Here is a 55,910-nt window from a genome sequence, read left to right as displayed (position 1 = left end):
GGGGCCTGCCGGACCCAACCGCGGCACGAGCCGCCAACGGTCCCTATCCCGAGATGAGCGCACGCGTGCGATGCCGCGTGCTCGGCGATAGGAGCCCCGTGTCCACGAACGACCGCCGCCGCCTGACCGACTCCGGCAGCATCCCGATCGACCCCGACGTCGAGGTCGACGAGACCGACACCCGGCCCGACCGGCCGCCGCACCTGAGCTGGCGGTACCTCGGCGTGGTGTTCGTCGGCGGAGCGGTCGGCACCGCGATCAGGGCCGTGCTGTCGTCCGCGTTCCCGGCGGACGGCGGCGTCGACTGGGCGATCCTGACGATCAACGTCGTCGGCGCCCTCTGCCTCGGCATGCTGCTCGAGGCCCTCGCCCACCGTGGTCCGGACGTCGGCCGTCGGAGGACCCTCCGCCTGACCGTCGGCACGGGCGTCCTCGGCGGGTTCACCACGTACTCCACCCTGGCCGACGGCACCGCCCAGCTGCTCGGCACCGGTCGCTGGGCCGTCGGCAGCGGGTACGCCCTGCTCACGGTGGTCCTCGGGCTGGCGGCGGTCGTCGCCGGCATGTGGATCGCCGTCCTCCTCCGCCCCCGTCGGACCGAGGCGGCGTCGTGAACCCCTTCGAACTCCTCCTCGTCGCGGTCGGCGGCGGCGTCGGCGCGGCACTCCGGTTCCTGCTCGACGGACTCGTGAAGGTGCGGGTCATCGACACGGCGCTCGCGCGCCTCCCGGTCGGCACGATCCTCATCAACGTGTCCGGATCGCTCCTGCTGGGCGTCCTCACGGGGGCGGGACAGGCCGGTGCACTGCCGCTCCCGATGGTCGCCGTGCTCGGGACGGGCATGATGGGTGGGTACACGACGTTCTCGACGGCGAGCGTCGAGACCGTGCAGCTCCTCCGATCCGGCAAGGCCGGACTCGCCGTCCTGAACGGCCTCGGGATGCTCGTCGTCTCGGTCGGCGCCGCCGCGCTCGGCCTGCTCATCGGAAGGAACACATGACCTCGGAACGCCCCGGCGAACTCGTCCTCGTCCGACACGGAGAGACGGAGTGGTCGAAGAGCGGGCAGCACACCGGCCGCACCGACATCCCGCTCACGGAGAACGGCATCGAGCAGGCGAAGCGCGCCGGACGGTACCTCACCGATCGTTCGTTCGCCCTCGCGCTGTCGAGCCCGCTCCAGCGCGCTCGCGACACGGCCGCGCTCGTCGGCGTCGACCCGGAGCTCGACGAGGACCTCTACGAGTGGGACTACGGCGCGTACGAGGGACTCACGACGCCGCAGATCAAGGTGCTGCGCCACGGGCCGTGGGACCTCTGGACCGACGGCGTGCCCGCCGGCGACACCCCTGGTGAGAACGCGGCGGAGGTCCGGGTGCGCGTCGAACGCATCCTCGACCGTGCCCGTCCCGTGCTCGCCGACGGGCAGGACGCGATCGTCGTCGCGCACGGACACGTCCTCCGCGCGCTCGGCGCCGCCTGGATCCGGTTGGCGCCGCAGGACGGTGCGGTGCTGAAGCTCGGTACGGCCTCGGTGAGCATCCTCGGGTACGAGCACGGCCGGCCTGTCATCGACGCCTGGAACATCCAGCCGCGGGACTGACGTCGCGGTCGTGACCACCTGACGGACGGGAGGCCCGTGGCGGCGCCGCCACGGGCCTCCCGTCCGTTCCGTGGTCCGTGCGCACTGCGCGGCCGCCTGCGGGCGCAGACCCGCCGGCCGCACACCGGCTCGGTCATCCACGGGGAGGCCGTCGAACCACGCGCGGAACGGCCCATCACGCCCGCAGTGGAAAGCCGGATCGCTCGTCGGAGGTCGGAAGGAACGGCTGTCTACGAGCGGTACGGTCACTCACGCGCGGACGGGTCACTCACGCGCGGGCGGGTCACTCACGTGCGGACGGGTCACTCACGCGCGGATCGGGTCACTCACGTGCGGGCGGGTCACTCACGTGCGGGCGGGTCACTCACGCGCGGATCGGGTCACTCACGTGCGGGCGGGTCACTCACGCGCGGATCGGGTCACTCACGTGCGGGCGGGTCACTCACTAGCGGATCGGTTGCCCACGAGCGGAACGACCCATCACGCCCGCAATGGGAAGCCGAATCGCTCGTAGGAGGTCGGAAGGAACGGCTGCCTACGAGCGGAACGGCAACTCACGCGCGGATCAGCTGACCATGAGCGAAACGACCCATCGCGCCCGCAGTGGAAAGCTGAATCGCTCGTAGGAGGTCGGAAAGAACGGCAACCTACGAGCGGAACGGCAACCCACGAGCGGATCGGCAAGCCACGAGCGGAACGGCACCGCACGAGCGGCACCGCGTCAGACGGTCGGGATCGCACTCGTCGCACCGAGCGGGCGGCCCCGGCGTCGCTCGACCGCGCGCCCGACGACCAGCAGGGCGACGCTGACGAGGGCACCGAGGACGGTCTGCGCGATGCGGTCGAGTGCGAGGAGCGGCGGCGCCTCTGGCAGGCTCAGCCACGACACCGCGAGGGCGAGCGGCGTCAGGAACAGCAGCGTCACCGCGTAGTGCCGTGCGACGAAGATCTCCGCGAAGAACTGCCCGACGACGGCGATCACGACGATCCGCCACACGCCCGGTTCGAGCAGCAGGATCCCGACCGCGACGACGGTGCCGCCGACGGTGCCGATCACACGCTGCCAGGCGCGGCGGACGGTGTGGCGCTGCCGGAGCGCGGGGAGCGTCGACACGACGGCGATGACGGCCCAGTAGGGGTGCCCGAGTCCGGGGATCGCGACGGCGACGCTCCCGGCGACGAGGGACCCGACGACGTTGAGCGCCACGGTCTCCCGGAACGCCGGGGTGCGCAGGACGTCGAGCGTGCGGTGCTTCGTCGCGCCGAGCGGCCGGAACCGGTGCGGTGCTCGCGGGTGGAACGCCCGACGGAGCACGACGCCCGACATCGCCACGAGCCACGCCCACGCGACCGAGCCGACGATGACGAGCAGGACCGTCGGCACGTCGGACGGCCGGAGCGGCACGAGCGCCGACACGACGAACGCGAACACCGGGAAGATCGGCTGCGCGGGGATCGTCTGCAGCACGGTGAGTGTGCACACCGCGACGACGAGGACGACCACGAGCCCGACGGCCTGCAGCCAGAGCGGGTGCCCGAGCAGGGCGACGCCGATGCCGGCCAGCATGCACACCGTCTGCAGCGCCGCCGCCACCCCGGTGGTGACGGCACGCTGCCGGTACGGCTCGGTCGCCCCGAAGATCGCGGTGAACCCCGCGAACATCGCGAACGCCGCGTACCCGGGCATCCCCAGGGCGATGAGCAGGGCCAGCGGCACGCCGCCGGCGATCGCTGCGCGCGCTGCGCCCTCGAGGTTCACGGTCCGGGTCGAGTGCGCAGGTGTCGTCATGTCGTCACCCATCCTCCCACCGCGACGGGTGTCGCCGACCCGCGCCGTGCCTCCCGGCGGTGGGGACGACCCGCCGGGAGGCCCGTGGCGGGGCCCGCCACGAGCCTCCGGACGGCACGTGCCCACGTTGGTATACCAACCTGCTAGAGTGGCCGGACCGAGCCGCGACAGCGGCGTACCGACGTCAACGAGGAAGGGCCGGGCCGATGGGAAAGACGCTCGCCGAGAAGGTGTGGGACGACCACGTCGTGGTCAAGGGCGAGGACGGCAAGCCGGACCTCCTCTACATCGACCTCCACCTCGTGCACGAGGTCACGAGCCCGCAGGCGTTCGACGGCCTGCGCCAGGCCGGCCGCCCGGTGCGTCGCCTCGACCTCACGATCGCGACTGAGGACCACAACACCCCGACCCTCGCGATCGACCGGCCCATCGCCGACCCGACGAGCCGCACCCAGATCGAGACGCTCCGCCGCAACTGCGAGGAGTTCGGCGTCCGCCTGCACTCGCTGGGCGACAAGGAGCAGGGGATCGTCCACGTGGTCGGACCGCAGCTCGGCCTGACGATGCCGGGCATCACGGTCGTGTGCGGCGACTCGCACACGTCGACGCACGGCGCGTTCGGTGCGATGGCCTTCGGCATCGGCACGTCCGAGGTCGAGCACGTCCTCGCCACGCAGACACTGCCGCTCAAGCCGTTCAAGACCATGGCGATCACGGTCGAGGGCACCCTTCGCCCGGGCGTGACGGCGAAGGACATCATCCTCGCCGTCATCGCGAAGATCGGTACCGGCGGTGGGCAGGGCTACGTGCTCGAGTACCGCGGCTCCGCGATCCGCGCGCTCTCGATGGAGGGCCGCATGACGATCTGCAACATGTCGATCGAGGCCGGAGCCCGTGCGGGCATGGTCGCGCCCGACCAGACCACCTACGACTACGTCCAGGGCCGCGACCACGCGCCGACGGGCCAGGACTGGGACGACGCCGTGGCGTACTGGGAGACGCTGCGCACGGACGACGACGCGGTGTTCGACGCCGAGGTGTTCATCGACGCCGACGAGCTCGAGCCCTTCGTCACGTGGGGCACCAACCCCGGCCAGGGCGTGTCCCTGTCCGAGAGCGTCCCGGACCCGTCGAGCTACGACGACCCGAACGACCAGGCGGCAGCCTCGCGGGCCCTGGAGTACATGGACCTGCAGGCCGGCACGCCGATGAAGGACATCGCCGTCGATGCGGTGTTCATGGGGTCGTGCACGAACTCCCGCATCGAGGACCTCCGCGCCTTCGCGTCGATCATCAAGGGGCGTGAGAAGGCTCCCGGGGTGCGCGTGATGGTCGTGCCGGGCTCTGCGCGCGTCCGGCTCGAGGCCGAGGCCGAGGGGCTGGACAAGGTGTTCACCGACTTCGGCGCCGAGTGGCGGTTCGCCGGCTGCTCGATGTGCCTCGGCATGAACCCCGACCAGCTCGCGCCGGGGGAGCGCTGCGCCTCCACCTCGAACCGCAACTTCGAGGGCCGGCAGGGCAAGGGCGGTCGGACGCACCTCGTGTCGCCGCTCGTCGCCGCCGCCACCGCCGTCCGCGGGACGCTGTCGAGCCCGTGGGACCTGCAGACCGACGACGCGCTGGCGTCCGTCACCGACACCGAGACCGCCACCACGACCGCGACCACCGAGGGGACCTTCTGATGGACAAGATCACCACCGTCACCGGGGTCGCCGCGCCGCTCAAGCGCTCGAACGTCGACACCGACCAGATCATCCCGGCGGTCTACCTCAAGCGCGTCACGAAGACCGGCTTCGAGGACGCGCTGTTCGCCGGGTGGCGCCAGGACCCGGACTTCGTGCTCAACCAGCCGGAGTACCAGGGCGCCGCGGTGCTCGTCGCCGGACCCGACTTCGGCACCGGGTCGAGCCGCGAGCACGCCGTCTGGGCGCTCCGCGACTTCGGGTTCCGGGTCGTCGTGTCGTCCCGGTTCGCGGACATCTTCAAGGGCAACGCCGGCAAGCAGGGCCTCGTCACGGCGATCGTGACCGAGGCGGAGGTCGAGGCCCTCTGGGCCGAGATCGAGCGGAACCCCGGCGTGTCCGCGACGGTCGACCTCGTGGCGCAGCGCGTGTCGATCGGGGATGTGGACGTCCCCTTCGAGATCGACGCTTACACTCGTTGGCGGTTGATGGAAGGGCTCGACGACATCGGGCTCACCCTCCGTGACGAGACCGCGATCACGGAGTTCGAATCCCGCCGCTCCCGTTGGCGGCCGAAGACATTGCCGGTGAAGTAGTGAACTCTCTCGTACAGGACGCCGCAGCCGCTGGGGCCCGCGTGGGCCTCAAGTCGGACGAGATCGTCATCCGGGGCGGCAAGCCGCTCGTCGGACGCATCGAGGTCCGCGGGGCGAAGAACCTCGCGACCAAGGCGATGGTGGCGGCACTCCTGGGCGACACCCCCTCGATCCTCAAGGACGTACCGGACATCTCCGACGTCAAGGTCGTCCGCGGCCTGCTCGAGGTGCACGGGGTGCGGATCACGGATCCTGCACGAGGCGAGCTCATCCTCGACCCGTCGAACGTCGAGTCCGCGCACTTCGCGGAGATCGACGCCCACGCCGGGTCGAGCCGCATCCCGATCCTGTTCTGCGGTCCGCTGCTGCACCGGCTCGGCGAGGCCTTCATCCCCGACCTCGGCGGGTGCCGCATCGGCGACCGGCCGATCGACTTCCACCTCGACGCGCTGCGGGCGATGGGCGCCGTCGTCGACAAGCAGGTCAGCGGCATCCACCTCACCGCGCCCGACGGGCTCCGCGGTGCGGAGATCGAGCTGCCGTACCCGAGCGTCGGCGCGACCGAGCAGGTGCTCCTGTCCGCGGTGCTCGCCTCGGGCACGACCGAGCTCCGGAACGCGGCCATCGAGCCCGAGATCATGGACCTCATCGCGATCCTGCAGAAGATGGGCGCGATCGTCACGGTCGAGCCGAGCCGCACGATCTTCATCGAGGGCGTCGAGTCGCTCCGCGGCTACACCCACCGCGCGATCAACGACCGCAACGAGGCCGCGAGCTGGGCGTCGGCCGCGCTCGCCACCAACGGCGACATCTTCGTCGAGGGCGCGAAGCAGCAGGAGCTGATGACCTTCCTCAACGTCTTCCGCAAGGTCGGCGGCGGGTTCGACGTCCAGGAGGACGGCATCCGGTTCTACCGGGAGCGCGAGGTCCTGCGCCCCGTCGTGATCGAGACCGACGTGCACCCCGGCTTCATGACCGACTGGCAGCAGCCGCTCGTCGTCGCGCTGACCCAGGCCGAGGGCGAGAGCGTCGTGCACGAGACCGTGTACGAGAACCGGTTCGGCTTCACCGACGCGCTCAACGAGATGGGCGCCGACATCGTCGTGCACAAGGACGGGCTCCCCGGGCACGACCGCCGTGTCGCCCGCCGCCCGTTCGAGCAGGCCGCGGTCATCACGGGTCCCACCAAGCTGCACGGGGCCGACGTCCGCGTCCCCGACCTGCGCGGCGGGTTCAGCCACCTCATCGCGGCGCTGACCGCCGAGGGTGAGTCGCACATCACCAACGTCGGCATCATCAGCCGGGGCTACGAGCACTTCATCCCGAAGCTCCGCAAGCTCGGCGCCGACTTCGACTTCGCGGGCTGAGCGCCGTGGCTGGTACGTCGCACGGCGACGGTGACGGCCTGGAGGCGCGGCGTGCGTCCGCCTCGCAGGTCACCACGGGGCTGCCCACACCCGGGCGCCGGTGGCGCAAGGGGGAGCTGAACACCGCGTTCCGCATCACGGCGTCCGTGGTCATCCCGGTGTTCCGGTTCTCGGCGCGGTACCACTGGCACGGGTCGAAGCGGTTGCCGGAGGACGGCGCGTTCGTCCTCGCCCCGAACCACTTCACGAACATCGACCCGCTCGTGGTGGGCACGGCCGTGTGGCTGTCCCGCCGTGCGCCGCGGTTCCTCGCGAAGGCGTCGCTGTTCAAGGTCCCCGTCTTCGGCAAGCTCATGTCGGGCATGGGCCAGATCCCGGTCGAACGCTCCGGGCGGACGCGGCTGAGCGACCCGCTCGGCGGCGGCAAGTCCGTGATCGAGCAGGGCGGCGCCATCATCGTCTACCCCGAGGGCACGCTCACCCGTGACCCCGACCTCTGGCCGATGCGCGGAAAGACGGGCGCGGTGCGGATCGCGCTCGAGAACGACGTCCCGCTCATCCCGATGGCCCACTGGGGCACGCAGGGGATCATGGCGCGGTACGCCAAGAAGCTGAAGCTGTTCCCCCCGACCCGCGTCGACGTGATCGTCGGCGACGAGGTCGACCTGTCGGCGTACCGCGGCCGGCCGATCGACCAGCAGATGCTCGTCGAGGCCACCGCGATCGTCATGCAGCGCATCACCGAACTGTTGGAGGAGCTGCGCGGCGAGCAGGCTCCGGCGACCCGCTGGGACCCGGCGGCGAACAACCAGAAGGAGACCGGCAAGTTTGAGTGACCACGCCCCGGGCCTCCGCCCGCACGACGACCACCCGGACCCCGCCGTGGCCGCCCCCGGCGCCGTCGACACCGCCGCGATCCGCGTGGTGATGCAGTCGACCGACAAGCCCCGCGTGGCCGTCATCGGCGCCGGCAGCTGGGGGACCACGTTCGCGAAGGTGCTCGCCGAGGGCGGCGCCGAGACGGTCGTCTGGGCCCGTCGTCCGGAGGTCGCCCGCGAGATCACCGAGACGAAGCGGAACTCCGACTACCTGCCCGGCATCAACCTGCCGCGCACGCTGACCGCGTCGACGTCGCTCGCCGCCGTGCTCGACGGTGCCGAGCAGGTCTACGTGTCCGTCCCGTCGCAGTCGCTCCGCGCGAACCTCGACGCGATCGCACCGCTGCTGCCCGCCGCCGTGCCCGTCGTGAGCCTCATGAAGGGCGTCGAGAAGGCGACCGGCCTGCGCATGAGCGAGGTCCTGCACCAGGGGCTCGGCATCGACCGCGACCGCATCGCCGTCGCGAGCGGTCCGAACCTCGCCCTCGAGATCGCACGTCGGCAGCCCACCGCCGCCGTCGTGTCCTCGACGTCGGCCGACACCGCCACCGCCGTCGCGGCCGTGGCCACGAACCCGTACTTCCGCTCGTTCATCAACACCGACGTGATCGGCACCGAGTTCGGGGGCGTGCTGAAGAACCTCATCGCGGTCGCCATCGGCATCGTCGACGGCGTCGGGTACGGCGAGAACACGAAGGCGTCGATCATCACCCGCGGCCTGGCGGAGATGACCGAGTTCGCGGTCTCGCTCGGCGCCCAGCCGTCCACGCTGTCCGGGCTCGCCGGCCTGGGCGACCTCATCGCGACGTGCCAGTCGCCGCTGTCACGGAACAACACCGCCGGTCGACTGCTCGGCCAGGGCTACCGGTTCGACGAGGTCGTCCGCCAGATGAACCAGACCGCCGAGGGCCTGGCGTCGGTCGCGCCGATCCTCGAGCTCGCGGCGGCGAACGGGGTCGACATGCCCATCGTCAGCCAGGTGGGCGAGGTGCTCGCCGGTAGGCTCGACCCGCGCAACATCGCGCCGCACCTCACCGAGACCGACGAGCCCCAGGGCGAGTGACGGGTCCGCGACCACCCAGGGGGTCCTCCATGGCCAAGACCACCGTCGCCGTGCTGTTCGGCGGCCGTTCCAGCGAGCACGAGATCAGCTGCGTGACCGCCGGGGGCATCATGGACGTCGTCGATCGGGACGCCTACGAGATCGTGCCGATCGGCATCACGAAGGCCGGTGCGTTCACCCTGCAGCCGGACGACCCGACGCGGTGGGCGATCCACGACCGCCACCTGCCCGAGGTCCTCGACAACGGCACGCGGGTGGCGTTCCCGACGTCGCCGGCCACCCGCGACCTGGTCGTCTCGCACGCCGACGGTTCCGTGACCACGGTGCCGGACGTCGACGTCGTGTTCCCGATCCTGCACGGGCCGTTCGGCGAGGACGGCACGATCCAGGGCCTCCTCGAGATCGCCGGCTTGCCGTACGTCGGGGACGGCGTGCTCGCCAGCGCGCTGGCGATGGACAAGCACGTCGCCAAGGCCGTCCTCGAGCACGCCGGACTGCGGGTCGCACCGTGGACGACCGTGCTCCGGCGGCAGTGGGCGGCGGACCCCGTCGACGTCGCCGAGTCGGTGGCGGCGCACGGCTTCCCGGTGTTCGTCAAGCCCGCCCGCGCCGGGTCGAGCATGGGCGTCTCCCGGGTCGACGAGCCGTCGCAGCTCGGTGCCGCGATGGACCTGGCCTTCGAACACGACTCGAAGGTCATCGTCGAGCCGCGCATGGTCGGCCGCGAGGTCGAGGTCGCCGTGCTCGAGGGCCGCGACGGTGTGCCGCGCACGAGCCTGCCGGGTGAGATCGTCGTGGCCGAGGACGGCTTCTACGACTTCGCGTCGAAGTACCTGGGCGGTGACGAGTCCCTGCTCTGCCCGGCCCCGTTGACCGAGGCGCAGACCGACGAGATCCGGTCGATCGGCGCCCGGGCGTTCGAGGCGATCGGCGGCGCCGGGCTCGCCCGGGTCGACTGCTTCCTGACCGACGACGGCTTCGTCGTCAACGAGGTCAACACGATGCCCGGCTTCACCCCGCTGTCGATGTACCCGCGCTGCTGGGCGGCGTCGGGCGTGTCCTACGGCGAGCTCGTGACGGAGCTCATCGAGCTGGGACGCGCCGCCGTCCGCTGACCTCCGCCCGGCCCGTCCGGTCGCAGCCTGGAGGCCGCACCCGTCCGCAGCCCGGAGGCCGCATCCGTTCGCAGCCGCGAAAGCGACATTCCCGTGCTGTTCGCGGTGCCGATTCTGTCGCTTTCGCGAAAGCGACCCGACGCAACTGTCGCTCTCGAGCGAGTCTCGGAGTGCATGCGCGCGGCCGTGCGTGCGTGCGGTCGGATGCGCGGACGCGGCGGAGCGTCAGCCGTTGACCTCGGACGGGTCCAAGCACTCGTGCCCGTCCTTCGGCAGGGTCGCGACCGCGGTGCCGATGTCCTGCAGGACCTGGTCCGTGGCCTTCGAGGACTCGATGACGACCTGCACGGCAGGGGACCGTCCGAACGTCGTGTAGACGATCTGCGCCCCACGGTCGTCGCGGATCCAGTCGACCGACCCCTTCGAGAAGCACGGCAGGTCGGACACCGTGGGCACGGGCACGCCACAGTGGTAGATCGCCACCGCCGGGTCGCCCCACGCGGCGGTCGACTGCGCGTTCGTGTTCCGGAGTGCCGCCGACTGTCCCACCGTGTCGGGCAACCGGACCTGGGCCGCGGCGCAGGCTGCCGCGTCGGCGGACGGTGCGGCGGTCATCGACACGGCGTTCGTGCACCCCGTGAGGCCGGCCGCCAGGGCGATCGCCACGCCGACGATCGCGGCGGTGCGGGTGGTGCGGCGCGCGGTGTCCATCGGAGTCCAGGCTACCGTTCTCGTGTGGACGCGCAGCACGGGGACCAGGCCGGACCGACCGTGGGGGACCTCGGCGAGCTCGAGGTGCTCGACCGGATCGTGCGGCGGCTTCCGGCGGGCGACCCGATCGTGGGACCCGGTGACGACTGCGCCGTGGTGGCGGCTCCGGACGGCCGGTTCGTCGTCACGACCGACATGATGGTGCACGGTCCGGACTTCCGCTGGGCCTGGTCGTCGCCCGAGGACATCGGGTGGAAGGCCGCCGCGACGAACCTCTCCGACGTCGCCGCGATGGGGGCCCGGCCGACCGCCCTCGTGGTGGCGCTCGCAGCCCCGCAGGACACTCCGGTGACGGTGCTCGAGGGCTTCGCGGACGGACTGCGCGCCGCCGTCGAGGCGCTCTCGCCCGGGTGCGGCGTGGTCGGCGGCGACCTGTCGACCTCCGCGACGTTCACGGTCTCGGTCACGGCGACCGGCGACCTCGGCGGGCGGGACGCGGTGCTGCGGACCGGAGCCCGACCGGGCGACGTCCTCGCGGTGTCCGGCGAGCTCGGCCGAGCCGCACGTGGGCTCGCCCGGCTGTTCCGCGACGGGGTGGACGCCGCCGGGGAGCCCTCGCGTGCGGCGACGGTCGCGAGCGGAGCCGACTCCGACCCGGACGTCGACAGCCAGCGCCGACCCGTGCCCCCGATCGCCGACGGCGTCCGCGCCGCCGAGGCCGGGGCGACGGCGATGCTCGACCTGTCGGACGGTCTCGCGATCGACGGCGGACGGCTGGCACGAGCGAGCCGGGTGACGCTCGACCTCGACCCGGAGGCGGTGCCCGACCGGGTCGCGCTGCACGGCGGCGAGGACCACGGACTCCTCGCGACCTTCCCCGGCGACGCCCGCCTCCCCGGTGGGTTCCGCTGGATCGGGACGGTGCGGGAGCGCGGCGCGCACGACGTGCTGCGCGGCGGGGAAGCCGTCCCGACGACCGGGTGGGACCCCTACGCCGACTGGGACGGCGCCGCAGGCTGACCGGGACGGCGCCGTCGGCTGACCGGGGCGGCGCCGCAGGCTGACCGGAACGCCGCCCGCAGGCTGAACCGGCCGGCGCGGCCGCGTCCACCCGGCCACCCGCTCATGGCGCCCCGGACCGCACGACCCGGTACGTGCCTCCCGGCCGGGCGTCAGGCGGCGGCGACCACCGCTTCCCACGCGACGGTCTCGCCGTAACTGCGCTTGCTGAACGCCTCGAGCCCGGCCGGCCACGTGGGCTCCGGCGACCGCTTGCTGCGCTCGACGACGACCACGGCCTCCCTGGTGAGCCGCGGCACCAGCGCCTCGAGCACCTCGCCGAGCTCGTGCTCCGTGACCTCGTACGGCGGGTCGATGAAGACGAGGTCGAAGGTCCGGACGGTCTGCCGCAGGAAGCCGAGCGCGGGCTGCGCATGGACGTCGATCCGCACCCCGGGGACGCGCTTCTGCACGGCGCGGGCGTTCTCCTTGCAGGCGGCGGCGGCGCCGGCCGCGCGGTCGACGAGGACGACCTCGACCGCGCCGCGCGACGCCGCCTCGAGCCCGAGGGCACCCGTCCCGGCGTAGAGGTCCGCCACCGCCGCGTCCTCGACCAGGCCCCGCGACGCGAGTGACGAGAACAGTGCCTCGCGCACGCGGTCGCTCGTCGGTCGGGTGCCGGTCTTCGGCACCCGGAGCGTCGTGGAGCCGGCGGCGCCGGCGATGATGCGGGTCATGCTGCCACCGTAGCGGCCGTGACGGCCCGCCCCGGGGTTCTCCACAGGCCGTCCTGGAGGCACGGTGCAGGTCGGTCGTGCCGGGTAGCGTTGGCGTGTGGTCACCCCCGGTCCGAACGCTGCCCCGGCCGCGCCCGCGCCGTCCGTCGACGGCGGGCTCGACACCCGGCTGTCCACCGTGCTCGGTGGTCGCACCGCCGGCGCGATCGAGAAGGCGTTCGGCTACCGCACCGTGGGGGAGTTCCTCGAGCACGCGCCCCGCCGGTACGCGGAGCGCGGGGCGCTGACGGCGCTCGACTCGCTCGCGATCGGCGAGTCGGTGACGATCGTGGCCGAGGTCGTCGACGTCCGCGAGCGGACCATGCGCGCTCGCCGGGGCTCGATCCTCGAAGCCAAGATCGGCGACGGCAAGGGGCTGCTGACGCTGACGTTCTTCAACCAGGGCTGGCGGACGAAGGACCTCGTTCCCGGTGCCCGCGGCGTCTTCGCCGGCAAGGTGAGCGACTACCGGGGCGCCCGGCAGCTCGCGCACCCCGACTACGAGCTGTTCGACCGCGACGACCCCCGCTCCCTGGCCGACCCCGGCTCGGACGAGGCGATCCGCTGGTCGCGCCAACCGATCCCGATCTACCCGGCCACGGCGTCGCTGTCCTCGTGGCAGATCGCGAAGGCCATCGGAGTGGTGCTCGACACCCTTCCCGACCTCGACGACCCGATCCCGGCATCCGTCCGCACCCGGCTCGAGCTGGTGCCGTACCGGCGCGCACTCGAACTCCTGCACCGCCCCGAGAAGGTCGCCGACTTCAAGCGCGCGCAGGACGCCCTCCGCTACCGCGAGGCCTTCGTGCTCCAGACCGCGCTCGTCCAGCGCCGGATCGCGGCCCGTGCCGTCGCCTCGACCCCGCGCTCGGCGTCGCCCGGCGGCATCCTCGAACGGTTCGACGCGTCGTTGCCGTTCACCCTCACCGACGACCAGCGGTCGGTGGGTGCCGAGATCGCGTCGGACCTCGCCGGCACGTGGCCGATGCACCGGCTCGTGCAGGGCGAGGTCGGTTCGGGCAAGACGCTCGTCGCGATCCGCGCGATGCTCACCGTGGCCGAGTCCGGCGGGCAGTCCGCGCTCATCGCCCCGACGGAGGTCCTCGCCGCGCAGCACCTGCGGTCCATCGTGAAGTTCCTCGGCCCCGACCTCGCGGCGGAGCTCCGCCCGGTGATCCTGACCGGGTCGCAGTCCACCGACGAGCGTCGCCGTGCCCTGCTCGCGGCCGCGTCCGGGAGTTCGCGATTGGTGGTCGGCACGCACGCGCTCCTCGGCGACCGGGTCGACTTCGCCGAGCTCGGACTCGTCGTGGTCGACGAGCAGCACCGCTTCGGCGTCGAGCAGCGCGAAGCGCTCCGCACCAAGGGGCAGACGCCACCGCACGTGCTCGTCCTCACCGCGACACCGATCCCGCGGACGGTGGCGATGACCGTGTTCGGCGACCTCGACGTCTCCACCATCGCCGGGGTCCCCTCGGGGCGGGCCGGCGTCGAGACCTTCACCGTCGGGCTCGCGGAGCACCCGGGGTGGGAGTCGCGGATCTGGTCGCGCATGGCCGAGGAACTCGCCGCCGGGCGCCAGGCGTTCGTCGTCTGCCCGGCGATCGACGACGTCCACGCCGAGGACGACGGCGAGCCCGCGCCCGAGACGCCGGACGACGACTCCCCGAAGCGCGCACCCGCGACCGTCCTCGCGACGGCGGAGCGCATGCGGCAGATGCCGGTGCTCGACGGCCGGCGGATCGAGGTGCTGCACGGGCGGATGACCGCCGACGAGAAGGACCGCGTCATGACGACCTTCGCGGCCGGGGGCATCGACGTCCTCGTGGCGACGACCGTGATCGAGGTCGGTGTCGACGTGCCGAACGCATCGATGATGGCCGTGCTCGACGCCGACCGGTTCGGGGTGTCGCAGCTCCACCAGCTCCGCGGACGCATCGGCCGCGGGCAGTACGCCGGTGTGTGCCTGCTGGTCACGACGGCCGAGCTCGAGAGCCCGTCGCGCGAGCGGGTCGACGCGGTGGCGGCGTCGGACGACGGGTTCGAGCTCGCCCGTGTCGACCTCGAGCTGCGGCGGGAGGGGGACGTGCTGGGGGAGCGCCAGTCCGGGGGGCGGTCCTCGCTCACCCTGCTGCGGGTCGTCGAGCACGCGGACCTCATCGTCGACGCGCGACAGGAGGCCGAGCGGGTCCTGGCGACGGATCCGGACCTCGAGGGGCACCCGGCGCTGCGCGAGGCCCTGGCTCGGCGCCTCGACGAGTCGGACGCCGCCTTCCTCGGCAAGAACTGACCCGATCCGGACGCCGGCCGCACGGTGGCCGCCCGGTAGGGTCGCTCGCATGGCGCAGATCGCGGTCGTCCCCGGTTCCTTCGATCCCGTGACCCTCGGGCACCTCGACGTCATCGGGCGTGCCGCGCGGATCTTCGACGAGGTCCACGTGCTCGTCGTGCACAACCCGGACAAGCGGCCCGCCATGTTCGAGGCCGCCGAACGGGTCCGGCTCATCGAGGAGTCCCTCGTCGAGGTCGGCGTGGCCGACAACGTCCGGGTCGGGGAGTGGACCGCGGGGCTCCTCGTCGACTACTGCCGGCAGGTGGGCGCGACCGTGCTCGTCAAGGGTGTCCGGTCGGGTGAGGACGTCGCGTACGAGACGCCGATGGCGATCATGAACCGGCACCTGGCCGACGTCGAGACGGTGTTCCTGCTGCCGGAGGCGTCCCGGGCGCACGTGTCGAGCTCCCTCATCCGCCAGGTCGCGTCACTCGGGGGTGACGTCGCGCCGTACGTGCCGGAGGTCGTGGCGCGGGCCCTGACGGAGCACACGGGGCGCTGAACCGCCCGCCGCCGTCGGGACACGCGGGCGGCCGCCTCGACGTCGTGCCCGGATGCCGCTAGGCTTGACGATCGTGTCTGCCCCCGTGAACAGCCCCTACGCCCTGCGCGTGCGCGACCTCGCGCACCGTCCGGGCGAGATGCGCGAGCACTCGCTCGACATCGAGGTGCCCGACGCGATGGGTGCCGGCGTCATCGCCGTGCGGCAGGGCGCGCCGATGCACATCGACGTCCGGCTCGAGGGCCTGCACGAGGGTGTCCTCGTCTCCGGGCACGCCTCGGCCGAGGCGTCCGGGGAGTGCTCGCGGTGCCTGATCGAGATCAGCGAACCGGTCGAGGTCGATTTCGCGGAGCTCTTCGCGTACGATGGCTCGGAGGATTTCGACTTCTTCGTTCACGATGACCACGTGGATTGTGAACAGGTCGTTCGAGATGCGGTGGTGCTGTCGCTGCCGTTCCAGCCGGTCTGCCGACCGGACTGCCCAGGCCTCGACCCGGTGACGGGCGAGCGACTGGCCGACCTCGGCGAGTACACCGCTCCCGAGGTGCTGGATCCGCGCTGGGCCGCCCTGAGCGGCTTCCAGGCGAGCGACGACGGCAACACCCCTGACCAGAGCCCCGAGGGCGACGGCCGCACGTCGGCCTGATCCGACCTCGTCACTGACCACCGACCAACCGAAAGAGAACCACCATGGCCGTTCCCAAGCGCAAGCAGTCCCGTGCCAACACGCACGCCCGTCGTTCGCAGTGGAAGGCCGCGCCGGTCCAGCTCGTGAAGACGATCGAGAACGGCAAGGTCACCTACAGCCTCCCGCACCGCGCGAAGGTCGTCGAGGACTCGGCCGGCACCCCCCTGTACATGGAGTACAAGGGCCGCAAGGTCGCCGACGTCTGATCGGACGGAACGCATGGCATCGACGTCCGGCGCCACGGGGTCCCGCCCCGTGGGGTCGGACGTCGTTCGTCTGCAGGGCATCCTCGGGGTCGACATCGACCCCGAGCTGCTCCAGCTCGCCCTGACGCACCGCTCGTACGCGTACGAGCACGGCGGCATCGGGCACAACGAGCGTCTCGAGTTCCTCGGGGACTCGATCCTCGGCCAGGCCGTGACCGTGAAGCTGTTCCGGTCGTTCCCCGACCTCGACGAGGGGGAGCTCGCCAAGCGGCGGGCCAGTCTCGTCTCGACGGTCGCCCTCGCTGAGATCGCCCGGATGATCGGGCTCGGCCGGTACCTGCGCCTCGGCAAGGGCGAGGAACAGACCGGTGGTCGTGACAAGTCGTCGATCCTCGCCGACACGGTCGAGGCCGTGATCGGAGCGACCTACCTGTCCGCGGGTCCCGACCCGGCGACCGAGCTGGTCCTGCGCCTCGTCGAGCCCCTGCTCGTCGATCCGGACCGGTTCGGCGCGGCGATGGACCCGAAGACGAGCCTGCAGGAACTCTCCTCGACGCTGTCGCTCGGCGGCCCGTCCTACCGGGTCACCGAGGAGGGCCCCGACCACGACAAGACCTTCCACGCCACCGTCGTGCTGCAGGGCGAGGACGTCTCGTCGGGCACCGGGTCGAGCAAGAAGGCCGCCGAGATGGCCGCCGCGCTCCAGGCGTGGACGAAGCTCTCCGGACGGGACGGCTCCCCGCGCCTGGACGCCGACACCGCAGCCGCCGGCACCGACCCCGCCGGCACCGATCCCTCCGCCGGCGACGCAGCCCGGACCGCCTGACCGGTGCCGGAGCTCCCCGAGGTCGAGGTCGTCCGCGCCGGTCTCGAACCCGCCGTCAGCGGTGCCCGCGTGCTGCACGTGGACGTCGTGGACGACCGTGCCCTGACCCGCCACGACGGTCCGGCCGAGGACTTCGCCGACCGGCTTACCGGCCGGACCATCGGCGCTGCCGTGCGGCGCGGCAAGTTCCTCTGGTTCCCGCTGCGACCCGAGCACGACAGTGACCGTCCCGAGGCCCTCGTCACCCACCTCGGCATGTCCGGACAGGTGCTCCTCGGCCGCGACCGCCCCGCCGCGAAGCACCGCCGGATCCTCATCGACGTCCAGCCGGCGTCGACCGATCGCGACGGCGCGCCCGAACAGCCTGTCCAGCTCGAGTTCGTCGACCAGCGCACGTTCGGGTCGATGGCGCTCGACCCGATGGTGCCGACGGTGGACGGTGCACCGGCCGGCTTCGCCGGACACGTCGACGAGACCGATCCGGACGCACCGTGGCGTCGGCGCATCCCGCACCAGGTGTCCCACATCGCCCGCGACCCGCTCGATCCCGCGTTCGACGACGACCGCTTCATCGCGGCTGCCCGCAAGCGGTCGAGCGGCATCAAGCGTGTCCTGCTCGACCAGGGTGTCGTGAGCGGCATCGGCAACATCTACGCCGACGAGTCGCTGTGGGCCGCGAAGCTGCACTTCGACCGTCCGGCCGAGCGCCTGACCCGCGCCGACCTCCGCACGCTCCTCGCCGAGGTGCGGAGCGTCCTCGGGCGGGCGCTCGAGGACGGCGGCACGAGCTTCGACGCGCAGTACGTCAACGTGAACGGCCAGTCCGGGTACTTCTCGCAGCGCCTGAACGTCTACGGGCAGCAGGGGAAGCCGTGTCCCCGATGCGGCACCACCATCGTCCGCGAGGCCTTCATGAACCGGTCGAGCCACCGGTGCCCCGTGTGCCAACCCGCTCCGCGCCTCCGCAGGCGTTAGCCTGACGCCCAGCAGCACAGCCCGCAGCACACCGCCAGCAGCAGCGCAGCCGAACGCCCGGAGACCGCATGTACTTGAAGAGCCTCACCATCAAGGGGTTCAAGTCCTTCGCGCAGCCGACGACGTTCGCGTTCGAGCCGGGTGTGACCTGCATCGTCGGCCCGAACGGCTCCGGCAAGTCCAACGTGGTCGACGCCCTGGCGTGGGTGATGGGGGAGCAGGGCGCGAAGACGCTCCGTGGCGGGAAGATGGAGGACGTCATCTTCGCCGGCACCTCCACCCGCGGGCCGCTCGGTCGTGCGCAGGTGCTCCTGACCATCGACAACACCGACGGCCTGCTGCCGATCGAGTACTCCGAGGTGACGATCTCGCGCACGCTGTTCCGGAACGGCGGCAGCGAGTACGCCATCAACGGCGAGAACTGCCGCCTGCTCGACGTGCAGGAGCTCCTCAGCGACACCGGCCTCGGCCGCGAGATGCACGTCATCGTCGGGCAGGGACAGCTCGACAAGGTGCTCCACGCCACCCCGGAGGACCGCCGCGGCTTCATCGAGGAGGCCGCGGGCATCCTCAAGCACCGCCGCCGCAAGGAGAAGACGCTCCGCAAGCTCGACGCGATGCAGACGAACCTGACGCGCCTGTCCGACCTCGCGGGCGAGATCCGACGGCAGCTGAAGCCGCTCGGACGTCAGGCCGAGGTCGCCCGCAAGGCGCAGTCGGTCGCGGCGGTCGCCCGTGACGCCAAGGCCCGCATCCTCGCCGACGACGTGGTCCGCCTGCGCCGCGAGCTCCACGAGCACCAGGAGGTCGAGGCCGGCCGGAAGTCCGAGCGGATCGTCCTGCAGGAGCGCCTCGACGCCACCCGCGCGCGGCAGCAGCAGGTCGAGCAGAGCATGGTCGGCGACGACGTGGACCGGGCGCGCACCGTCGTGCACCGGCTCGAGAGCGTCCAGGAGCGGCTGCGGGGCCTGTCGAGCCTCGCCAACCAGCGTCTGATGTTCCTCGCGCAGCAGGCGGACGCCCCGCAGCAGGGTCCGACGGTCACCCCGGAGCGCGTGCAGTCGGTCCGCGACGAGGCCGAGCGGCTGGAGGAGCAAGCCGAGCAGATGGCGGGGGACTCCGGCGCGGCCGCGGCCCGCGTGCACGACGCCCGCGCCGCCCTCGATGCGCTCGACGAACAGATCGCCGCGCAGGCGGCCCGGGTGTCGCAGCACGACCTCGAGGCACAGCGACTCGCCTCCGCCGTCGACGTCGCACGGTCGAAGCGCGGCTCGGCCGTGGCCGACCGGGAGCGCCGCGAGCGCGCCCTCGCCGAGGCCACCGAGCGGGCCGAGCGTGCGGCGGCGGCACTCGCGGACATCGGGACCGACCCGTCGGAGGGCGTCGACGAGGACGCGCTCACCGCGGCCGTCGAGTCGACCCGCGAGCAGCAGCGGGTCGCGCAGACCGAACGCGACGAGCTCCGTGACCGGCTGCACGCCCTCGAACGCGAGCGTGACGCCCTCGACGCGCGGGTCGCGGCCCTCGGCATGTCCATCGACGTCCGCGACGGATCCCAGGCGCTCATCGAGGCCGGTCGCGCGGGTGTCGCCGGGCGGCTCGCCGACAGCCTGACGGTCGAGCCCGGCTTCGAGGGCGCGGTCGCCGTGGCCCTGGACGGTCTCGCGGACGCCGTGCTCGCCGACGACCGGGCCGCGGCGCTCGACGCCGTCGCGCACGCCCGGTCCGCCGACCTCGGCCGAGTCGACGTCGTCATCGCTGACGCCGACCCCGATGGGGCAGGGTCCGCCCTGCCGGACCGGCTCCCCGCCGGCGTCCGCCGTGCGGTCGACCTCGTGCGCGGCCCGCGTGCGATCGCGGCGATCCTCCGCGACACGCTCGTCGCGGAGGACGAGGACGTCGACCTGGAGGCGGTGCTCACCGCCGCCCCGTCGGCCACCGTGGTGACGCGGTCCGGTGACGTCGTCCGTGCCGTCCGCGTGACGGGTGGCGGCGAGCGCGTGACCAGCCGCATCGAGCTCGTCGCGGAGCGCGACGACGCCGTGACCCGTCGCGACGCGGTCGCGACCGACGTCGAGGACGCCGCCACGCGCCTCCAGGCCGCTCGTGCCGCCGTCGACGAGGCGCGACGCCGGGCGGAGGAGGCCGACCAGGCGTCCCGTGCGCACGCGAAGGCGGCTGCCGAGTACGACCGCAGCAGCGCGTCCACGCGGGCGCGCGCCGAGAACGCGGCCGCCGAGGTCGAGCGCCTCCGCGCTGCCCTGGCCGAGACGGACGGCGCGGTCGAGTCGGCCGAGGCGGCCCTCGCCCAGGCCGAGGCCGCGCACACGACGTTCACCGAGCAGCCGCGACCGATCGTCGACGCATCGGGTCGTCCGGCGTTGCAGGACGCGCTCGAGGCTGCCCGGGCGGCCGAGATCGAGCAGCGCATCCAGGTGGAGACCGTGCGGGAACGGGCGCGCGCCGAGCGGAACCGCGCTGCGGGGCTCGAGCGGCAGCTCCGGGCCGAACGTGCCGCCGCCGAGGAGGCCGCTCGACGCGCGGTCGTCCGGCGGGGCCAGATCGCGGTCGCCGAAGGGGTGTTGGCCGACCTCCCGGGGCTCCTCGGCGCGGTCGACCGGTCGCTCGCCGAGGCCCGTGTGCGGCTGGCGAACGAGGAGTCCGAACGGTCGAAGCGGAACACCGAGCTGCAGGTGATCCGGAACGAGGAACGCGAGCTCCGCGACCGCCTGCAGACCCTCACCGACGGCGTGCACTCGCTCGAGATGGAGATCTACGAGAAGAAGCTCCACGTGTCGGGCATCCTCGACCGGGCGCAGAGCGAGCTCGGGCTCGTCGAGGCCGTCCTCGTCGCCGAGTACGGGCCGCACGTGCCGGTGCCGGTGGACGTCCTCGTCGACCCCAGGGTGCTCGCCCGGAAGCACCGGGAGGCCGAGCGGGCCCGAGCGGCAGCGGCCGCGGCGGCCGACGACGCACCGGACGGCGCAGGGGGCGCGGTCACCGACCCGGCCGCGGACGAGGACGTCGACCCCGACGAGCGCATCGACGGACGGATCGACGAGCGGATCGACGAGCGCATCGTCGACGCCGAGTCGACGCTGCCCGGCGGTCCGGCGCTCCCCGAGTACGACGCCTCCGACGACGTCGACCCGGCCGCGGTCGAGACGGTGCCCTACGTGCGTGCCGAGCAGGAGCGCCGGCTGAAGGCGGCCGAACGCGACCTCGGGCAGCTCGGCAAGGTGAACCCGCTCGCCCTCGAGGAGTTCCAGGCGCTCGAGCAGCGGCACGCGTTCCTCGCCGAGCAGCTCGAGGACCTCCAGAAGACCCGCACCGACCTCATGACGATCATCGAGGAGCTCGACACGAAGATGCAGACCATCTTCGAGGCCGCGTTCCACGACACCCGCGAGGCGTTCGACGTCATCTTCCCGATCCTGTTCCCCGGCGGCTCGGGGTCGATCACGTTGACGAACCCGGACGACCTGCTCGCGACGGGCATCGACGTGCAGGTCAAGCCCGCCGGCAAGAAGATCGACCGCCTCACGCTGCTGTCCGGCGGGGAGCGGTCCCTCGCCGCGGTGGCGCTCCTCGTGGCGATCTTCACCGCGCGCCCGTCGCCGTTCTACATCATGGACGAGGTCGAGGCGGCGCTCGACGACGCGAACCTCGGGCGGCTCCTGACCGTGTTCGAACGCCTGCGGGAGTCGTCGCAGCTCATCGTCATCACGCACCAGAAGCGGACGATGGAGATCGCGGACGCGCTGTACGGCGTGTCGATGCGGCAGGACGGCGTGTCCGCGGTGGTCGGGCAGCGCGTGCAGGCCCGGTCGGCGGAGCCGGCCGACGCGGTCGCGTAGCGCCGCGGCCGCGGCGCGGCGCGGCGCGGCGCAATCTGTCGCTTTCGCGAAAGCGACAGATTGCGGCGCCCCGGACCGACAGATCTGTCGCTTCCACGGGACGGACCAGAGCGGCATCGACGCATCTGTCGCGTTCGCGCCCCCACACGACGGACAGGAGGCGCGGTGCCAGCTGGCACCGCGCCTCCCGTCCGTCAGGTGGTCGCGACTACTCCGCGTCGGCCGCCACGGCCTCCTTCGGCTGCCCCGTCGGGGTCAGCCCCCGCTCCTGCCGCCGCTTCGAGACCACCAGCGAGGCGATCGTGGCGACCGTGATGGTCAGCGCGATGAAGCTCAGCGAGAACCAGATCGGGATCTCCGGCGCCCACTCGATGTGCTCGCCGCCGTTGATGAACGGCAGCTCGTTGACGTGCATCGCGTGGAAGACGAGCTTCACGCCGATGAAGGCGAGGATGACCGCCAGGCCCTGCCCGAGGTAGATGAGGCGCTCGAGCAGCCCGGCGATGAGGAAGTAGAGCTGCCGGAGACCGAGGAGCGAGAACGCATTCGCGGTGAACACGATGAAGGCGTCCTGCGTCAGACCGAAGATCGCGGGGATCGAGTCGAGGGCGAACAGCACGTCGGTGAGGCCGATCGCCACCATGACGAGCAGCATCGGGGTGAACAGGCGCTTGCCGTCGATCTTCGCGGTGAGCTTGTCGCCGTGGTAGTCGTCGGTCGTCGGGATCACCTTGCGCAGCGTGCGGATGAGCTTCGAGTCACCCTCGGACTCGTCGTGCCCACCGCCTCGCGCCTGCGACCACGCGAGCCAGAAGAGCAGCGCACCGAACAGGTAGAACACCCACGAGAAGTTCTCGATGATCGTGACGCCGAGGGCGATGAACACACCACGGGCCACGAGGGCGATCGCGACACCGACCAGGAGGACCTTCTGCTGGTACTCCTTCGGCACCGCGAAGCTCGTCATGATGATGAGGAAGACGAACAGGTTGTCGACGGACAGCGCCTTCTCGGTGAGCCAGCCGGCGAAGTACTCGCCGCCGGCCTGCCCGCCGCCGAACACGAGGATGCCGACACCGAACAGGATCGCGAGCCCGACGTAGAACGCCGACCAGAACGCGGACTCCTTGATGTGCGGCACGTGCGGCGTGCGCACGTGGGAGTAGAAGTCGAACACCAGCAGGCCGAGGATGCCGGCGATGGTGAGCAACCAGACGAGGATGGGGACGTCCACGGGTTTCCCTTCAGGTCAGGGACGCGCGATCGGGCGCGTCGGAGCCTGAAGGTCTCCTCCGCCGATGGTCCGTCGTGCTGGACCGAGGGCCGGCGCCCCGGGTCCGGATCGTCCCGGACCGTACTGACGAGGTCGCCGAATTGGAGTACTCCCCTTCGTGGCTCCGATGCTACCGGGCACAGCGCACACCCGCCGCGCTCTAAGCTGGGAACATGGCGAGTTCCTGGTCCCTGTCCTCCCGGCTGCGCGGGCTCTTCCAGCGCAAGACCATCGACGAGACCACGTGGGACGACCTCGAGACCGCGTTGATCGGCGCCGACTTCGGCCCTGACATCTCCGAGGAGATCATCGAGGACCTGCACGCCCGCGTCGACCGCTACGGCACGACCGACCCCGCCGACCTGCAGCGCATGCTCCGCGAGGTCCTCGAGGAACGCCTCTCGAAGCTCGACACGACCCTCAAGCTGAGCAACCGACCGGCCGTCGTGCTCGTCGTCGGGGTGAACGGCGTCGGCAAGACCACCACGATCGGCAAGTTCGCCAAGTTCCTCAAGACCTACGACCGGTCGGTGGTCGTCGGCGCTGCGGACACCTTCCGTGCGGCTGCGGTCGAACAGGTCGCGACCTGGGCCGAGCGCGCGGGCGTGGACGTCGTCCGGCCGGCCCAGCCCGGGCAGGACCCGGCATCGGTCGCGTACCAGACGGTCGAGAAGGCAATGCGCGAGGGCACCGAGATCGTCGTGATCGACACCGCGGGCCGGTTGCACACCAAGGCCGGGCTCATGGACGAGCTGTCGAAGATCAAGCGCGTGGTCGAGAAGCAGACCGAGATCGCCGAGGTCCTGCTCGTCCTCGACGCCACGACCGGGCAGAACGGGCTCGCGCAGGCGCAGGCGTTCATCGAGGGCGCCGGGGTCACCGGGCTCGTCATCACGAAGCTCGACGGTTCGGCGAAGGCCGGCTTCGTGCTGAGCGTGCAGGAGAAGACCGGGATCCCGATCAAGCTCATCGGGCAGGGCGAGGGCATCAACGACCTGACGGGCTTCACGCCGCACGTGTTCGTGCAGAACCTGGTCGGCTGAGCGGGAGCCACCCCGCGAACGCGGTCATGTCGCGACGAGTAGCGTCTCCGTCGGCCCGGGCATCCGCTCGGTCTCGTTCCAGGGATTGGAGACCCCCATGCCCGCACTGCTGATCATCGCGATCATCGTCGGCCTCGTCCTGCTCTTCAGCGGCATCTTCGTCGGAGCCCTGAAGTTCCTGCTGTGGGTCGGGCTCGTCATCGTCATCCTCGCCATCATCGGGTGGCTGCTCAGGAGCATCCGCGGTCGCGCCTGACCCGACGCGACCCACTGACGGACGGGAAGCACGGTGCCAGCTGGCACCGTGCCTCCCGTCCGTCGTGTGGTGCGTCGCTTTCGCGAAAGCGACAGTGTGTGCCCGCGACTGCGCACGCGTCTGTCGCTTTCGCGGGCCGGGCGCTCGTCGCTTTCGCGGGAGCGACAGTGTGCGCCCGTCGGCACGCGGTGAGCTGTCGCTCTTCCAGCAGCACGGCGCGCGGCAGCACCGCGCGCGACAGCACCGCACGCGGCTGAGCAGCGCGCGGACCGCGCCGGCCGGCCGGTCAGACGGCCTGGCGGCCGGCCGGTGCCTCGAGCAGGTGCGACAGATGCTCCGGCACCCTGCCGCCACGCGCGACCGTGGCACGTGCCCACAGCCTCCCGGCGCGGTACGACGACCGCACGAGCGGCCCGGCGAGCACCCCGGCGAACCCGATGTCCTCGGCGATCTCACGCAGGTCGACGAACTCCTCCGGCTTCACCCAGCGCGCGACCGGCAGGTGCCGCGGCGACGGCCGGAGGTACTGCGTCAGCGTGATGATGTCCGTCCCGGCCTCGTACAGCTGCTCGAGCGCGTCGATCACCTCGTGCCGCTCCTCGCCCATGCCGAGGATGAGGTTCGACTTCGTGACGAGCCCCGCGTCGCGACCCTGCGTGATGACGTCGAGGGAGCGCTCGAACCGGAACGCCGGCCGGATGCGCTTGAAGATCCGGGGCACCGTCTCGACGTTGTGCGCGAAGACCTCGGGTCGGGCGTCGAACACCTGGCCGAGCTGGTCGGGGCGGCCGTTGAAGTCCGGCACGAGGATCTCGACGCCGGTGCCGGGGGAGTGCTCGTGGATCTGCCGGATCGTCTCGGCGTAGAGCCACGCGCCGCCGTCGTCGAGGTCGTCCCGAGCCACACCGGTGACGGTCGCGTACTTCAGGCCCATCGACACCACCGAGTCCGCCACCCGCCGAGGTTCCCCGCGGTCGAGCGGGTTCGGCTTGCCGGTGTCGATCTGGCAGAAGTCGCACCGCCGCGTGCACTGCGAACCGCCGATGAGGAACGTCGCCTCGCGGTCCTCCCAGCACTCGAAGATGTTCGGGCAACCGGCCTCCTGGCAGACCGTGTGCAGCTGCTTGTCCTTGACGAGGGCGGACAGGTCCCGGAACTCCGGACCCTGGGTCGCGCGGGTCTTGATCCACGCGGGCTTCGTCTCGATCGGCGTCTCGGCGTTGCGCGCCTCGACGCGCAGCATGCGGCGACCTTCGGGGGCGAGGGTCATGCGGGGACCTCCTGCAGGTGGGTGGTGCGGTCCGGACCGGCCTGGAGGCGCGGCTCGCCCCCGGCGGACCGGTCCGAGCTGGTGGGGCGGTCTGGTCCGTCGGCACGGCTCGGCCTGGTCGTCTGGCTGACGGCTGCGAGCCGGTTGCCGGTGTGCATCCCGCCGAACGCTGCCTGCACGACCGGCGCGACGAGCGCGGCGACCTCGTCCACGGTGACGTGGCGTCCCGCGGCACGGCTCAGCGTGGTGACGCCGGCATCGGCGATGCCGCACGGCACGATCGCGGCGTACGCGTCGAGGGTGTTGTCGCAGTTGATCGCGATGCCGTGGCTCGTCACACCCTCGGCGACGTGCAGGCCGATCGCCCCGACCTTGTCGTGGTTCGCGCGGTCCGGGCGTGGGACCCAGGCGCCGCTGCGCCCGTCGACCCGCTCGGCGGTGACCCCGACGTCGGCGGCGACGTCGATGATGACCTGCTCCAGGTCGCGGACCCACGCCACGACGTCGAGCGGCTGCGCCAACCGGACGATCGGGTAGGCGACGAGCTGCCCCGGTCCGTGCCACGTGATGCGTCCGCCGCGGTCGACCTCGACCACGGGGGAGCCGTCGCGGGGGAGGTCGGACGGCTGCGTGCGACGTCCGGCGGTGTACACGGACGGGTGCTCGCAAAGGACGAGCGCGCCGGGCGAACGGCCGGTGACGACGTCGGCGCGGAGGCGCTGCTGCAGTGCGAGGCCCTCGTCGTAGGCGAGGAGGCCCGGCACCCGGACGATCTCGAGTTCCGGCATGGTCGCCAGCGTACGTCAGTTTCTGGACGCCGTACAACAACCGACCGGGGCACGCGGCGGAGGCTGTCGGCGGCCGCCTTGTAGAATCGACGGATCATGGCGCAATTCGGTTCACTCTCCGACCGGCTGACCGAGACGTTCCGCAACCTGCGGAGCAAGGGTCGTCTGTCCCCGTCCGACGTCGACGGCACCGTCCGCGAGATCCGACGGGCGCTCCTCGACGCCGACGTCGCGCTCGAGGTCGTCAAGTCCTTCACCGCGGCGGTGCGCGAGCGCGCGCTGTCGGACGAGGTCAACAAGGCCCTCAACCCGGCGCAGCAGGTCGTCCAGATCGTCAACGAGGAGCTCGTGGGCATCCTCGGCGGACAGCAGCGCCGGCTCGAGTTCGCGAAGCGTCCGCCGACGGTGATCATGCTCGCCGGCCTCCAGGGCGCCGGCAAGACCACGCTCGCGGGCAAGCTCGGCAAGTGGCTCAAGAAGGACGGCCACACCCCGATGCTCGTCGCGGCCGACCTCCAGCGCCCGAACGCCGTGCAGCAGCTCCAGGTCGTGGGCGAGCAGGCCGGCGTGCACGTCTTCGCGCCGGAGCCCGGCAACGGCGTCGGAGACCCGGTGAAGGTCGCGAAGAACGCGATCAAGGCCGCGGTCGACCAGCAGTACGACACCGTCATCGTCGACACCGCCGGTCGCCTCGGTGTGGACGCCGAGCTGATGAAGCAGGCCGCGAACATCCGCAAGGCCGTCGACCCCGACGAGGTCCTGTTCGTCATCGACGCCATGATCGGTCAGGACGCCGTCGCCACGGCACGCGCCTTCCAGGAGGGCGTCGACTTCACGGGCGTCGTGCTGTCGAAGCTCGACGGTGACGCCCGCGGTGGTGCGGCGCTCTCGGTCGCCAGCGTCACCGGGCGCCCGATCATGTTCGCGTCGACGGGTGAGGGCCTCGACGACTTCGAGCCGTTCCACCCGGACCGCATGGCGAGCCGCATCCTCGACCTCGGTGACATCCTGTCCCTCATCGAGCAGGCGCAGCAGGCCTTCGACGAGGACGAGGCCCGCAAGGTCGCCGAGAAGATCGCCAGCGACTCGTTCACGCTGAACGACTTCCTCGAGCAGATGCAGCAGCTCCGCAAGGCCGGCTCCATCAAGGGCATGCTCGGCATGCTCCCGGGTGCGAAGGGCATGCGCGAGGCGCTCGACAACTTCGACGAGGGCGAGATCGTCCGCACCGAGGCGATCATCCAGTCGATGACGAAGCAGGAGCGCGAGCTCCCGAAGCTCCTCAACGGGTCGCGTCGTCTCCGCATCGCGAAGGGTTCCGGCACCACGGTGACCGAGGTCAACGCCCTCGTGAACCGCTTCGAGCAGGCCGCGAAGATGATGAAGACCGTCGCCCGTGGCGGCGTGCCGCAGATGCCCGGCATGGGACCGATCCCGGGCATGCACGGCGGCAAGAAGAAGCAGCAGCAGGGCGGCGCGAAGAAGAAGAAGGTCGGCAATCCGGCCAAGCGCGCGGCCCTCGCGTCGGGTGCCGCGGCGCAGCCCCAGCAGCAGGCGGCGAAGGGGTCCGGCTTCGGCTTCGGCGGTGCGAACGCCAAGAACCCGAAAGCCCCCACCGAGGAAGAGATGCAGTCGCTGCAGAAGTTCCTCGGTCGCTGACGCGACCGCCGACAGACGGGAGGCGCGGTGCCAGCTGGCACCGCGCCTCCCGTCCGTCCCGCGGTCAGCGCTTGGACTTCTTGAGGTAGGCCCGGAGGTCCGCGTAGGTGCCGTCGTCCTCGCCGAACAGCACCACGTTCCGTGCCGTCTCCAGCCATGACCGTGTCGACGGCCGGACCTCGGCCAACACGCCGAGCAGGTCGTCCATCCGGATCATCCGAGCCGTCCCGCTCGCGACACTGTCCATCAGGGCACGCTCGGCCGCGACCTCGCACACGTAGGCGATGTCAGCGCCCGAGAAGCCCTCGGTCCGCTGGGCGAGCACGCCCACGTCGACCCGCTCGAGCGGCCGATCACGCAGGTGGGTGCGGAAGACCGCCTCACGGGCTGGGGTGTCCGGTGGCAGCACCAGCACCGTGCGGTCGGGCCGTCCCGGACGTCGGAGTGCCGGTTCGACGTCCCACGGCTGGTTCGTCGCCGCGAGGACGAACACGCCCTCGTTGCCCCCGCTGATGCCGTCGAGTTCCGTGAGCAGCTGGTTGACCATCCCGCGCACGTGCGAGCTCCGGGTCTGGCTGCGCCGCTGGCCGAGCGCGTCCACCTCGTCGAAGAACACGACGCACGGAGCGGCCGCCCGCGCAGCCTCGAACACCGCCTGGATGTTGCGCTCGCTCGCACCGATGTAGGGGTCGAGGACGTCCGTGATGGCGACGCTGAGGAGCCGTGCGCCCAGTTCGCCCGCGACGGCGCGAGCGATGAACGTCTTGCCGCACCCGGGCGGCCCGTAGAGCAGGAGACCGCCGCGGAGACTCTTGCCGTAGAGCGAGCGCAGCTCCGAGTTCGCGAGCGGCGCCAGGAACGCCGCGTTCAGCCGCTGTTTGGCGAGCTCCATGCCGCCGACGTCGGCGAAACGGGTCCCCGGGTCCTCGACCGAGAACGCCGAGGACGGCACCGGTTCGTCGTGTTCGAGGTCGTAGACGAACGCCGGACCCACGAGGTGTTCGACCTCACGCTCGGCAGCTCGCCAGTCGAACGACGGGGTGTCGTCCGCCACCGTGGTCGGGCCGTCGGCCGTCGCGCCGGTCTCCGTCGAGCCTCCCGGTGATGGTTCTGCTGATGTCGATGCGGACACGCCTCGGAGCGTGGCCAGCATGAGGGCGCTCGCTCCTCCGTCCATCGGGTCGACGGCGAGCGCAGCCGCGGCCTCGGCGGTGGCCTCGGCGGTCCTGCCCGCGGCGAGGAGGACCTGCCCGAAGTGGACGCGGAGCGCGACGTCGTCCGGCGCGGACGCCACGGCCCGGCGGAGCGCATCGATCACGGGGTCGTTCGGTTCACGGTCCATGGGATTCCTCGGGGCTGGGGTCGGTTCTGGCTGACGGGTGCACGGTCCGGACTCAGTCCGGAGCTGGACGTCGGCGGCCCGGTGCGGGAGGCGCTGCCTGGTAGTGCAGCACGAACGACAACAGCGACGCGACGACGACGACGAGCGCGAACGCCGCGAGCGGAGGCCAGGGGGACGCGAAGGGCACGGCCGGCGCCAGCACCACGAGCGCCGCTGCGACGGCCAGCAGCGCCACGACGGTCCGGAGCAGCGGCGATCCTCGGAGCAGCCGTACCAGGGGCTCCCGGTTCCGTCGGACCGACCGGACGACGAGCACGACCCCGATGGCGACCAGCGCAGCCGCGACCGACCAGCTCGTGACCGCGATGGTCACGGTCGGACCCGGAGCGCCGAGCGGGACGCCGGCGAAGAACCCCGCGATGGCGCTCCCGCCGACGACGACGCGCAGCCGTTGCAGCGTTCCGAGGGCCGACCGACGCAGGCCCCGGGCGGCCGGGGCGTTGCCGGGACGCTCGTGCACGACCCCCCAGAAGCCCGCGGTCGACTCGGTCTCGCGTCCGAGGGCGAGCTGCGCGGCAGCTCGGTTCTGTCGGGCGTGGTCGTCCGTCGGGTTGCGTCCGCGGAAGTGTGCGAGTCCGCAGAGCTAACAGCGTCGTAAAGGTGGTGGTCGCTGCGCCACTGCGAACAAACCCGCCCTCACCTCAGGGAGCTTGCATACCAATGTCTACTACTAGTATGTTGATGTTGCACGCTACGAGGGGGTGAAGCAATGGAGCAGAAGCACGTGACTGAAGACGTTTTCGAGATCGAGGAGATCGACAACGTGACGCACCGGGTCGTCAACCGCACCTGACGTTCGGACCTCGGCGGGGAGGAGTGCGTTCGTGCTCTTCCCCGCCGTTGAGCACTGGAGTTTCCTATGAGGCGAATGTTGAGACCGGGCTGGTCCTACGAGCTCATGAGCGAGCGTGAGGTTTGCTTCTTCGACGAACACCGCGAGGTCATAGTCAGGGCGCGAGGGGCGTTAACTGATTTCCTTGATCGTTTGGAGTCCGGTGAGGAGCTACCTCGGACATCCGAGCGGCTCGGCCGAACGCTTACTGAACGATCCGTGTTGATCGAGATCGGGACTCCACAGATCGACCCTCGTCACAATCGCCGACAACTCGACTTTTTCCGTGCCTTCGCGCAGTATCCTGACCGCGCAATGCTGGCGCAAGAAAAACTTCACAGCAGTCGTATCGCGATCCTAGGTCTGGGTGGCACCGGTACTGAGTTCCTGCGCCTCATGGTGGCGGCGGGGGTTCATCACTTCTTGCTTGTCGATCATGATCGGGTTGAGCAATCAAATCTCAACAGGCAGACTATCTACACGCCCGACGATGTCGGCAAAGCGAAAGTCGCTGTCGCTCGTCGGTACGTAGAGGAACGTTGCACCTCGGCGCGCTGCGAGACTGAACACGCCACTGTGGATGCGGGCGAGCGCTTCGTGGAGCGACTCTGCTCGTACGCTCCGGACCTCGTTTTCATTGCGGTCGATGAGCCGCCAGAGACGATTGTTCGGGATCTTACGAGCGCCCTCAGCGAAGTCGACTTGCCGTTCCTTTCGGCCAGCGTCGGTATCAGGCGCGGGTTCGTGTTCGCTCCCAACTCAGGGCCCGGTCCCCACGTCTCGGTATGCGGGACGAGCGCATCGCTCGGAACCACCAATGCGATGGTGTCTGCGCGAGCATCGCATGTGGCGATCCAATTCCTGACCGGTCTCGAGATGCCATTCGAGCTTGTCGATGCCTGAGTGCCTTGCTCTTGTCCTTGATCGTCGCCCGGAATCGATCGGACACGCGACCGGGGATTGGGCAGGTATGCAGGTCAGTCGACTGTGGGCGGTCCCTCTGGTTGAAGCGGGGTCTGGCGGCGAGTGGCAATGGGTGGGGGCGGAGCGGATTGAGCGATTGGGGGAGCGCTCCTGGGAGATTGACCTCGCTCCTGAGCTCGTGCCGTCCGCGTCCGCGTTGATCGCGGAGTGGCGAACCACCGCCCAGTTGCGAGGCACAGCCGCATTCTCGTTCTTGACGTCGGCACGAGCAGTCGGAGACCGGACTGTCGTCCTCTCGACCAAGTCGCCTCTCGACGATCTCCGCCCGCACCTTGACGCGTTCGATCTCTGGTTCGGTCTCAGCGATGCCAGCCGCGCCGGGCGTGCACGTCATCGCGGTGCCGAAGCGGACCGGTACCCGTGGAGATCGCAGTTCATCGACGTCGTATCGACCGACAGGTTCGATCCCGGCTATCCGGGGGGATTTGTCGCAGCGGGTCTTCCGCATCACAAGGGGGACGACACGGTCCCCACGCTGACCCGGCTCCGCTTCGTCCTTTTGCCCTCCGTGCACAACGGGAGCCGGCGCACTCTCCGGGGAGGGCGATTGCGTCGTGCGCTCAATGTGCGAAGTTCACGCTCCGGAGGGTTCTTGGTCGATGATGAACCAGTGGTCGCCTTCGGGGACACGACTGAGCCCGTCATTGAACACACCGATTTCCACCCCAATACGGAAGTCGCTGGGAGTATTTGCGAAGTTCTCCCACCGGTTGGTGGAGAGCGTCCCTGGTCGCGTCGAGTGCGGTCCTTCACGGAGGCCGTGCGGCGACCTACGTCGGCCGACCTCCAGCTCGAGGTGGTCGTGCCCCTGAGCGGTGCCGCGTCTGGTTTGGTTCGCGCGTTGCTTGCTGTCCCGTGGGTGACACCCCAATCGACCGATTGGGAGAGTCTCCTTCGTGCGGCCGACGCGGGCAGCCTGAGCGCTTCCGCGCTCGAGCGGAGCGTCACGACCGAGCTTGGCGTCGGCTTCGTCGCGCGGTACGTCGCTGCGAGTGCAAACAACTTCGACTGGAGCCCAGTCGTTTCGAGTACGGGCATCGTGCCCTTGGAAGGAATCAAGACATGGTGAACGACGCCGAGCACAACGACGCTGTCAGCCGTGGACACCGCGTGCTCTCCGGAGCCACGGACTTCTTCAGTGGGGAGCTCTTCTGCGCGGCACTGCGCGCCGTCCTGCGTGACGACGCTGTCGCTCAGGTGGTCGAGCTCCCGGAAGCGGTGGGCGTGGCCTCGGTCCTCGACGACATGCAAAGCGACGTCGGATGGGAAGAGGAGGGTTGGACAATCGACGAAGACGGGGAGGTGGCGTTCGTTGATCCCTCCCGCTTCCGGGACCTCCCTCCCGCGAGACGCTTCTCGCTCTCGGACACGCTCCGGAAGCCACAGCGGGACGCCTTCGCCCTCCGTGGCCTCCTCGCTGCCCTCCACCAGCAGCCCGTCCTTGCTGCTATGGGCGTGATCGCCGGGGAGAGCATCGAGTTCCGGACCGCCGACATCGCGCGGTACCGACCGGGCCATTACCTGCGCCGTCACGACGACGTGTACGACGGGCGGTTGTTCGGGCTGGTCTTCTTCCTCCATGCTTCGTGGCCCGACGGTGCCGGGACTCGGTTGATCGCCGAGAAACCTGACGGACGATGCGGCGTCGTGGAACCTCGTCCCGGCACGGTTGCAGTGATGCGTCTGGCTGGGCATCACTTCCACCAGGTCGAAGCGAACCACTCGGGAGATTGGGACAGGTACTCGATCGCTGTGCATTTTGGTCGAGCGCGTGGGTGAGCGCAGCGCCTCACGGATTCTTGCGCTCGCCTGCGGGGAGACCGCTGCCGCTCTCGGCATGCAGATCGTCCTCTTCGTCGTCCCGCTCGCGGCCGTGGAGCTGTTCGACGCGAACACGTTCGAACTCGGGCTGCTGAACCTCGTCGATTCCGTAGCGGCCTTGTGCTTCGGGTTCGTGGTCGGAGGATTGATCGATGGTGTCGGAGGCGTTCGAGCGGTCTCGATGGCCGACGCTCTGCGGTTCATCTCCACGGCGTTGCTCGCGATCGGACTCGTCGTCGATCCGCACATGTGGATGCTCTACATCGCGATGCTCCTGGTCGGGGTCGGAGGGCTGATCCACGACGCTGGGGTCACAACCGCTGTGACGACGATCGAGCAACTCGACGGGAGGCGCCTGAACCGGGTCAATGCGGCACTCCGCGCAGGTTCCGTCGTGTCCGATCTCATCGGACCTGGTGTAGGCGGATTGCTCGTGCTGCTGGTGGGCTTCGGGGCGAGCGCGGCCGGCGGGTCACTGGCCTTCCTCGTTGCTGCAGCCGTGTGCTTCGGACTCCTCCGTCGTCAACGCGTTGCTCAGTCGAGCTCAGGTCAACGTACCCGGAACAGCGGCGGACTGGCTGGCACCGAGCGCACATCCGCGACGGCTGGATTGCGCTTCGTCTGGGATGACGACACCTTGCGCCCGCTGACGCTCTCATCGACGCAGTTCAACTTCTTCAGCGCAGGATTTCAAGCAGTGTTCCTCGTGTACTGCGTGAAAGTGCTCCACTTCGGCGCGGGAGAACTCGCGGTTGTCGGTATCGTCGCGGGCGCTGGAGCGCTCGCGGGCGCGGGTGCGGCCAGCCTGAGTATCGTTTCGCGTCACACGAGGAAGTTCTACGCAGCCTCCCTCTTCGTCCCCGGTCTGGCCGTCGTGGCGATGATCAACGCAGAGCAGATCCTGAACGGCTCGGCAGTTGTCGTCATCGCTCTCGCGCAAGCGGTGTTCTCCGCGTGCATGGTGATCTGTGTCGTACTGTTCAACACGGTGCGTCAGATGAGGAGTCCATCCGCCCTAGCAGGCCGCATCGCAGCTGCAGAACGCGTCCTTGCCTTGATGGGGGAGATCCCCGGTGCGTTGCTCGGCGGGTTGATCGGTCTGGTCATCACCTTGAATGTGCCGTTGTGGATCGCCGCCGTCGGCATGTCGCTGTCCGCCTGGTGGGTGTTCCGCATCCGGGACTGGGACGGTTCCCCGCGCACGGACAGCATACCGGGCATATCGAACGCGACGGTCAGCTGACCCGAGGGGGTCGGAGCGGCCCGCCGCCCAGCTCGCGAGACACCGTCGGCCTCGGCGGGGCGTCGGCGGGGCGTCGCGGCTTCGGCGATGTGTCTCGGCGACGGGACGGGTCGTCGCGGACCGGTGCCGCGCCTCCCGTCCGGTCGGGACCGTGTCGTCAGAGTGAGCTGGCGAGCTCGCCGACGAGGTGGCGGACGACCGCGCGGAGGTCCCCGCCGTTCTCCTGGGCGACCTTGAGCTGCCGCTGGTAGGACGCCCCTTGCTCGATCATCGTGTCGAGGTGGTGCAGCTCCTGCTGGCAGCCGAGTTGTTCCGCGATCGGGTCGAGGCGCTGCACGAGGTCGTGTACCTCGTCCGTCACGAGCCGTTCGTCGCCGGCGGCGTTCGTGATGATCTCCGCCTCCATGCCGTAGCGGGCGGCACGCCACTTGTTCTCGCGGATGAACCACGGCTGCATCGACGGCAGCACCTCGCCGCGGTCCAGCCGGTCGGACAGCGCGGCGACAAGACACTGGACGAAGGCGGTCACGGCGCCGACCTCGTGCAGCGTCGAGATGCCGTCGGAGACACGGTTCTCGAGCGTGCCCCACCCCGGCGACGGACGGATGTCCCACCGGAGGTCCTTGAAGCCGTCGATCACGCCGGTCCTCGTCAGGTCGTCGACGACGGTCTCGAAGCCGCTCCAGTCGTCGATGGCCGGGGGCAGCCCGCCGGTCGGCAGCTGCTGGAACATGAGCGCGCGGTTGGACGCGTAGCCGGTGTCGGTGCCGCCCCAGAACGGGCTCGACGCCGTGAACGCCTGCAGGTGCGGCACGTAGGCGAGCATCGCGTTCATGATCGGCACCGCCTTGTCGCGGTCATCGATGCCGACGTGGACGTGCACGCCCCAGATGAGCATCTGCCGGCCCCACCACCGCGTCCGGTCGATGAGGGTGGTGTAGTGCTCGCTGTCCGCCGTGATCTCCTGCTGGTCCCAGAGCGCGAACGGGTGCGTGCCCGAGCACATGACCTGGGCGTCGAGCGGCTCGGCGGCGTCGATGACCTCGCCGATGATGCCGGACAGCTCCGCGGTGGCACCGGCGACCGTCTCGTGGACACCCGTGACGACCTCGACCGTGTTCGTCAGCAGCTCCTCGGTCACCTTGTCCGGATCACCCAGCCGTTCCTGCACGGCTGAGATGACCGCAGGCGCGCGAGGAGTGAGATCGCCGGTGTCCCGGTCGACCAGCGGCAGTTCCCACTCGACACCGATGGTCGACGGGTGGGAATCTGTGAAGCGGATGTCCATGCGGCCATCCTGCCGGTCGGTTGTCGGACACGCACAAGGGAAGCGCTCCGCGATCGTGCACCCCGCTCGAACACATCGTTCCAGAACGGTACTACCGTGGGACACCTCACAGGGAAGAGGTACGCATGCAGTTGGTCGTGCGCGGTACGTCCGCACCACTCGTCGGGACACTCGACGTCCCCGTCTCGAAGTACCACGCGCACCGAGCACTGGTGCTGGCCTCGCTCGCGGAGGGCACGAGCGTCCTCTCCGGGATCAGCGCCACGCGGCAGGTGCAGTGGACCATCGGGGCGCTCCGCGCGCTCGGGGTCGACATCAAGCGCCGAGGTGACGCGTACCACGTGACCGGCCTCGGCGGCCGCTACCGGGCGACCGACGTCGTCGACCACGGATCGCGCGGCGCGGACGGCATCCTCAACATGGGCTCGTCCGGCACCACGCTCTACTTCATGACCGGGCTGGCATCCCTCGCGGACCAGCCGATGACGCTCTCCGGGATGAAGTACTTCCAGCGCCGTCCGATCAAGGCGCTCCTCACCTCGCTCACCCAGATGGGCATCCAGCTGCAGGCGACGAACGACTGCCCGCCCGTCACCGTGCAGCCCGGACGACCGCGCGGCGGTGACGTCTCCATCGCGGGGACGCTGTCGCAGTGGATCTCCGGCCTGCTGCTCGTCGCGCCCTTCGCCGAGCGGGAGACCCGCATCCACATCACGGGCGGCCGGCTCAACGAGCAGCCGTACGTCGAGCTGACCGTGCGGATGATGCGCGAGTTCGGCCTGACCGTCGAGGTGTCCGACGACTGGCTGGAGTACCGGATCCCCGCCGGGCAGCAGGCCACCCCGCACGACCTCGTCATCCCGCCGGACATCGGCTCGGCCGCGTTCGGCATCGCCGCGGCGGGCATCCGCGAGTCGGACGTCCTGCTGCGGGGGATGACGGCCACCACCACCGCCGAAACCGACCACCCGGAGGCCGAGTTCCTCGACCTGGCCGCCGCGATGGGCGTGCCGATGCGCATCGACGAGGAGACCGGCTTCGTCCGGATCGAGCACGACGGCTCCCCGCTGCGCGCCCTCGACATCGACTGCCAGCCGATCCCCGACCTGCTGCCGGTCCTGTCCACGATGGCGACGTTCGCCGAGGGCACGACCCGGCTCTGGAACGTCGCGCACATCCGCCTGAAGGAGTCCGACCGGGTCGCGGCGATGCTCCAGCTGAACCGCATGGGCGGCCGTGCCGAGCAGGGCTCCGACGAACTGCGCGTGACGGGGGTCCGGCCGGGCGAGCTGCACGGCGCCCCGATGTCGTCGTTCAACGACCACCGCGTGCTCATGTCGCTCGCCGTCGCCGCGTCGAAGGCGGACGGCGCCAGCTCCTTGACCTACCCGCGCGCGTACCGGATCTCCTACCCGACGTTCCTCGAGGCGATGAACGGTCTCGGCCTCGACATGGAGGTCGGTGACGTGCCGCGCGAGCTCGCAGCCGGGGACGGTCGTCACGACGGCGCGACCACGGCCTCCTCGCAGCAGAGCACGTCGAACGAGCGGACCGACCTCGGCGACGCGACGGAACCGACGGTGCAGCCGAGCAGCGGTGAACGAATCGACCGGACGGTGCCTGCGGACGACACGACGGCGCCCGGCCGGACGGCGCAGGCCGACCGCACGGTGCAGCCTGCCCCCGGCCCCGCCGGCGCTCCCGCGCTCGCCGGGGTCGACGCCGACCCGCTCGTCCTCAGCGAGCGCGTCCGCCGGCTCGCCGACGAGGACCCCGACGGACTGGCGGTCGTCGAGGTCGGCGGCGCGGTCCCGGCCGAGACCACGTGGCGACAGCTGCAGGACGAGGCGGACCGCGTCTCCGCCCTGCTGCTCGAACTCGGGGTGCGGCACGGCGAGTCCGTGGCGATGCAGTTGCCGAACTGGCGCGAGTTCGTCTCCATCACGCTCGGAGCGATCCAGATCGGCGCCGTCGCGACCCCGATCATGCCGGTGTTCGGGCCCCGGGAGACGACCATGACGCTCGCGCGGTCGAAGGCCCGCGTGGTGTTCCTGCCGAACGTGTTCCGCAAGCGGCGCCCGGCGCTCGAGCTGCTCGACGTGGTCGACGAGGCACGGGCGCAACGGCGCCGCCTCGCCGTGGAGCACGTCATCGTCCTCCGGTCCGAGGCGCGCGGACACGTCGACGTGCCGACGAACCAGCCGCCGCTGCCCGCCGACGCCGCCGAACGCGTGGCGGCGAGCGACTGGAACTGGCGCTACTTCGACACGGCCCTCGACTCGGTGGACGTCGACGTCGAGGAGATCCGGTCGCACGCGCCCGGGCCGGACGACGTGTGCCAGCTGCTCTTCACGTCGGGCACCACCGGCGAGCCGAAGGGCGTGCAGCACCCGCACCGCACGCTCGGCACGGCGACCGCCATGCACGTCGCGCAGTCCGGGCTGACGAAGGACGACCGCATCTACATCCCGTCGCCCCTCGCCCACCAGACCGGGTTCCTGTACGGCATGCTCCTCGCCTTCCGGCTCGGCGCGCCGCAGGTGATCCAGCCGGTGTGGGACGGCCGCGTCGCGCTCGAGCAGGCGTTCGGCGTCGCGAGGGCCACCTTCGTGCAGTGCGCGACGCCGTTCCTGACCGACCTGGTCGACCTCGTCGAGTCGGGTGCGCCCGCGCCGGAGAGCCTCCGGATCTTCGTCCCCACCGGGGCCGCCGTGCCCCGCGCCCTGGCACAGCGGGCGAGCAACGTCCTCGGCAGCGCGATCCTCGGGGCGTTCGGCACGAGCGAGACCTGCCTCGGTGCGCTGTCCAGCCCGTCCGACGACCCCGCCGACGCGTACGGGCACGACGGCCGGGCACTCCCGGGCATCCGCATCCGGATCGTCGACGACGAGGGCCACGAGCTGCCCGCCGGCACCGAGGGCAACTTCGAGCTGCACTCGCCGACGATGTTCGGCGGGTACCTCGACCGTCCCGACCTCACCGACGACGTGTTCACCGAGGACGGCTGGTACCGCACGGGCGACCTCGCGACCGTCGACGAGAAGGGCTTCCTGTCGATCACGGGCCGGGTCAAGGACGTCATCAACCGCGGCGGTGAGAAGATCCCCGTGGTGGAGATCGAGAACCTGCTGTACCAGCACCCGTCGGTCACGGACGTCGCCATCGTGGCGATGCCGGACGACCGGCTCGGGGAGCGCGCCTGCGCCTTCGTGGTGCCGGCGGCGGGGGAGCGCCTCGACTTCCCGTCGATGCAGCGGTACCTCGACACGGCGGGCGTGAGCAAGTACTACTGGCCGGAGCGGCTGGAGTACCTCGACGAGCTGCCGCGGAACGCGGTCGGCAAGGTGCAGAAGAACGTCCTGCGGGACCGGGCTGCGGCGCTCGTCGCGAACGGCGCGGCGACCACCACGAAGGAGAACTGAACGATGACGATCGTCGACGACACGACGAGCACGGCCTTCGACGAGGCCGCCTTCGAGCATCTCAAGGCCGAGGTGACCGAGTGGGTCCGCGGGCCGGGCGAGCGGTGGGCGGACGAGATCGAGCGTACCGGGCGCGTCGCTCCGGAGCTGTTCCAGGAGCTCAAGGACCGCGGCTGGCTGAGCCTCGCCGCGCCGCGCGAGCTCGGCGGACGGGACATCCCGTTCTCGCGCTACCTCGAGGTCATGGAGATCGTCAGCCGCTCGCACGCCTCGATCCGCATGCTCGTGCACGTGATCAACGGCACCTGGCGGGCGATGGCGCCGTACGCGACCCCCGAGCAGATCGAGGAGGTCGTCAAGCCGAGCGTCGCGGGCGACAAGCTCGTCGCGTTCACGCTCACCGAGGCCACCGCCGGCACGGGCGCGGACATCCGAACGACGGTCCGCCGCGAGGGCGACACCTACGTGATGAACGGCGAGAAGCACCTCATCACGTTCGGCGTCAAGGCCGACTACTGGCTCATCGCCGCGCGCCTCGAGGGCACCACCGGCCAGGACGGCACCGTGGCGTTCCTCATGCCGAACTCGGGCCTGCCGGGGGCCGAGGTGATCGACGACTCCGACACGATGGGCATCCGCGGCACCGACCACGCGATCCTGCGCTTCACCGAGACGCCGATCCCCGCCTCCGCACGTCTCGGTGAGGAGGGCCAGGGCCTCGAGGTCGCCCTCGGCGGCTTCCTCCTGCCGAGCCGCGTCTCGGTTGCGATGAGCGCCGTCGGCCTCGCGGAACGTGCCAACGAGCTCGCGGTCGAGTACGCGAACGAGCGCGAGACGTTCGGCAAGAAGCTCTCCACCCGCCAGGCGATCCAGTTCTACCTCGCCGAGAACTACGCCGACATCGCCGCCGCCCGGGCGCTCGTGCTCGAGGCCGCCCGCGCGTACGAGGAGGGCCGCCCCGACGCGGGCACTCTCTCGAGCGCCTCGAAGATGGTCGCGGTCGACATGCTCGCCCGGGTCACCGACAAGGCGCTGCAGGTCCACGGCGGGCAGGGCTACTGGAAGCGCAACGCGATCGAGCGCGTCTACCGCGACGCGCGCGCGCAGCGCTTCGAGGAGGGCACCAACGAGATCCAGAAGCTGGTCGTCGGCCGCGCCGTCGTCACCGGCAAGGCCGGGTTCTGAACCGCAACCACACGACGGCCGGGAGGCGCGGTGCGGGCCCGCACCGCGCCTGGCGGCCCTGACAACGCAAGGAACACATTGGCTGCAACCACCGCTCCCATCGCGCTCATCACGGGTGCCTCACGCGGCATCGGCCGCCTGCTCGCGCAGAAGCTCGGCCAGCGCGGCGTCACCGTCGTGGTGACGTACAAGGGCAACGCCGAGCTCGCCGAGGAGTCCCTCGCCGACGTCCGCGCGGCCGGCGGCGACGGCATCACGGCGCAGGTCGACATCGAGCAGCCGGAGTCGATCGACGCGCTGTTCGACCTCGTCCGCGACACCTACGGCCGGCTCGACATGTTCGTCGCCAACGCGGCCGCGAGCGCGTTCAAGCCCGTCGCCGACCTCAAGCTGCACCACCTCGACCGCAGCTACGCGACCAACGCCCGGTCGTTCGTGCTCGGGGCGCAGCGCGCTGCCGAGCTGATGGACCGCGGCGGCCGCATCGTCGTGGTGACCTCGTACGGCTCGCTCCGCGCGTTCCCCACCTACGCCGCCCTCGGCGCGGCGAAGGCGATGACCGAGGCGTACACGAAGTACATGGCCGTCGAGTTCGGCCCGCGGCAGATCACGGTGAACGCTGTCAACGGCGGCCTGATCGACACCGACTCGCTCGACTACTTCTACAACTCCGTGCCGGGGATGGCGCCGATGGACTCGGTGCTCGAGAAGCTCCCGCTCCAGCGTCCGGGCACCGCCGACGACATGGCCGACGCGGTCGACTTCCTGCTGTCCGACAAGGCGTCGTACATCACGGGCCAGACGCTCTCGGTCGACGGGGGACTCACCGTCATCGCGCCGCCGTACTGGGCCGACACGACCTCGCCGCTGCGGGACGCCGTCCTGCCTGCGGCAGAGTAGGGGCATGAGCACCGTCGCCATGCCCGACCTCGCCGTCATCGCCTCGCCGTGGACCCTCGGCCCGCTGACCCTCCGGAACCGGGTGGTGATGGGGTCGATGCACACCGGGCTCGAGGTGCACGACGACGGCGGCGCGGGCATGGCGGCGTTCTACCGGGAGCGCGCCGAGGGCGGGGCGGCGCTCATCGTCACCGGCGGGATCGCGGTGAGCGACGAGGCGCGCGGCGGGCCCGACTTCGCGGTGTTCGGCGTGGACGGCGCGGACGAGCGGTTCCGCGTGGCGGTCGACGCCGTGCACGACGCCGGCGGAGCGGTCCTCGCGCAGCTGTTCCACGCGGGCCGGTACGCCCTCGTGAACGGCATGGTCGACCGGCACGGACGCCCGCAGCGTGCGGTCGCACCGTCCGCGCTCCCGTGGGCGGCTGCCCGAGGCGTCGTCCCCGAGGAGCTGACGGGCGCGGAGGTCGAGCGCACCGTCGAGGACTTCGCCGCCGCAGCGCGGTCGGCCAGGGACATCGGCTTCGACGGCGTCGAGATCATGGCGTCCGAGGGCTACCTCATCAACCAGTTCCAGTCGCCGCTGACGAACCTCCGCGACGACGAGTGGGGCGGGTCGCCCGAGCGGCGCCGACGCTTCGCGGTGTCGGTCGTCCGCGCGGTGCGTGCCGCGGTCCCCGAGCTCGCGGTGACGATCCGGCTGTCCGGCGCCGACCTCATGCCCGGGTCGACGACCGACGACGAGGTGGACGCGCTCGTCCACGAGCTGCTGCCGCTCGGCATCGACGGGATCTCCGTCGGGATCGGGTGGCACGAGTCCCGCACCCCCACCGTCCAGGCCGCGGTGCCGCACGGCGCCTGGCTTGCCTACGCCGAACGCGTCGCCCGGGTCGTCCGCGACTCCCCGCACCCGGACGTCCGCGTCATCGCGTCGAACCGGATGACCGACCTCCGCGACGGCGAGGTCGTGCTCGCCGACGGCCTCGTGGACGCCGTCGCCCTCGCCCGCCCGTTCCTCGCCGACCCCGCGATCGTCGACCGGTCGCTGTCGGGTGCCTTCGCCCTCGTGAACACGTGCATCGGCTGCAACCAGGCGTGCCTCGACCGCTCGATCGTCGGCGCCCCGGTCTCCTGCCTCGTCAACCCCCGCGCCGGCCGCGAGCTCGCGTTCCCGCTCCGGCCGACGGAGGCTCCGAAGCGAGTCGACGTCGTGGGTGGGGGACCGGCGGGACTCGCCGCCGCCGTCGACGCGGCCCGTCGCGGTCACCGGGTGACGCTCTGGGAGGCGTCCGACCGCCTCGGTGGACAGTTCGACCTGGCCGCGCTCGTGCCCGGCAAGGAGGACTACGCCGCGACCGTCCGTGCGGCCCGCGCCGAGCTCGACGCGCGCGGCGCCGCCGTGCGCCTCGGACGTGCGGCGACCGCGGCGGACCTGGTGGACAGCGACGCCGTCGTGCTCGCCCCCGGCGTCGTCCCGCGCGCCGTCGACGTCCCCGGTGCCGACCTGCCGCACGTCGTGTCCTACGAGCGGGCGCTCCGCGACGGGGTGCCGGCCGGTACCGTCGCGATCATCGGCGGCGGCGGGATCGGGATCGACACCGCCGCGTTCCTGGTCGAGTCGCCGGACGAGCAGGTCCGCGCCGACGAGTTCGCGCGCCGCTGGGACGTCCACGTGTCGACGGAGGTCGTCGGGGACGTGCCGCAGCGCCTCCCGGCCGCGACGCGCACGCTCCGTCCCGGCAGCGACGTCACCGTCCTCCGCCGCTCCGGGAAGTTCGGCGCGGGGATCGGCATCACCTCGCGGTGGGTCGCGATCGGTCGGCTCCGGGACGCCGGCGTCCGGATGCTCGGCGGGGTGCAGGAGTACCTCCGCATCGAGCCCGGCACGCTCTGGGTCCGCGACGAGCACGGCGAGGAGTCGGCGGTCCCCGCCGACCACGTCGTCGTCTGCGCCGGGCAGGAACGGGCGACGGGGGACGCGGGTGCCGACCGTGGTGCGACGACCGCCGGGCTCGAGCCGGGCCTCCAGGCCGCCGGCGTGCCGTACGCCGTCGTCGGCGGTGCTCGCGACGCCCGGAACGTCGACGCGGTCCGCGCGACGAGCGAAGCACTCGAAGCGGTGCGTCGACTCGCGCCGTGACGCGGAATCTGCAACAATGAACGGTCGAATCGTGGCTGCTCGACCCTCTATCCAGCAGTTCACGACTTCCATCGAGCTTCCACCGTGTGTGCCCCCACGCCCGCGGTTCCGGTTCAACCACAACAACACGCAACAGGAGCAATTGTGGCTGTCAAGATCCGTCTCAAGCGTCTCGGAAAGATCCGTGCGCCGTACTACCGTGTCGTCGTCGCCGACTCGCGCACCAAGCGCGACGGTCGCGTGATCGAGGAGATCGGCAAGTACCACCCCACCGAGGAGCCGTCGGTCATCGAGATCGACTCCGACCGTGCGCAGTACTGGCTCTCCGTCGGCGCGCAGCCGTCGGAGCAGGTCGCCGCGCTGCTCAAGCTCACCGGTGACTGGGCCAAGTTCAAGGGCGAGAAGGACACCGCCTCCAAGGTGAAGACGGCCGAGCCGAAGCAGGCCTTCGTGGCCGACTCCGCGAAGAAGCCGGTCCTCAAGCCGAAGTCGGAGAAGAAGGCGGAGGCCCCGGCCGCTGCCGAGGCTCCGGCCGACGACGCTGCCGAGACGACCGAGGCCTGATTCCTTGCTCGAATCCGCGCTGACGCACCTCGTCAAGGGGATCGTCGATCACCCGGACGACGTGCGCGTCGCCAGTTCCACCTCCGCGCGGGGCGAGGTCCTCGAGGTGCGTGTGCACCCCGAGGACCTCGGCCGCGTGATCGGTCGCGCCGGACGGACCGCAAAGGCGCTCCGCACCCTCGTCTCGGCTCTCGCCGACGGCAAGCGGGTGCGGGTCGACGTGGTCGACACCGATTCCTAGGGAGACGACCCAGCTCCGGGTGGGTCGCATCACGAAGGCGCACGGGCTCAAGGGCGGCATCAAGCTCGAGCTCTACACCGACGACCCGGATCGTCGGTTCACGTCAGGAGCCGTGTTCACGCTCCAGGTCCCGGACGACTCGCCCTGGTCGGGCAAGACCATCACGTTGGACGAGCTCCGCTGGTACAACGGCCACCCGGTCGCCTTCTTCGAGGGCGTCACGGACCGCACCGCTGCTGAGACACTCGCGCGGGCGATCCTCTGGGTCGAGCAGGACGCCGACGCCGAGACCGGCGAGGACGACGCCTGGTACGACCACCAGCTCGTCGGGTTGACGGTCCTCCGCGACGGGGTCTCCGTCGGGAAGGTCGCACGGGTCGACCACCTGCCGGCGCAGGACCTCCTGGCCGTCGACACCCTCGATCGCGGCGAAGTTCTCGTGCCGTTCGTGTCGGCCATCGTGCCCGCGGTCGACATCGCCGCCGGCACCGTCACGGTCACCCCGCCGACGGGCCTGTTCGAGGATCCCGAGGACACCTCCCGGCCCGAGACCGTCACGGACTAGTCCGCGTGCGCATCGACATCGTCACGATCTTCCCCGAGTTCTTCTCGGTCCTCGACGTCTCGCTCCTCGGCAAGGCCCGCGTCGACGGACTGCTCGACCTGCACGTGCACGACCTGCGCGCCTGGACCACCGACCGGCACCGCACCGTCGACGACACCCCGTACGGCGGGGGAGCGGGCATGGTCATGAAGCCCGAGCCGTGGGCGCAGGCGCTCGAGTCGGTGTTCCGGCCGGACGGCTCGTCCACCCTGGTCGTCCCGACGCCCGCGGGCACGCCGTTCCGGCAGGCGATCGCGCGCTCGCTCGCCGCCGACACCGACCACCTCGTGTTCGCCTGCGGGCGGTACGAGGGCATCGACGCCCGGGTGCTCGAGTGGGCCGCACCGCGGGCGACGGTCGTCGAGCTGTCCCTCGGCGACTACGTGCTGAACGGTGGCGAGGTCGCCGCCATGGCGATGATCGAGGCCGTCGGACGCCTCGTCCCCGGTGTCGTCGGCAACCCGGAGTCGCTCGTCGAGGAGTCGCACGAGGACGGCCTGCTGGAGTACCCGTCGTACACGAAGCCGGCCTCGTGGCGCGGCCACGACGTGCCCGAGGTCCTGCTGAGCGGGCACCACGCACGCGTCGCCGCGTGGCGGCACGAGCAGCAGGTGGAACGCACGCGTCGCGTGCGCCCCGATCTGCTGCCCGACGCCGACTAGTCGGCTCCGTCGTTCCGGCCTGGAGGCGCGGGGCGGGCCTGCACCGTGCCTCCTGGCCGTCAGGCCGTCGCGTCGCGCTGGGCGCGGCGCAGGGTGAGGACCTCCGGTCCCTGTTCGGTGACCGCCACCGTGTGCTCGACGTGCGCCGCACGTGAACCGTCGACGCTCTTGAGCGTCCAGCCGTCGTCGTCCTGGTACAGCTCGTCGGTGCCCTGCATGAGCCACGGCTCGATCGCGACGACCAGGCCCGGGCGGAGCTTGAGCCCGCGACCCGGACGCCCGTCGTTCGGCACGTGCGGGTCGCCGTGCATCGTCCGGCCGACGCCGTGGCCGCCGAACTGCAGGTTCACGTCGTAGCCGGCCTGCTTCGCCACGTGGCCGATCGCGTGCGACACGTCGCCGAGCTTGTTCCCGACCCGGAACTGGTCGATGCCCGCGACGAGCGCCTGTTCGACCGTCGCGATGAGACGCTGGTCGTCCTCCCGCGGCGCACCGACCTGCACCGTGACGGCCGAGTCCGCGACCCAGCCGTCCACGCTCGCGGCGAAGTCCAGGCTGACGAGGTCGCCGTCGACGAGCACGCGGTCGTGGGGCAGGCCGTGGAGCGCGGCGTCGTTGACCGACGTGCAGAGGTTCTTGCCGAACGGGCTCTGCCCGAACGACGGGTGGTAGTCGACGTAGCAGCTCACCGCTCCGCGGTCGGCGATCATCCGCGCCGCGACCCGGTCGAGGTCCAGCAGGTTCACCCCGACGTCGACCGTGACGAGGAGCTCGTCGAGGACGTCGGCGACGAAGCGACCGGCGGCGCGCAGGCCGTCGAGCTCAGCTGGGGTGCGCAGTTCGATCATGGATCCCATCCTGCCCGGTTTTGCCGGGCTGCCGTCCTGTGGCAAGATGGATCGCTGTGCCCTGGCTGGACTCTGCCACGGGGGAGTCGCCGACACCGGGCACGCACCTCACACGTATTCCGAAACCGATCCGCGGCGACCCGTGCGCGTCCGCAGAGAGTGAACCCATCATGAGCCAGCTCCTCGACCACGTCGACGCGGCGTCGTTGCGTACCGACGTCCCGGACTTCCGCCCCGGCGACACCATCAAGGTGCACGTCAACATCATCGAGGGCACGCGCTCGCGTATCCAGGTCTTCCAGGGCGTCGTCATCGCGCGTCAGGGTCACGGCCTCGGCGAGACCTTCAAGGTCCGCAAGGTGAGCTTCCAGGTCGGCGTCGAGCGCTGGTTCCCGGTGCACTCGCCGATCATCGACCACATCGAGATCGTCACCAAGGGTGACGTCCGTCGCGCGAAGCTGTACTACCTGCGCGAGCTGCGCGGCAAGGCCGCCCGCCGCAAGATCAAGGAGAAGCGCGACGCCTGATCGCCTTCACAGTGGTCGCCCGCGGGCCGGGCGACGCTGACGGGCCCTCGTCCATGTACGGTTGTGCGTGGACGGGGGCTTTCCTGTTGTTGAGGGGCTTTCCCGTTGCGGGGGAAGTGTGCACGAACGAGAGTGGAAATGACCGACACGACGAGGGAGCCGGGGCTCCGCCCACGGTCCGGCAAGAAGCGGAACGGCGTCCTCACCTTCATCCGCGATCTCGTGATCATCTTCGTCGCGGCCTTGCTCGTCTCGTTCCTCGTCAAGACGTTCCTGGTCCGGTCGTTCTACATCCCCTCCGGGTCGATGGAGAACACCCTGCAGATCAACGACCGCGTGATCGTGAACGAGCTCGTGCCGAACGTCGTCTCGCTCAAGCGCGGTGACGTCGTCGTGTTCAAGGACCCGGGCGGCTGGCTCACCGGCACCGACGTCCCCAAGGTCGCGCCGACCACCCCTGCCGGGAAGGCGCTCGACTGGGCGTTGACGCAGATCGGTCTGGGCACCGGCGACAGCGACGACCACCTCATCAAGCGGGTGATCGGTCTGCCGGGCGACCGGGTCTCCTGCTGCAACGACCTCGGACAGATGTCCGTCAACGGCGTCCCCATCAAGGAGCCGTACCTCAAGCTGCCCGCCGGGGCCCCGGCCTCCGCCACCGACTTCTCCGTCACCGTGCCGAAGGGCACGATCTGGGTGATGGGTGACAACCGGAACGACTCCAAGGACTCCCGGTACAACGGGGACACCCCCTCCAAGGGCTTCGTCCCGCTGTCCGACGTCACCGGCCGCGCCTTCGTGATCTCGTGGCCGACGAGCCGGTGGGCATGGCTCGACGACTACCCGGACGTCTTCGCCGGCGTGGAGGAGCGCGACAAGTGACCGCGGTGCGTCCCTCGCTCCGGGTCGAGAAACGGCTGCTCGGCTCGGGCCGGGTCACCGTGATCGGCATGGACGAGGTCGGTCGCGGAGCGATCGCCGGCCCCGTCGCGGTCGGGGTCGCGGCGGTCACCGTCGACATCGGACGGGTGCCGCAGGGCCTGGCGGACTCCAAGTTGTTGACCGCTGCCCGTCGCGATGCACTCGTCCCGGTCGTCGAGCGGTGGGCCCCCACAGCCGTCGGCATGGCGTCCGCCGAGGTGGTCGACCAGCAGGGGATCGTGCCCGCGCTGGGACAGGCGGGAGCGGCTGCGCTCGCCACCCTCGTCGCTTCCGGGGTGTCGCTGCAGGGCGCGGTGGTGGTGCTGGACGGCTCGTTCGACTGGCTGACGCGGGCCGTCCCGGCGGCGCTCCTCGCCGGGGTGGACCCGCTGGACGTCGTCGTGCGGGTGAAGGCGGACCGCGACTGCGCCTCCGTCGCCGCGGCGTCGGTCGTGGCGAAGGTCGCGCGGGACGCGCTGATGGTGGCGGCGCACGACGACGCACCCCACTACGCGTGGGCCTCGAACAAGGGCTACGGGTCGACCGCGCACTACGACGGCATCCGGGCGGTCGGCACGCACGCGCTGCACCGCCGGTCGTGGTTGCACCAGGCGTCGAGCGTCGCGCTCGACGGGTTCGAGGAGCTCGACGCCGTCGTCTGACCCCGGCGGCGGTGTGTGGGCCGCGCACGTGTGCTCGCCGTAGACTGTGGGCGCGATGGATGACGACGAATTCGACGACTACGACCGCGAGGTCGAACTTGCCCTGTACCGCGAGTACCGCGACGTCGTGTCGCAGTTCCGGTACGTGGTCGAGACCGAGCGACGGTTCTACCTGGCCAACGAGGTCGAACTGGTGCGCCGCGACACCGAACACGATTTCTACTTCGAATTGTCGATGACCGACGTGTGGGTGTGGGACGTCTACCGCTCCGATCGGTTCGTGAAGTCTGTCCGCGTCCTCACGTTCAAGGACGTGAACGTCGAGGAACTCACGACGCGTGAACTCGAATTGCCGAAGGAACTCGCACTCGACGAGTGATCGTTGCGGGGATCGCCGAGGTGGAATGCGCGCATCGGAAATGATTCCGCTACATTGATCGGGAGAGACTTCCCCGATCAAGGAGATCGAAATGGCACAGAAGGTCACCGTCCAGCTCGTCGACGACCTCGACGATTCGCCCATCACGCCGGGTGACGGCCGGACCGTCGAGTTCGCGTTCGACGGTTCCACCTACGAGATCGACCTCAGCAACGACAACGTCGACAAGTTCCGCGAGGCGATCTCGGACTACATCGCGGCCGCCCGCAAGGTGACCGGTCGACGCAGCTCGTCCGCCGGAGCGACGAAGTCGGCGCCGAAGCGCGGCAACTCCGAAGAGCTCGCGAAGGTGCGCGAGTGGGCGAAGGAGAACGGGTACGAGGTGTCCAGCCGTGGACGTATCTCGACGCAGGTGCAGGAAGCGTACGCGGCCGCTCACTGACAATTCCTCGGGAGGGCCGGACGGGTTTTCCGTCCGGCCCTCCCGTCATTCCTGCACAGGCCCGTTCCGCGGACCTTTCGTCCACTGATTCCGCTTCCTTGCTCCGGTCGCCCGGTGTGCACGTGATCGTGGCTTCGGAGGAAACGACATGGAACAGGAACACATCGGCGCGCGGGGTCGACTCGGCCGCCACGGGGAAGCCGTCGCCGCCGGATGGCTCGAAGAGCGCGGCTACCGCATCGTGGATCGGAACTGGCGGTGTGCCCGGGGCGAGCTGGACCTGGTCGCGTGGGACGGCGGCACGCTGGTGTTCGCCGAGGTCAAGACGCGGGCCGGCACGTCCGTCGGGCACCCGCTCGAGGCGATCACCAGGCAGAAACTCGGCCGCATCCGGCACCTCGTACCCGCCTGGTTCGCCGCACACCCCGAGGTGTCGGCCCCGGCGATCCGCATCGACGCGCTCGCCGTGCACGTGGACGGCCCCCGCAACGTCGTCCAGCACCTGGCGGGTGTCCTGTGACCGGGATCGGACGCGCGAGCGCCGTCGCCCTGCTCGGCGTCACCGGACGCCTGGTCGAGGTCGAGGCGCACCTGACCAGCCAGCTGCCCGCCTTCACCATCATCGGTCTGCCGGACACGTCGCTGGGTGAGGCCCGCGACCGGGTGCGGTCGGCCGCCGCGAACGCCGGGTGCCCGCTGCCCGCACGGCGGATCACGGTCAACCTCACCCCGGCAGCCGTGCCGAAGCGGGGATCAGGGTTCGACCTCGCGATCGCGATGGCGGTCCTCGCCGGAGCCGACGTCGCGCCGCTGGCCTCGGAGCGCACGGTGTACGTCGGCGAGCTCGGGCTGGACGGTCGGACCCGGCCGGTCGTCGGCATCATCCCGATGCTGCTCGCCGCTCGCGACGCGGGGGTGGAACGGGTCGTCGTCCCGACCGGCAACGTCGACGAAGCCCGTGTCGTCCGCGGTCTGACCATCACCGGGGTGTCCTCGCTGCGTGCGGCCGCGATCGATGCCGGCGCGGCGCTCCCACCGGTCGAGGTCCAGCCGGTGCAGCACGCTCCCGCCCTGCCGCCGGCCCCCGCCCAGACGCCCGAGCTCGCCGACGTGCTCGGGAACCCGGTGGGCGTCCGGGCTCTGCTCGCGGCCGCGGCGGGGCGGCACCACGTGCTCCTCCTCGGTCCGCCCGGCGCCGGGAAGACGATGCTCGCCGAGCGGTTGCCGGGGCTCCTGCCGGACCTCGGCGACGAGGCGGCGCTCGAGGTGGCCTCCGTGCGCTCCGTCGCCGGGCTCGGTGACCAGTCGTGGACCCGGCGCCCGCCGTGGGAGGCGCCACACCACTCGGCGTCGGCGATCGCCCTCATCGGCGGCGGTTCCGGCACGATCCGTCCGGGGGCGGTGTCGCGGGCGACGCGGGGCGTGCTGTTCCTCGACGAAGCAGGGGACACCCAAAGGCGACGGAACGCGACAGAATCGAAGCATGAAGGTCAAGAGGTCGGTTCTCTACACACGAGTATCACGCTCGACCGAGGAGTCCGTCTCGGTTGATCGTCAGGAGCGCGAGCTGAGGCAAGTGGCCGAGCGCGAGGGTTGGCCCGTGGTCGCGGTCTTCCAGGACGACGGGCTGTCGGGTCGGACTGAGCGGGCGAAGGCTGATGCTGCTTTGGCGATGTTGGCCGAGGGTCGAGCCGAGGTCTTGATGGTGTGGGAAATGTCGCGGTGGTCCCGCATGGGGCTGGGGGCCGTCGCGAAGCTGGTGGACGTGCTCGACGAGAAGCCGGACGCCCTGTTCCTCGCGCAGAAGGAAGGCCTCCGGTCGGATCAGCCCGCGTTCCGGCTCATGGCGTCTGTCATATCCGAGGTCGCGCGGATGGAGGCCGAGGGCACGAGAGACCGGATCAAGGCCATGCGGTCGTACGTGCTATCCGAGACTGACCCCAGCCAGACGCGCTGGCTCGGAGGCTCGGTGCCGTTCGGGTACCGACCGGTGATGAGAGAGGGAGGCGGCAAGGCGCTTCAGCTCGACCCGGACGAGGCCGCGGTGGCTCGTGAGGCTGCCGAGAAGTTCGTCGCGGGGATGAGCTTGACGGACGTGACCCGGTTGCTCCAGGAGCGACATGTGGCCACTCCACAGTCTCCGGCTAGGCGTGCGAGACAGGCGGGGAAGCCGGTCGATGGGCTCGACGCGGGGACGTGGCGGATCACGACCGTGCGGAAGCTCCTGCTCTCTCCCACGCTGATTGGTCGGACGACTCAGGGCGACGGGGTCGTCACGGACGCCACCGGGCTCCCGATCACGCGGTGGGAGCCGGTGATCGACGTAGGGACCTGGAACGCGATCCAGACCAAGGCCAAGGCGCGAGCCCCGTACCAGGATCGGAAGGCGTCGAGCTGGCTGTCGGGCTTCCTGTTCTGCGGGCTCTGCGGGAGCGTGCTCTATGTCAACTCCCGGAAGGATCGCGTCAACGGGTCATTCCGGTGTGCCAACAAGGCCATACCCGGTCAAGCATGTCCCGGCGTCTCGATCAGCCGCGAGGGCGTCGAGGCTCACATGGAGGGCGTCATCCTCGGGATGATCGGCGGGCTCGACGAGTACCGAGTCACGGAGCGCATAGAAGGAGCCGACGCCGGGGAGCTCGATGCCGTAGCTCAGGCGATTGCGGACGTGCAGTCGGCCCTTGCTGGGGACGATGCCGACTACGGGGCGCTCCTGCCGAAGCTGGACGAGCTCAAGGCGCGGAGGCGTGCGCTTCAGGAGGCCCCGGGTCGAGTCGTCAAGACGCGCGAGTCAACCGGGCGGAAGCTGGCTGACGCCTGGGCCGAGGGGAGCGTCCGGGAGCGTCAGTACATCATCAGCGACATGATTCGCGGGATCGAGGTCCAGCCGGCGACAAGGCCGAGACAGCCGGTCGAGGAACGGCTGGTGATCGTGTGGAATGACCCGGCGGCAGAGGACGACGACTGAATCTATGAAGTTGCTGAGTGAGCGCTGAACAGGGTTGATACTTGATGCACCCGTCGGCGCTGGGTCGACGGCAGACAAGGAGACACCATGGCCCGCACCAAGGCACAGAAGCGCCAGCTCGACCTCGTTCGAGACTCGATCTTCCACAACCAGCGTCGAATCGAGGCGGAGATTGAACGGCTGACACGCGAACTCGACGAGCTCGCTGAGGCGGACCAAGCCCTGCTGGGCGTGCTGTGACTCCGAAGGAGCGCGACGCTCGACGCAAGGCCACCTGGAGTGCAGAGCGCTGGGCTGAGTACCAGGAGCGCCAGAAGCGGCTGGACGCGGAGTACAAGGCACGAGCAGACGCGAGCTGGAGACTGCGAGTGCAGAACGGGGAGGTCCGACCCAGTTCGACCAACGTTCGGGAGGCGGTCAAGACCTGGCGGGGGTACTAAGCCCCGTGGCCGTCCCGCCTGGGCGCGACAGATTGAGGCATCCAACTCAACACAGAGAGGTTGTCTCATGTCAGACCAACAACTCGTCCAGGCCGCTCCCGTCGAAAAGAGCCCCAAGAAGCGCTGGAGCGGCAAGAAGAAGCTCTTGGTGCTCGGCGGGGTGCCCTTCGCCGGGCTGGGAACCATCGCGGCTGCGGCGGCGGTATACTTTGCTCTCGCGGGGGTGACCGGGACAGGGACCAACGGAGACTTCAGCGCGAAGTTCCAGAACATGTACCCGCCAACACTCGACACCTCGGGCCTTACGGTTCAGCCAAGCGGGTCCGCGAGCGTTGACGGGAGCGGGAAGCTGGCCCTGCCGGCGCTGACCGTCTACCCGGGGGAGTCGTACACGATCCAGGGTGACGTCATCAGCTCCGGCTCGACCGGGTACATCTCCGGGGTGCAGCTCCCCGGGCTTCCCAAGAACACCACCGTCACGGTGGTCAGCGGGTGCGGGGCCACTGTGTCGCCAACGTCGGCGGCGCAGGTCAAGCTCCAGATCACAGCGCCCACGACTCAGACCGCGGGTGCTTCATGGACGCTCGCATCCGATGCGGGCGTCAAGGCATCGCCGGGCACCAAGCCCGCGGGGCTCACCTGCACCCCCTGGGTCGCTCCGTAACAGAACAACGACGCAAGGCCCCGCAGCCAGACGGTTGCGGGGCCTTCGTCGCGCCCGGACACGATACTCGGTTCGAAGACTCGTTCGCGTGTCATGCGGCGTGTCGCGTCGAAAGTATGTTCCGCTCACGTATTCTGGTATGGCACAGGGTGCAAGAGCCTTGTGAGGATCGGAGTTGTTCATGACCCGTACCATTTGTCCCAAGTGCGGCAAACCAGCCAGCGTGACTACCGACAACCGCCTAGGGAATCACCCTGGCCGTGGCAGCGTCCTTCGCTGCGACTTCACTACCCAACCCGTCACAACACCAACCTTCGAGGGCTCAAGGCGTCCAACGCCTGCCGAGCTCGCGGCCGAACGGTTCCGCGAGCGTGAAGCTCAGCGCCTAGCACGCGAGAAGCTGATTGCCGAGGAGAAGGCGCGGATGGCCGCGTGGGTTCGTCGCGCAACCGTCAAGTCAGAACGCCGTGACGAGGGGTACGCGTATCCGCGCATCCACGTCGTGAGCGGTGGACTGCCGGGACACGGCCGGCGCCGGTAGTCCCGCAAGCACAGAAGCGCCCTCGTCCGGACTTGGACGAGGGCGTTTCTGTGTTGGCGGGGGTCACTTGAAGCGCGCGAGCTCGACCTCCGCGATTGCGAGCTGCGTCCGGGTGTCGGACAGGAGTTGGGCACAGTTGGCGATGGCGACCGGGTTGGTGAGTCGCTGGAGTGCGGACCTGTGCGTGTCGACTGCGGCACGGAGGTCCTTCACGTTCTGCTCCAGGAGTGCGACGTGTCCCTCGGCCCGCCATTCCAGCTCGTGGAAGTAGGCATCGCGGGAGCTTACGCATTCGTCGCAGCCAGCGTCGAAGTGGGCGCCGACTGCGTCGTCGAAGTCGTCCTGCGACATTGAGTTCGGGTTGACCGAATTGATTGCGTTCATGGTTCTATTGTGCGCTCTGGACACCGGAAAGTTATTGGGCTTGATATTCCCGCCTTCGCTTGGGCTTTGAGCGTCAGAATTGAGCCAACAAAGCAACCCAGCAAGGAAGGCACGGCCATGAGCAATCTGGATAAGGCGGCAGAACTCCTCCGGAAGGAGCAGGAAAACGGCGACATCGACGACATCGAGGTTTACCTGGCGAAGGTCGCAGAAGTCGCGGAACTCTGCCGAGCAATTCGCGCGGACCACAAGAAGGAAGTTGCTGTTCTCGCGTCGAAGCGTTCGCGGGCGAAGCGCCAGGAGCGGATCAAGAAGGCGCTGGAGCTGCTGGAGGCGCAGGAGTCGGGAGAGGCGCAGGAGTCGGGAGAGGCGCAGGAGTCATGATGTTTCAGAAGCAGCAAGGCATCATCCCCACGCACCTCGACGTCCTCTGTCCCGACGTGGTAGACGCGGAGCAGCTGGGCGACCTCGAAGATCGTCTGGAGGTCAGCGGCGATCTGCTGATGCGCTGGTATCGCGTCCTCCATTGAGCCTCACACGAGAAAGCCCCGATCAGAGCACTTCTGGTCGGGGCTTTTGTGCGTCCAAACTGTCCGAATTTGGCGCCGTGGGACGACTTTCGGATGGTTCGTAGCACCTAGTAAGGGGGCTTGATTTCTGGGGCTCCAGATCGCCTCGTATGACCTCGCCCTCCGGGGGCCCGGTCAGAAGTCTTCGGACAGAGAGCCGAGGCCGGCCGCGAAGTGCTCATTGGAGCCCTTGACCTGGTTGCACCTGAGGTGCGAGGACACCACGTTCGCGGGGTCGTACCGGAGCTCGGGGTGACCTGCCCAGGGTCGCAGGTGGTCGGCGCTGAACGAGTTTGGATCGGGGAACTGAAGGGAATAGTCGATCGGCTGGCCGCAATGCCAGCACTTCAAGCCTTTTGCTCTTTGCGCTTGTGCGATCTTGCGCCAAAGGCGCGAGTTCTCATTCCGGCCCATTGGCGTGAAGTGCACGCTCTAAGCGGTTGGCCGCTGCATTCATGACGCGGAGCAGATTGCGTTGTGCGTCTTCCGTCTCACGCACTGAAGCGCGAAGCCTCTTGCGGCGAGTGTCGTCCACAATCGCGGGGACCGGATCAGAAACTGTGCCCTTTGAGCGTTCGGTGGTGTCTTCCGGAAGCGCGGGCGTTTGTCCCTTATTCCACTGGGCTTCCTTGGCGAAGACCAATTCGCGCTGAGCTCGGAGGAACGACGCGGATGCGGCTTCGAGGGCGTCGGTCACTTGGACCTCCGGTTGTCCAGGAGCCATGCGCGAAGGCCGGCGGGGCTCAGCGGGTGCGGGGACTTCTGGTACGGACCCGTCTCGTTGTCGTAGTCGTCGAGGATGACGGCGGGCTCGTTGTCCTTGTCCTTGGTCATGAGAGGGCTCCTGACTGGTTGAGGGAGTCGGTGAGATTGGCCGCGAGGACCGTGATGAGGTGCTCGACCGGGATGCCGGAGTCGTGAGCGTCCGAGATTGCCGAGCGGAGGGCTGAGGTGTTCTGGTCGCGGTACGAGGCGAGGATGCGGTCGATGAACGGCTGGGGGTCGGCCGCGGGCGGAAGCTTCACGG

Annotated in this window: 58 protein-coding genes; 43 read left to right on the top strand and 15 right to left on the bottom strand. The window is 70.3% G+C overall.

Annotated features, from left to right (window positions below):
* Positions 1-98 precede the first annotated feature (98 nt).
* From Csp2054_RS12405 to Csp2054_RS12395, 3 genes are read left to right on the top strand one after another with little or no spacing between them, the layout of a single operon-like run.
* The gene (locus Csp2054_RS12405) at positions 99-614 is read left to right on the top strand and encodes a fluoride efflux transporter FluC (protein WP_255252729.1); all 516 of its coding nucleotides are present in this window, start codon (positions 99-101) and stop codon (positions 612-614) included.
* Positions 611-1,000, top strand: coding sequence for a fluoride efflux transporter CrcB (gene crcB, locus Csp2054_RS12400; protein WP_096899616.1), 390 nt, complete (start codon positions 611-613; stop codon positions 998-1,000). The genes Csp2054_RS12405 and crcB overlap by 4 nt, the downstream gene beginning before the upstream one ends.
* On the top strand, positions 997-1,602 hold the full coding sequence (locus tag Csp2054_RS12395; protein ID WP_096899615.1) for a histidine phosphatase family protein: 606 nt from the start codon (positions 997-999) through the stop codon (positions 1,600-1,602). The genes crcB and Csp2054_RS12395 overlap by 4 nt, the downstream gene beginning before the upstream one ends.
* Before the next feature lie 721 nt (positions 1,603-2,323).
* Here the strand turns inward: Csp2054_RS12395 and Csp2054_RS12390 are convergent.
* A complete protein-coding gene (locus Csp2054_RS12390) occupies positions 2,324-3,391 on the bottom strand; it encodes an FUSC family protein (RefSeq protein ID WP_176491685.1) in 1,068 nt (355 codons plus the stop codon).
* 206 nt (positions 3,392-3,597) lie between these two features.
* Between Csp2054_RS12390 and leuC the strand changes: the two genes are divergently transcribed.
* From leuC to Csp2054_RS12360, 6 genes are all read left to right on the top strand, one after another.
* On the top strand, positions 3,598-5,073 hold the full coding sequence (leuC, locus tag Csp2054_RS12385; RefSeq protein WP_096899613.1) for a 3-isopropylmalate dehydratase large subunit: 1,476 nt from the start codon (positions 3,598-3,600) through the stop codon (positions 5,071-5,073).
* Positions 5,073-5,669 (top strand): 3-isopropylmalate dehydratase small subunit, encoded by a 597-nt coding sequence (gene leuD, locus Csp2054_RS12380; RefSeq protein ID WP_096899612.1) that lies wholly within the window; start codon positions 5,073-5,075, stop codon positions 5,667-5,669. Before leuC ends, leuD begins: the two co-directional genes overlap by 1 nt.
* Positions 5,669-7,036: a UDP-N-acetylglucosamine 1-carboxyvinyltransferase gene (gene murA / locus Csp2054_RS12375; protein ID WP_096899611.1), complete on the top strand. Its 1,368-nt coding sequence runs from the start codon at positions 5,669-5,671 to the stop codon at positions 7,034-7,036. The genes leuD and murA overlap by 1 nt, the downstream gene beginning before the upstream one ends.
* A 5-nt stretch (positions 7,037-7,041) precedes the next feature.
* On the top strand, positions 7,042-7,872 hold the full coding sequence (locus Csp2054_RS12370; RefSeq protein ID WP_255252728.1) for a lysophospholipid acyltransferase family protein: 831 nt from the start codon (positions 7,042-7,044) through the stop codon (positions 7,870-7,872).
* A gap of 91 nt (positions 7,873-7,963) precedes the next feature.
* Positions 7,964-8,977, top strand: coding sequence for an NAD(P)H-dependent glycerol-3-phosphate dehydrogenase (locus Csp2054_RS12365; RefSeq protein ID WP_096899630.1), 1,014 nt, complete (start codon positions 7,964-7,966; stop codon positions 8,975-8,977).
* Between the two features lie 29 nt (positions 8,978-9,006).
* Positions 9,007-10,092: a D-alanine--D-alanine ligase family protein gene (locus tag Csp2054_RS12360; protein ID WP_096899610.1), complete on the top strand. Its 1,086-nt coding sequence runs from the start codon at positions 9,007-9,009 to the stop codon at positions 10,090-10,092.
* A 225-nt stretch (positions 10,093-10,317) separates the two neighbouring features.
* Here Csp2054_RS12360 and Csp2054_RS12355 read toward each other — a convergent pair whose 3' ends face one another.
* Positions 10,318-10,803 (bottom strand): DUF3515 family protein, encoded by a 486-nt coding sequence (locus Csp2054_RS12355; RefSeq protein WP_096899609.1) that lies wholly within the window; start codon positions 10,801-10,803, stop codon positions 10,318-10,320.
* A 24-nt stretch (positions 10,804-10,827) separates the two neighbouring features.
* On the opposite strand from Csp2054_RS12355, the gene thiL reads away from it, so the two are divergent.
* Complete coding sequence (thiL, locus tag Csp2054_RS12350; protein WP_096899608.1) at positions 10,828-11,823, top strand: thiamine-phosphate kinase; 996 nt, start codon at positions 10,828-10,830, stop codon at positions 11,821-11,823.
* A 152-nt stretch (positions 11,824-11,975) separates the two neighbouring features.
* Here thiL and rsmD read toward each other — a convergent pair whose 3' ends face one another.
* Complete coding sequence (rsmD, locus tag Csp2054_RS12345) at positions 11,976-12,539, bottom strand: 16S rRNA (guanine(966)-N(2))-methyltransferase RsmD (protein WP_096899629.1); 564 nt, start codon at positions 12,537-12,539, stop codon at positions 11,976-11,978.
* A gap of 97 nt (positions 12,540-12,636) precedes the next feature.
* Between rsmD and Csp2054_RS12340 the strand changes: the two genes are divergently transcribed.
* From Csp2054_RS12340 to Csp2054_RS12310, 7 genes are all read left to right on the top strand, one after another.
* A complete protein-coding gene (locus Csp2054_RS12340) occupies positions 12,637-14,868 on the top strand; it encodes an ATP-dependent DNA helicase RecG (protein ID WP_096899607.1) in 2,232 nt (743 codons plus the stop codon).
* Between the two features lie 49 nt (positions 14,869-14,917).
* Positions 14,918-15,412, top strand: coding sequence for a pantetheine-phosphate adenylyltransferase (gene coaD, locus Csp2054_RS12335; protein WP_096899606.1), 495 nt, complete (start codon positions 14,918-14,920; stop codon positions 15,410-15,412).
* A gap of 85 nt (positions 15,413-15,497) precedes the next feature.
* Positions 15,498-16,058 carry a YceD family protein gene (locus Csp2054_RS12330; protein ID WP_096899628.1) on the top strand — a complete coding sequence of 187 codons (561 nt, stop codon included), beginning with the start codon at positions 15,498-15,500 and terminating at the stop codon, positions 16,056-16,058.
* Positions 16,059-16,102: 44 nt separating this feature from the next.
* A complete protein-coding gene (gene rpmF / locus Csp2054_RS12325) occupies positions 16,103-16,306 on the top strand; it encodes a 50S ribosomal protein L32 (RefSeq protein ID WP_022905230.1) in 204 nt (67 codons plus the stop codon).
* A gap of 13 nt (positions 16,307-16,319) precedes the next feature.
* Complete coding sequence (rnc, locus tag Csp2054_RS12320; protein WP_255252727.1) at positions 16,320-17,132, top strand: ribonuclease III; 813 nt, start codon at positions 16,320-16,322, stop codon at positions 17,130-17,132.
* 3 nt (positions 17,133-17,135) lie between these two features.
* Complete coding sequence (mutM, locus tag Csp2054_RS12315; RefSeq protein WP_096899605.1) at positions 17,136-18,107, top strand: bifunctional DNA-formamidopyrimidine glycosylase/DNA-(apurinic or apyrimidinic site) lyase; 972 nt, start codon at positions 17,136-17,138, stop codon at positions 18,105-18,107.
* Positions 18,108-18,175: 68 nt separating this feature from the next.
* The gene (locus Csp2054_RS12310; protein ID WP_096899604.1) at positions 18,176-21,964 is read left to right on the top strand and encodes a chromosome segregation SMC family protein; all 3,789 of its coding nucleotides are present in this window, start codon (positions 18,176-18,178) and stop codon (positions 21,962-21,964) included.
* 208 nt (positions 21,965-22,172) lie between these two features.
* Here Csp2054_RS12310 and Csp2054_RS12305 read toward each other — a convergent pair whose 3' ends face one another.
* Positions 22,173-23,198 carry a TerC family protein gene (locus Csp2054_RS12305; RefSeq protein ID WP_096899603.1) on the bottom strand — a complete coding sequence of 342 codons (1,026 nt, stop codon included), beginning with the start codon at positions 23,196-23,198 and terminating at the stop codon, positions 22,173-22,175.
* Between the two features lie 212 nt (positions 23,199-23,410).
* On the opposite strand from Csp2054_RS12305, the gene ftsY reads away from it, so the two are divergent.
* Together ftsY and Csp2054_RS17820 are read left to right on the top strand one after the other, a co-directional pair.
* Positions 23,411-24,280, top strand: a complete 870-nt coding sequence (ftsY, locus tag Csp2054_RS12300) for a signal recognition particle-docking protein FtsY (protein ID WP_096899602.1) — start codon at positions 23,411-23,413, stop codon at positions 24,278-24,280.
* A gap of 97 nt (positions 24,281-24,377) precedes the next feature.
* Entirely contained in the window at positions 24,378-24,536 is a 159-nt protein-coding gene (locus tag Csp2054_RS17820) for a DUF4175 domain-containing protein (RefSeq protein ID WP_141399257.1), read from the top strand.
* A gap of 286 nt (positions 24,537-24,822) precedes the next feature.
* On the opposite strand, the gene lipA is transcribed toward Csp2054_RS17820, so the two are convergent.
* Together lipA and lipB are read right to left on the bottom strand one after the other, a co-directional pair.
* Entirely contained in the window at positions 24,823-25,806 is a 984-nt protein-coding gene (lipA, locus tag Csp2054_RS12295) for a lipoyl synthase (RefSeq protein WP_096899601.1), read from the bottom strand.
* Positions 25,803-26,594, bottom strand: coding sequence for a lipoyl(octanoyl) transferase LipB (lipB, locus tag Csp2054_RS12290; RefSeq protein ID WP_096899600.1), 792 nt, complete (start codon positions 26,592-26,594; stop codon positions 25,803-25,805). The genes lipA and lipB overlap by 4 nt, the downstream gene beginning before the upstream one ends.
* A 96-nt stretch (positions 26,595-26,690) precedes the next feature.
* Here lipB and ffh point away from each other — a divergent pair, with 96 nt between their 5' ends.
* Entirely contained in the window at positions 26,691-28,253 is a 1,563-nt protein-coding gene (ffh, locus tag Csp2054_RS12285; RefSeq protein ID WP_096899599.1) for a signal recognition particle protein, read from the top strand.
* Positions 28,254-28,317: 64 nt separating this feature from the next.
* On the opposite strand, the gene Csp2054_RS12280 is transcribed toward ffh, so the two are convergent.
* Positions 28,318-29,595, bottom strand: a complete 1,278-nt coding sequence (locus Csp2054_RS12280; RefSeq protein WP_096899598.1) for an ATP-binding protein — start codon at positions 29,593-29,595, stop codon at positions 28,318-28,320.
* Between the two features lie 52 nt (positions 29,596-29,647).
* Entirely contained in the window at positions 29,648-30,115 is a 468-nt protein-coding gene (locus Csp2054_RS12275) for a hypothetical protein (RefSeq protein ID WP_096899597.1), read from the bottom strand.
* 591 nt (positions 30,116-30,706) lie between these two features.
* On the opposite strand from Csp2054_RS12275, the gene Csp2054_RS12270 reads away from it, so the two are divergent.
* From Csp2054_RS12270 to Csp2054_RS12255, 3 genes are all read left to right on the top strand, one after another.
* Positions 30,707-31,390, top strand: a complete 684-nt coding sequence (locus Csp2054_RS12270; protein ID WP_176491684.1) for a ThiF family adenylyltransferase — start codon at positions 30,707-30,709, stop codon at positions 31,388-31,390.
* A gap of 1,143 nt (positions 31,391-32,533) precedes the next feature.
* Complete coding sequence (locus tag Csp2054_RS12260; RefSeq protein WP_096899594.1) at positions 32,534-33,250, top strand: 2OG-Fe(II) oxygenase; 717 nt, start codon at positions 32,534-32,536, stop codon at positions 33,248-33,250.
* Positions 33,243-34,535: an MFS transporter gene (locus Csp2054_RS12255; protein ID WP_096899593.1), complete on the top strand. Its 1,293-nt coding sequence runs from the start codon at positions 33,243-33,245 to the stop codon at positions 34,533-34,535. The genes Csp2054_RS12260 and Csp2054_RS12255 overlap by 8 nt, the downstream gene beginning before the upstream one ends.
* Positions 34,536-34,692: 157 nt before the next feature.
* Here Csp2054_RS12255 and Csp2054_RS12250 read toward each other — a convergent pair whose 3' ends face one another.
* Positions 34,693-35,823, bottom strand: coding sequence for a glutamate--cysteine ligase (locus Csp2054_RS12250; protein WP_096899592.1), 1,131 nt, complete (start codon positions 35,821-35,823; stop codon positions 34,693-34,695).
* 125 nt (positions 35,824-35,948) lie between these two features.
* On the opposite strand from Csp2054_RS12250, the gene aroA reads away from it, so the two are divergent.
* The 8 genes from aroA (at position 35,949) to trmD (ending at position 45,538) form a co-directional block, all read left to right on the top strand.
* A complete protein-coding gene (aroA, locus tag Csp2054_RS12245; RefSeq protein WP_096899591.1) occupies positions 35,949-39,245 on the top strand; it encodes a 3-phosphoshikimate 1-carboxyvinyltransferase in 3,297 nt (1,098 codons plus the stop codon).
* Between the two features lie 3 nt (positions 39,246-39,248).
* Positions 39,249-40,430: an acyl-CoA dehydrogenase family protein gene (locus Csp2054_RS12240; protein WP_096899590.1), complete on the top strand. Its 1,182-nt coding sequence runs from the start codon at positions 39,249-39,251 to the stop codon at positions 40,428-40,430.
* Between the two features lie 78 nt (positions 40,431-40,508).
* Positions 40,509-41,330 (top strand): SDR family oxidoreductase, encoded by an 822-nt coding sequence (locus Csp2054_RS12235; RefSeq protein ID WP_096899589.1) that lies wholly within the window; start codon positions 40,509-40,511, stop codon positions 41,328-41,330.
* 4 nt (positions 41,331-41,334) lie between these two features.
* Positions 41,335-43,467: an FAD-dependent oxidoreductase gene (locus Csp2054_RS12230; RefSeq protein WP_255252726.1), complete on the top strand. Its 2,133-nt coding sequence runs from the start codon at positions 41,335-41,337 to the stop codon at positions 43,465-43,467.
* Positions 43,468-43,611: 144 nt separating this feature from the next.
* A complete protein-coding gene (rpsP, locus tag Csp2054_RS12225) occupies positions 43,612-44,031 on the top strand; it encodes a 30S ribosomal protein S16 (RefSeq protein ID WP_096899588.1) in 420 nt (139 codons plus the stop codon).
* A 4-nt stretch (positions 44,032-44,035) separates the two neighbouring features.
* Positions 44,036-44,272 carry an RNA-binding protein gene (locus tag Csp2054_RS12220; protein ID WP_022902329.1) on the top strand — a complete coding sequence of 79 codons (237 nt, stop codon included), beginning with the start codon at positions 44,036-44,038 and terminating at the stop codon, positions 44,270-44,272.
* A 19-nt stretch (positions 44,273-44,291) separates the two neighbouring features.
* Positions 44,292-44,837: a ribosome maturation factor RimM gene (gene rimM, locus Csp2054_RS12215; protein ID WP_176491683.1), complete on the top strand. Its 546-nt coding sequence runs from the start codon at positions 44,292-44,294 to the stop codon at positions 44,835-44,837.
* A 5-nt stretch (positions 44,838-44,842) separates the two neighbouring features.
* Entirely contained in the window at positions 44,843-45,538 is a 696-nt protein-coding gene (gene trmD, locus Csp2054_RS12210) for a tRNA (guanosine(37)-N1)-methyltransferase TrmD (RefSeq protein ID WP_096899586.1), read from the top strand.
* 59 nt (positions 45,539-45,597) lie between these two features.
* On the opposite strand, the gene map is transcribed toward trmD, so the two are convergent.
* Positions 45,598-46,386, bottom strand: a complete 789-nt coding sequence (gene map / locus Csp2054_RS12205; protein ID WP_096899585.1) for a type I methionyl aminopeptidase — start codon at positions 46,384-46,386, stop codon at positions 45,598-45,600.
* A gap of 170 nt (positions 46,387-46,556) precedes the next feature.
* Here map and rplS point away from each other — a divergent pair, with 170 nt between their 5' ends.
* From rplS to Csp2054_RS12160, 10 genes are all read left to right on the top strand, one after another.
* Complete coding sequence (gene rplS / locus Csp2054_RS12200; RefSeq protein ID WP_096899584.1) at positions 46,557-46,913, top strand: 50S ribosomal protein L19; 357 nt, start codon at positions 46,557-46,559, stop codon at positions 46,911-46,913.
* Between the two features lie 138 nt (positions 46,914-47,051).
* A complete protein-coding gene (gene lepB, locus Csp2054_RS12195) occupies positions 47,052-47,795 on the top strand; it encodes a signal peptidase I (RefSeq protein ID WP_096899583.1) in 744 nt (247 codons plus the stop codon).
* Positions 47,792-48,496, top strand: a complete 705-nt coding sequence (locus tag Csp2054_RS12190) for a ribonuclease HII (RefSeq protein ID WP_096899582.1) — start codon at positions 47,792-47,794, stop codon at positions 48,494-48,496. Before lepB ends, Csp2054_RS12190 begins: the two co-directional genes overlap by 4 nt.
* Before the next feature lie 55 nt (positions 48,497-48,551).
* Positions 48,552-48,875, top strand: coding sequence for a DUF2469 family protein (locus Csp2054_RS12185; protein WP_022902322.1), 324 nt, complete (start codon positions 48,552-48,554; stop codon positions 48,873-48,875).
* A gap of 91 nt (positions 48,876-48,966) precedes the next feature.
* Positions 48,967-49,317 (top strand): histone-like nucleoid-structuring protein Lsr2, encoded by a 351-nt coding sequence (locus tag Csp2054_RS12180; protein WP_096899581.1) that lies wholly within the window; start codon positions 48,967-48,969, stop codon positions 49,315-49,317.
* 148 nt (positions 49,318-49,465) lie between these two features.
* The gene (locus tag Csp2054_RS12175) at positions 49,466-49,837 is read left to right on the top strand and encodes a YraN family protein (protein ID WP_096899580.1); all 372 of its coding nucleotides are present in this window, start codon (positions 49,466-49,468) and stop codon (positions 49,835-49,837) included.
* Entirely contained in the window at positions 49,834-50,868 is a 1,035-nt protein-coding gene (locus Csp2054_RS12170; RefSeq protein WP_255252725.1) for an ATP-binding protein, read from the top strand. Before Csp2054_RS12175 ends, Csp2054_RS12170 begins: the two co-directional genes overlap by 4 nt.
* A complete protein-coding gene (locus tag Csp2054_RS12165) occupies positions 50,801-52,285 on the top strand; it encodes a recombinase family protein (protein WP_096899579.1) in 1,485 nt (494 codons plus the stop codon). The genes Csp2054_RS12170 and Csp2054_RS12165 overlap by 68 nt, the downstream gene beginning before the upstream one ends.
* 87 nt (positions 52,286-52,372) lie before the next feature.
* Complete coding sequence (locus Csp2054_RS17815) at positions 52,373-52,525, top strand: DUF1003 domain-containing protein (RefSeq protein ID WP_141399256.1); 153 nt, start codon at positions 52,373-52,375, stop codon at positions 52,523-52,525.
* A gap of 267 nt (positions 52,526-52,792) precedes the next feature.
* Positions 52,793-53,389: a hypothetical protein gene (locus Csp2054_RS12160; protein ID WP_096899578.1), complete on the top strand. Its 597-nt coding sequence runs from the start codon at positions 52,793-52,795 to the stop codon at positions 53,387-53,389.
* Between the two features lie 604 nt (positions 53,390-53,993).
* On the opposite strand, the gene Csp2054_RS12155 is transcribed toward Csp2054_RS12160, so the two are convergent.
* Positions 53,994-54,314 (bottom strand): hypothetical protein, encoded by a 321-nt coding sequence (locus Csp2054_RS12155; RefSeq protein WP_141399255.1) that lies wholly within the window; start codon positions 54,312-54,314, stop codon positions 53,994-53,996.
* A 117-nt stretch (positions 54,315-54,431) separates the two neighbouring features.
* On the opposite strand from Csp2054_RS12155, the gene Csp2054_RS12150 reads away from it, so the two are divergent.
* Together Csp2054_RS12150 and Csp2054_RS18160 are read left to right on the top strand one after the other, a co-directional pair.
* Positions 54,432-54,698, top strand: coding sequence for a hypothetical protein (locus Csp2054_RS12150; protein ID WP_096899576.1), 267 nt, complete (start codon positions 54,432-54,434; stop codon positions 54,696-54,698).
* Positions 54,695-54,844, top strand: a complete 150-nt coding sequence (locus Csp2054_RS18160; RefSeq protein WP_176491682.1) for a hypothetical protein — start codon at positions 54,695-54,697, stop codon at positions 54,842-54,844. The genes Csp2054_RS12150 and Csp2054_RS18160 overlap by 4 nt, the downstream gene beginning before the upstream one ends.
* Before the next feature lie 174 nt (positions 54,845-55,018).
* Here the strand turns inward: Csp2054_RS18160 and Csp2054_RS18725 are convergent, their stop codons facing one another.
* From Csp2054_RS18725 to Csp2054_RS12140, 4 genes are read right to left on the bottom strand one after another with little or no spacing between them, the layout of a single operon-like run.
* The gene (locus Csp2054_RS18725; RefSeq protein ID WP_096899575.1) at positions 55,019-55,297 is read right to left on the bottom strand and encodes an HNH endonuclease; all 279 of its coding nucleotides are present in this window, start codon (positions 55,295-55,297) and stop codon (positions 55,019-55,021) included.
* The gene (locus Csp2054_RS17810; RefSeq protein WP_141399253.1) at positions 55,284-55,580 is read right to left on the bottom strand and encodes a hypothetical protein; all 297 of its coding nucleotides are present in this window, start codon (positions 55,578-55,580) and stop codon (positions 55,284-55,286) included. Before Csp2054_RS17810 ends, Csp2054_RS18725 begins: the two co-directional genes overlap by 14 nt.
* The gene (locus tag Csp2054_RS18155; RefSeq protein WP_176491680.1) at positions 55,577-55,717 is read right to left on the bottom strand and encodes a hypothetical protein; all 141 of its coding nucleotides are present in this window, start codon (positions 55,715-55,717) and stop codon (positions 55,577-55,579) included. Before Csp2054_RS18155 ends, Csp2054_RS17810 begins: the two co-directional genes overlap by 4 nt.
* Positions 55,714-55,908: a hypothetical protein gene (locus Csp2054_RS12140; RefSeq protein WP_096899574.1), complete on the bottom strand. Its 195-nt coding sequence runs from the start codon at positions 55,906-55,908 to the stop codon at positions 55,714-55,716. Before Csp2054_RS12140 ends, Csp2054_RS18155 begins: the two co-directional genes overlap by 4 nt.
* Between the last annotated feature and the right edge of the window lie 2 nt (positions 55,909-55,910).

This window comes from Curtobacterium sp. 'Ferrero', from assembly GCF_002412165.1.
Classification (GTDB): Bacteria; Actinomycetota; Actinomycetes; order Actinomycetales; family Microbacteriaceae; genus Curtobacterium.
This window is presented reverse-complemented; position numbering and strand designations above follow the sequence as displayed.

Excerpts from the sequence above, each read along its gene's own strand:
- Csp2054_RS12185 (WP_022902322.1), top strand. The coding sequence starts at position 48,552 with ATGGATGACGACGAATTCGACGACTACGACCGCGAGGTCGAACTTGCC.
- Csp2054_RS12155 (WP_141399255.1), bottom strand. The coding sequence starts at position 54,314 with ATGAACGCAATCAATTCGGTCAACCCGAACTCAATGTCGCAGGACGAC.
- Csp2054_RS12180 (WP_096899581.1), top strand. The coding sequence starts at position 48,967 with ATGGCACAGAAGGTCACCGTCCAGCTCGTCGACGACCTCGACGATTCG.
- Csp2054_RS12365 (WP_096899630.1), top strand. The coding sequence starts at position 7,964 with ATGCAGTCGACCGACAAGCCCCGCGTGGCCGTCATCGGCGCCGGCAGC.
- Csp2054_RS17820 (WP_141399257.1), top strand. The coding sequence starts at position 24,378 with ATGCCCGCACTGCTGATCATCGCGATCATCGTCGGCCTCGTCCTGCTC.
- Csp2054_RS12390 (WP_176491685.1), bottom strand. The coding sequence starts at position 3,391 with ATGACGACACCTGCGCACTCGACCCGGACCGTGAACCTCGAGGGCGCA.
- rplS (WP_096899584.1), top strand. The coding sequence starts at position 46,557 with ATGAGCCAGCTCCTCGACCACGTCGACGCGGCGTCGTTGCGTACCGAC.
- Csp2054_RS18725 (WP_096899575.1), bottom strand. The coding sequence starts at position 55,297 with ATGGGCCGGAATGAGAACTCGCGCCTTTGGCGCAAGATCGCACAAGCG.
- rnc (WP_255252727.1), top strand. The coding sequence starts at position 16,320 with ATGGCATCGACGTCCGGCGCCACGGGGTCCCGCCCCGTGGGGTCGGAC.
- Csp2054_RS12150 (WP_096899576.1), top strand. The coding sequence starts at position 54,432 with ATGAGCAATCTGGATAAGGCGGCAGAACTCCTCCGGAAGGAGCAGGAA.
- Csp2054_RS12230 (WP_255252726.1), top strand. The coding sequence starts at position 41,335 with ATGAGCACCGTCGCCATGCCCGACCTCGCCGTCATCGCCTCGCCGTGG.
- Csp2054_RS12360 (WP_096899610.1), top strand. The coding sequence starts at position 9,007 with ATGGCCAAGACCACCGTCGCCGTGCTGTTCGGCGGCCGTTCCAGCGAG.
- Csp2054_RS12160 (WP_096899578.1), top strand. The coding sequence starts at position 52,793 with ATGTCAGACCAACAACTCGTCCAGGCCGCTCCCGTCGAAAAGAGCCCC.
- coaD (WP_096899606.1), top strand. The coding sequence starts at position 14,918 with ATGGCGCAGATCGCGGTCGTCCCCGGTTCCTTCGATCCCGTGACCCTC.
- Csp2054_RS18160 (WP_176491682.1), top strand. The coding sequence starts at position 54,695 with ATGATGTTTCAGAAGCAGCAAGGCATCATCCCCACGCACCTCGACGTC.
- Csp2054_RS17815 (WP_141399256.1), top strand. The coding sequence starts at position 52,373 with ATGGCCCGCACCAAGGCACAGAAGCGCCAGCTCGACCTCGTTCGAGAC.
- lipA (WP_096899601.1), bottom strand. The coding sequence starts at position 25,806 with ATGACCCTCGCCCCCGAAGGTCGCCGCATGCTGCGCGTCGAGGCGCGC.
- Csp2054_RS12175 (WP_096899580.1), top strand. The coding sequence starts at position 49,466 with ATGGAACAGGAACACATCGGCGCGCGGGGTCGACTCGGCCGCCACGGG.
- Csp2054_RS12310 (WP_096899604.1), top strand. The coding sequence starts at position 18,176 with ATGTACTTGAAGAGCCTCACCATCAAGGGGTTCAAGTCCTTCGCGCAG.
- leuC (WP_096899613.1), top strand. The coding sequence starts at position 3,598 with ATGGGAAAGACGCTCGCCGAGAAGGTGTGGGACGACCACGTCGTGGTC.
- Csp2054_RS12355 (WP_096899609.1), bottom strand. The coding sequence starts at position 10,803 with ATGGACACCGCGCGCCGCACCACCCGCACCGCCGCGATCGTCGGCGTG.
- lipB (WP_096899600.1), bottom strand. The coding sequence starts at position 26,594 with ATGCCGGAACTCGAGATCGTCCGGGTGCCGGGCCTCCTCGCCTACGAC.
- rsmD (WP_096899629.1), bottom strand. The coding sequence starts at position 12,539 with ATGACCCGCATCATCGCCGGCGCCGCCGGCTCCACGACGCTCCGGGTG.
- Csp2054_RS12280 (WP_096899598.1), bottom strand. The coding sequence starts at position 29,595 with ATGGACCGTGAACCGAACGACCCCGTGATCGATGCGCTCCGCCGGGCC.
- Csp2054_RS12250 (WP_096899592.1), bottom strand. The coding sequence starts at position 35,823 with ATGGACATCCGCTTCACAGATTCCCACCCGTCGACCATCGGTGTCGAG.
- lepB (WP_096899583.1), top strand. The coding sequence starts at position 47,052 with ATGACCGACACGACGAGGGAGCCGGGGCTCCGCCCACGGTCCGGCAAG.
- Csp2054_RS12395 (WP_096899615.1), top strand. The coding sequence starts at position 997 with ATGACCTCGGAACGCCCCGGCGAACTCGTCCTCGTCCGACACGGAGAG.
- aroA (WP_096899591.1), top strand. The coding sequence starts at position 35,949 with ATGCAGTTGGTCGTGCGCGGTACGTCCGCACCACTCGTCGGGACACTC.
- leuD (WP_096899612.1), top strand. The coding sequence starts at position 5,073 with ATGGACAAGATCACCACCGTCACCGGGGTCGCCGCGCCGCTCAAGCGC.
- rpmF (WP_022905230.1), top strand. The coding sequence starts at position 16,103 with ATGGCCGTTCCCAAGCGCAAGCAGTCCCGTGCCAACACGCACGCCCGT.
- ftsY (WP_096899602.1), top strand. The coding sequence starts at position 23,411 with ATGGCGAGTTCCTGGTCCCTGTCCTCCCGGCTGCGCGGGCTCTTCCAG.
- ffh (WP_096899599.1), top strand. The coding sequence starts at position 26,691 with ATGGCGCAATTCGGTTCACTCTCCGACCGGCTGACCGAGACGTTCCGC.
- Csp2054_RS18155 (WP_176491680.1), bottom strand. The coding sequence starts at position 55,717 with ATGACCAAGGACAAGGACAACGAGCCCGCCGTCATCCTCGACGACTAC.
- map (WP_096899585.1), bottom strand. The coding sequence starts at position 46,386 with ATGATCGAACTGCGCACCCCAGCTGAGCTCGACGGCCTGCGCGCCGCC.
- Csp2054_RS12165 (WP_096899579.1), top strand. The coding sequence starts at position 50,801 with ATGAAGGTCAAGAGGTCGGTTCTCTACACACGAGTATCACGCTCGACC.
- Csp2054_RS12240 (WP_096899590.1), top strand. The coding sequence starts at position 39,249 with ATGACGATCGTCGACGACACGACGAGCACGGCCTTCGACGAGGCCGCC.
- Csp2054_RS12260 (WP_096899594.1), top strand. The coding sequence starts at position 32,534 with ATGGTGAACGACGCCGAGCACAACGACGCTGTCAGCCGTGGACACCGC.